The organism is Burkholderia sp. SJZ089 (genome assembly GCF_007828315.1).
In the GTDB taxonomy this organism is placed as follows: Bacteria; Pseudomonadota; Gammaproteobacteria; order Burkholderiales; family Burkholderiaceae; genus Burkholderia; species Burkholderia gladioli.
In genome coordinates, this window is sequence record NZ_VIUM01000023.1 from 56,834 (window position 1) to 111,794 (window position 54,961).

Below are 54,961 nucleotides of genomic sequence, written 5' to 3' on the forward strand. Positions count from 1 at the left end.
GTGGAAGCGAGGGAAGCGGCAACCGAACGCGGCGCGCGGCTGGCCGGCAAGCACCTCGGTGCGGAGGAATCGGATCGCTCGCCGCGCCTCATCGCTCAATCCTCCGCGAGTCGCTGCAGCAGCGTGACGGCCGCAGCCAGCTCCTGGCGCTCGGCCGCCGACAGGCGAGCCTCGAGCGCGCGTCCGAGCCAATCCTCGCGCGCCGCGCGGCTGGCCCGCAGGCGCTCGCGATAGACCTCGGCCAGCGCAATGAGCGTCTGCCGGCCATCCTCGGGATCGGGCGACCCCGTCACGGCGCCGGCCGCCTCCAGCGCGGCGACGGTGGCGCGCATCGATTGCGGACGCACGCTCTCGGCGCGCGCCAGCGCGGAAACCGTGGCGGGACCGTCGCGTTCGAGGCGCAGCAGCACCGAGCGCTGCGAGGAGGTGAAATCGCCCGCGCGGCCCTGTTCACGCAGCCGGCGCATCAGCTTGCCGAGCGCGATGCGCAGCTCGCCGGCCAGATGCGCGGGTTCGTGCGGGGCGGGAGATGGGCAGACGGGGGACATGCGCGCAACGATAGCATCTCTACAGGAAAACTGCACAGTTAAACTGTAAAACCTGTTTCGACGGCAGGGCCGAGCCGGTCCCTGCCCGCGATCACGCGCGCCGTGGCTCGTCCGGTCATACCGCCGGATTTTTGCTCGTGTCAGAATCGTCGGCGTTCCCATCGATCCTCTTCATCGATCATGCCGACCCTGCCCAGCTCGTCCCGCCGCCAGTTGTTCCTGCTCTATGCCGGGCTGATCGGCGCCAACCTCGCCGCCTGGATCTGGGCACTGGTGGTGCTGCACGACCATCCGCTGCTGCTCGGCACGGCCGCGCTCGCCTACGGCTTCGGCCTGCGCCACGCGGTGGACGCCGACCACATCGCCGCGATCGACACGGTCACGCGCAAGCTGATGCAGGACGGCAAGCGGCCCTTCTCGGTCGGCCTGTTCTTTTCGCTGGGCCACTCCACCATCGTGATCCTGGCCACGCTGGGCATCGCGATCTCGGCGCTGGCGCTGCGCTCGCGCTTCGACGGCTTCAAGGCCGTCGGCGGCACCATCGGCACGGCCGTCTCGGCGGGTTTCCTGCTGGTGCTGGCGCTGATCAACCTGGTGATCCTGCGCGACATCTGGCGCCGCTACCGTCGCGCCCGCGCGGCCGGCGCCGAAGCCGCCGCGCATCACGAGCACGAGGCGGGCAGCCATCACCACGCGCCGGGCGGCCTGCTCACGCGCCTGCTGCGCCCGCTGTTCCGCCTGGTCACCCGGAGCGCCCACATGTACCCGGTCGGGCTGCTGTTCGGCCTGGGCTTCGACACTGCCACCGAGATCGGCCTGCTCGCGATCGCCGCCGCGCAGGCCAACCAGGGCCTGCCGCTGCACGCGGTGCTGGTGTTTCCCGCGCTGTTCACCGCCGGCATGACCCTGATCGACTCGACCGACAACGTGCTGATGGTGCACGCCTATGGCTGGGCGATGGACGACCCGAAACGCAAGCTCGCCTACAACCTCAGCATCACCTTCGTGTCGGCCGCCGTGGCGCTGGTGATCGGCGGCGTGGAGGCGCTCGGTCTGGCCGCCGACAAGCTCGGCCTGGCGGGCGGCTTCTGGGAGGCGATCGGCGCGATCAACGAGCGCTTCGGCGCGATCGGCTACGGCATCGTCGCGCTGTTCCTGGCCTGCTGGGTGGGCTCGATCCTGTTCCATCGCTGGCGCCGCGCCAGCTCGCAACTGGCCTGACGAAGCCGGGCGGCGCGCCGCCGGGCCTCCGCGGCGCCGCCACCGCTAGAGCATCTCCAGCGCCCGCTTGGCGCGCGGCGGCTCGAAGGCCACGTCGAGCCGCGCCAGCGCCGCATCGTCGAGCAGCAGGTCCTGCGCGGCGCGATTGGCGCGAACGTGCTCGACCGTGCCCGCCTTCGGAATCGCCAGCACCTCCTCGCGCCGCAGCACCCAGGCCAGCGCCACCTGCTCGGGCGTGAGGCCGCGCTCGGCGGCGATCTCGTCGAGCACGGTGCCGCGCGGCAGCCGCTGATGGTCGATCGGGCTGTAGGCCATGGCCGGCATGCGATGCATGGCCAGCCACGGCAGCAGGTCGAACTCGGGCCCGCGCCGCGCCAGGTTGTAGAGCACCTGGTTGGTCGCGCAGCCCGCGCCGCCCGCCGCGACCAGTTCCTCCATGTCGTCGGTGTCGAAATTGCTCACGCCCCAGTGGCGGATCTTGCCGGCCGCGCGCAGCGCCTCGAAGCCGGCCAGCGTCTCCTCCAGCGGCACGCCGCCGCGCCAATGCAGCAGGTAGAGATCGAGCCGGTCGGTGCCCAGGCGCTTCAGGCTGGCCTCGCAGGAGGCGATCATGCGACGGCGGTCGGCATTGTGCGGATAGACCTTGCTGACCAGGAACAGCTCGTCGCGCTGGCCGGCGATGGCCTCGCCGACCAGTTCCTCGGTGGCGCCCTCGCCGTACATCTCGGCGGTGTCGATCAGGGTCATGCCCAGTTCGATGCCGGCGCGCAGCGCGGCGATCTCGGCGGCGCGGCGCGCCGGCCGCTCGCCCATTTCCCAGGTGCCCTGCCCGAGCTTCGCGATCCTCTCGCCGTCGGGCAGCGCGATCGTCGTGGTGGTACTGGCCATCTCGTCCTCGCTGGTGATCCGGCAACAGGCCGGCTCGCCAGTGTAGCGAGGCACGCCGCGCGGCGCTCGCGGGCATCCGGCATACGGACTATCACCGAGCCGGGCATCGCGAGCTATAACGGCGGCGCGCGATGTCATAAAATGACCCCACCCTGTTTCACACCTCCTTCATGAAGCCACCGACGGAAGACCGCTGGCACGATCTGCGCCCCGACCCGGACAAGGACACGCCGCTCTACCTGCAACTCGCCCGCAAGCTCGGCGACGCGATCCACGAGAACCGCTGGGCGGCCGGCGAGGCCCTGCCGTCCGAGCGCGTGCTCTCGGAGGCGCTGGGCGTGTCGCGCATCACGGCACGCAAGGCGATCGCGCTGCTGGTCGAGCAAGGCCTGATCCGCCGCACCCACGGCGCCGGCAACTTCATCCAGCCACGCTACGAAGACCCGCTCTCGCGCCTGTCGAGCTTCAGCGAGATGCTGCGCCGCCGCGGCTTCACCCCCAGCTCGCGCTGGATCGCGCGCAGCGTGCAGCCCGCCAATCGCGACGAGGTGATCCAGCTCGGGCTGTCGCCAGCCGCCTCCGTGACGCGCCTGAAGCGCCTGCGCCTGGCCGACGACATCGTGATGGCGGTCGAGGATTCGACCTTCCCCGCCACCCTGATCCCCGACCCGGCCGCGATCGGCGATTCGCTCTACTCCTACCTCGAACAGCGCGGCACGCCGATCGTGCGCGCGCTGCAGCATTTCCGCGCCGTCAACGCCAGCGAGGAGATCGCCCGGCAGATGGGCATCGCCCCGCACGACGCGCTCCTGCTGATCACGCGGATCGGCTACACGGCCGACCAGCGCGCCATCGAGCTGACCGATACCTACTGCCGCAACGACTACTACGACTTCGTGGTGGAGCTGCGCAAGTAACGCAATCGGCCGGCGCGCGGCGCAAGTTCCGTGCGCGCTCCCGGCCGCGTCGGCGCATCGCGCGAATGCGATCCCGCCATCTCAATCGAGCCAGCGCGGCGCGTCGGTGCCCGGCGGCACCGGCGGGCGCGACAGGCTCGGCGACGTCTCCGACAGGCGCTCGGCCGGCCTCACGCCCCGCACCAGGCCGAACGGCGAGGCCAACGGCGCGTCCAGGCAGTCGCTCACCGCGTCGATGCCGAGGTCCGGCAGGTCGCGCCCGCCCTCGATCCGGCCGAAGGACTGCAGCCAGCGCCCGGTCTGCGCCAGCGAGACGCGCACACGCCAGCTCCCGCCCTCGCGCGCCCTGCGCCTGAGCGCCATCATCGCGCCGAACGCGGCCAGGTAGCCGGTCGCATGATCGAGCGCCTGGCAAGGCAGGTGCACCGGCGAATCCCGCCCGGCCGCGCGCTGCTCGTGCCAGGCGATGCCGCTGGCCGACTGCACCAGGCTGTCGAAACCGCGCCGCGTCGCCCAGGGTCCCTCGTAGCCATAGGCGCAGACCGACACGCTGACGATGCCCGGATGGCGCGCCGCCAGCGCCTCGTCCGAAAACCCGCGCGCGGCCAGCGCGCCGGGCCGGTACGACTGCAGGAACACGGCGGCGCCGCCCGCCAGCGCGTCGAGCGCGGCGCGGCCCTCGGCTTCGCGCAGGTCGAGATGGGCCGAACGCTTGCCGCGCCCGTTGTCGATCACCAGGGCCGGGATGTTGGGCAGGTGCGGGCCGTTCACCAGCAGCACCTCCGCGCCGTGCTGGGCCAGCGTGCGCCCGCCCACCGGGCCGGCGATGATGCGCGTCAGGTCGAGCACGCGCGTGCCCGACAAGGGCTGGCCCGCCTCGCCGGCGCCGACCGGGCGCGGCGGCGCATCGCCGATCCGCTCGATCTCGAACAGGGGCCGCCGCGCCAGCGCGCGCGCCGCCTCCAGGGCATGCCATTCCTCCGGAGTTCGAATCAATGCCGCGCAGAGCCCGGCCTCGGCGAGCGTGGTGTCGAGTTCGGCGCCGTCGCGGCCGAGGATCGCCGCGGCGATCGCTTCCGGCACGTCCTCGCAGCCCAGCACCGCGACGATGCCCTGCCGGTGATGCGCGAAATTTGCGTGCAACTGGATCCAGCGGCCATCGCGCGTGCGATAGAAACCGGTGGCGGGGTCTCGCGGCTCGGGCGGCGGCTTGCCGTCCACGCGCAGGTAGCGCTCGCTGCGGAACACGGCCAGCGCCGCGCGCTGGGCCACCGACACCTGCTGCGCGCGCCCGGTGCGCGCCCGGAAACATTCGGCCGCGGCCAGCCCCGCCGCGGCGACGGTGGCGCTCGCGAGCGTGCCGACGCGATGCACCGAGGGCAGGCCCGGGTCCTCGCCATGATCGAATTCGACGCGCGCCAAGGCATCGGCCGAGCCGCCCGCCATCTGCCATAGGGTGGCCAGGGCCTGTCGTGCATCCATGCTGATCTCCTGATCGACAATCGGTGCAGCGAGTCTAGAATTGCCGGTCGAAACCGATCAATCTTGATGGTTCGAATCAATACATACAGATTTGTTTGCTTGATCGCGCGCGACTGCGCGAAAGGGAGCCCTTGCGATGCCCCGCATCAACGCGGCCGAAGCCGCCCGCCTGCTCGGCGTGAGCGTGCCGACCCTGTATGCCTATGTCAGCCGCGGGCTGCTCGCCTCGCATGCCGACGGCCGCACCCGCCAGCGCGGCTACGACGCCGACGAGGTGCGCCTGCTGGCGCGCCGCCGCGCCGATGCCAAGCGCGCGGGCGGCGTGGCCGAGCGTTCGCTCGACTGGGGCGTGCCGGTGCTGGAGTCGAGCATCACCCAGATCGCCGGCGGCCGGCCGCATTATCGCGGCCGCGACGCGATCGGCCTGGCCGCCTCGGCCTCGCTGGAAACCGTGGCCGCGCTGCTGTGGGATTGCCCGGCCGAGCGCCTCGCCACGCAACCGGCGCTCGCCGGAGCCGAGCTGGCGCGCTGGCAGGGCTGGCTGCGGGACTGGGCCGACTGCGCGCCGCTGGATCGCGCGCTGGCGATGCTGCCGGCCTGCGCCGCGCGGCTGCCGCGCCGGTGGGCGCCCGGCGAGCAGGCGCGGCTGGAGGTGGCGGTGGCGCTGCTGCGCGCCACGCTCGCGGCACTGGCCGGCGGCCTGCCCTCGGCGCGTCCGGCGCACCTGCAGCTCGCCGAGGCCTGGAGCCTGGACAAGCGGCATGCCGAGCTGCTGCGCGCCGCCCTGGTGCTCTGCGCCGACCACGAACTGAACCCCTCGACCTTCGCGGTGCGCTGCATCGCCTCGACCGGCACCCACCTGTTCGGCGCGATCGCGGGCGGCCTGGCCGCGCTGGCCGGGCCGCGCCACGGCGGCGAGACGGTACGCGCGCGGGCCCTGCTCGACGAAGCCGCGCGCGCGGCCGACCTGGACCGCTACCTGGCGATCCGGCTCGCGCACGACGAACGCGGCGAGGGCGGGCGCACGCGCCTGGCCGGCTTCGGTCATCCGCTCTATCCCGACGGCGACCCGCGCGCCGGCGCGCTGCTCGGGATGCTGCGCGAGCATGCCGGGCTCGATGCCGCGGCGCGCGAGGCGCTGCGCAGCGCGCTGGCGGTGCTGGACGGCGTGGCGGCCGCCACCGGCGAGCGGCCGACCGTCGATTTCGCGCTGGCGCTGCTCGAACGCGTGCTGGCGCTGCCGGAGGGCGCCGCCTTCACGCTGTTCGCCGCCGGGCGCGCGGCGGGCTGGATCGCGCACGCGCTGGAGCAGCAGCGCGAAGGCAAGCTGATCCGGCCGCGCGCGCGATATGTGGGCGTCGATCCGCTCGACGTCGACCCGGCCGGCGCGTGATGCCGCTCGCGCCGGCGCCGAACGATGCATTCCCGCGCGACGCGGCCTCGATAGACCTGAAGGCACCGGTCCCGCTGCGCCCCGAAGGCGGCGTTTCCGGCGCATGAGGAGCACGAAACATCGTGCCGAGGACCCGGCGCCTCGATCATCCGCCCCCGAATCGGCTGCGCATCCGTCACGCTTTTCCTACAATGACGGCTGTCCGTGACTCCGAGCCCCGCCATGTCCCGTCCTCCCGCCGCCACGCCGAGCGAATCGTCCCTGACCGTGATGCTGTGGGTCGTGGCCACCGGCTTCTTCATGCAGACGCTGGACGCGACCATCGTCAACACGGCCCTGCCCTCGATGGCGGCGAGCCTCGGCGAATCGCCGCTGCGCATGCAGTCGGTGGTGATCGCCTACTCGCTGACGATGGCGGTGATGATCCCCGTCTCGGGCTGGCTGGCCGACACCTTCGGCACGCGCCGCGTGTTCTTCAGCGCGATCCTGATCTTCTCGGCCAGCTCGCTGCTGTGCGCCAACGCGCACACGCTGCCGCAACTGGTGGCCTTCCGCGTCGCGCAGGGCGTGGGCGGCGCGATGCTGCTGCCGGTCGGCCGGCTCGCGGTGCTGCGCACCTTCCCGGCCGAGCGCTACCTGCCGGCGCTGTCCTTCGTCGCGATCCCGGGCCTGATCGGCCCGCTGATCGGCCCCACCCTGGGCGGCTGGCTGGTCAAGATCGCCTCCTGGCACTGGATCTTCCTGATCAACGTGCCGGTCGGCGTGGTCGGCTGCCTGGCCACCTACTACTCGATGCCCGATTCCCGCAATCCCTCGGTGGGCCGCTTCGACCTGCGCGGCTACCTGCTGCTGACCACCGGCATGATCGCCGTGTCGCTGTCGCTCGACGGGCTCGCCGACCTCGGCATGGACCACGCCGCCGTGCTGGTGCTGATGATCCTCGGCCTGGCCTCGTTCGTCGCCTACGGCCTGTACGCGGTGCGCGCGCCGAACCCGATCTTCTCGCTCGAGCTGTTCCGGATCCACACCTTCAGCGTGGGCCTGCTCGGCAACCTGTTCGCGCGCATCGGCAGCGGCGCGATGCCCTACCTGATCCCGCTGCTGCTGCAGGTCAGCCTCGGCTACTCGGCCTTCGAGGCCGGCCTGATGATGCTGCCGGTGGCCGCCGCCGGGATGTTCTCCAAGCGCGTGATCACCGGGCTCATCACGCGCCACGGCTACCGCAAGGTGCTGCTGGCCAATACCGTGATGGTCGGGCTGCTGATGGCCAGCATGGCGCTGATGAGCGATCGCCTGCCGCTGTGGCTGCAGGTGCTGCAGCTGGCGATCTTCGGCGGCTTCAATTCGATGCAGTTCACCGCGATGAACACGCTCACGCTCAAGGACCTCGGCACCGGCGGCGCGAGCAGCGGCAACAGCCTGTTCTCGCTGGTGCAGATGCTGTCGATGAGCCTGGGCGTGACGGTGGCCGGCGCGCTGCTGGCCACCTTCACCGGCGTGATGCGCAGCGTCACCCCCACCCACACGCTGCCGGCCTTCCACGCCACCTTCCTGTGCGTGGGCATCATCACGGCCGGCTCGGCCTGGATCTTCGCCCAGCTCTCGCCGGACGTGCGCGGCGCGGCCAAGAAGACCGATCCCTCGGAACGCGCCTGAGCGGCGCGAACGGGGCCGCGCGGGTGCGCGGCGCGCCCCGCGATGCACCGCCGCGGTGCAATCCAGGCCCGCGCCGGGCCGGGCGCCACCCTCGCCCTCGACCCGAACCCGCCGAGACGGGCGGCGCCTGCCGCGCATGCTTCTTGCTCCTTCATGTGCGCTAGGTAAACTGTCACCCTCTCCCTCGCCGCCACCATGATGACCATGATCGACATCGATCCTCCCGGCTTCCAGCCGCCGCGCCCCGTCGCGGGCGACGACGGCAACCGGCGCACCGTGCTGTACGGCGACTACACCGTGTTCAGCGTATTCCAGCCGGTGTTCTCGGTCTCGCACCGGCGCGCGATCGGCTATCACGCCTCGCTGCGCGCGCACGGCGGCGACGGCGCCCAGGTGCCCTCGCACGAGGTGTTCACGCAGGCGGCGCGGCGCGGCGACCTGCTGGAGCTGGGACGGCTGGCGGAATCGCTGCACCTGGGCAACTTCCACGCCTTCGACAGCCAGGAGGAATGGCTCTTCCTGAGCCTGCACCCGGCAGCGCTGATGGACACCATCTACGGCGACGCCCTGCTGGCCAACCTCAAGGCGCTCGGCCTGCCGCCGCAGCGCGTGGTGCTCGAGGTGCCCGAGCAGGCCGGGGGCGACACGCCGCGCTTCGGCGCGATCGTCGACGGGCTGCGCAAGGCCGGCTTCCTGATCGCGCTGGGCGGCTTCGGCGCCAAGCATTCGAACATCGACCGCGTCTGGCACCTGCATCCCGACATCGTCACGCTCGATCGCGGCATCCTGGCCCAGGCCAGCGAGCACTCGCATCTGGAGCGCGTGCTGCCGGGGCTGGTCTCGCTGCTGCACGAATCGGGGCAACTGGTGCTGATGGGCGGCCTGTCGACCGAGCGCGAGGCGCTGATCGCGCTCGAATGCAATGTCGATTTCGTGCAGGGCACCTACTTCTCGGGGCCCAGCGTCGAGCCGGTGCAGCCGCAGGCCGCCGCCGGCTGCATGGATACGCTGTCGGCCGCGCTGCGGCTGCGCGTGGCCGAGCGCGAGCGCAACCAGCAGGCGCGTCTCGCGCCCTACCTGAGCGCGCTCGAACAGGCCAGCACCCAGCTCGGCGCCGGCCAGGACGTGGAGACGGCCACCGCCGCGCTGCTGGCCCTGCCCGACGCGGCACGCTGCTTCCTGCTGGACGCCTCGGGCCACCAGATCGGCGACAACGTGCTGCCGCGCATCCGCAGTTCGCAGCGCGCCAAGCGCTTCCGCCCGCTGCTGCATTCCGAAGGCGCGAGCTGGGAGCGACGTCCCTACTTCATCGACGCGATGCGCGCGCCCGGCCGCGTGCGCGTGACGCCGCCCTACCTGTCGATCAACGAGGCGCACCTGTGCGTGACCGCCTCGGTGGCCGCGCCCGGCGCGGACGGCATGCAGGTGCTGTGCGTCGACATCAACTGGTGATCTGATCGGGAAGACGCCGGCGGGCATCCTGCTCAAGCAGGCTCAGGCCGGCTCGGGCGGCGTGGGCGCCTCGCCGGCGGCATCGAGCAGGGTGTGCAGCAGGACGTCGGCGCGCCAGCGCTTGCGGGCGCGATCGCGCCCGGCCAACAGCACCAGCTCGCGCAGCCGCGCATTGACCGGTGCGGCCATGCCGATCTCGGCGGCGAGCCGGACGATCTCGCCGTTGAGCCAGTCGATCTCGGTCGAGCGGCCCGCGGACAGGTCGTCGGCCATCGAGGAGCGCGCCAGCGGATCGATCTCGAGCATCGAGTTCGCCAGACGCGAGAACAGCGCATCGGGCAGCGACAGCAGCCCCGGCATCCAGCCCGGCGGCAGCAGGGTCAGCCAGGCCGGCCGCAGGCCCGCGCGGCGCAGCACGCGCAAGGCCTCGCGCTGGGCCAGCGCCAGGCAGCGCCGGTAGTCGCGCTGCGCGAGCTGCTCGCGCAGCGGCAGCGCCGAGAGCGCATTCACCGCATTGTTGAGATTGAGCAGCAGCTTGGCCCACTGCACGGCCAGGATGTCCTCGCGGTGCCGCAGCGGCAGCACCGCGCGATCGAACACCTCGTCGATCCTCGCCAGATGCGGCGAGGCCTCCACCACCAGTTGCCCGCCCGAGCCCTGGTGGAACAGGCCATCGCCGCGCGCGATCACGTTGAAGGGCACCATGCCGGCCAGCACCGTGCGCGCCGGCAGCGCGATGCGCAGCGCATCGGCCTGGCGCACGCCGTTCTGGAAACTGATCACCACCGTGCCGGGGCGCAGCACCGGCTCGAGCGCGGCGGCCGCCGCCGGCGTGGCGGTGCACTTGACGCTGACCAGCACCACCTCGGCATCGGCCAGCGAACGCGGATCGGTGTCGAAGGCGATGCGCTCGGGCGCGACCTGCGCCTCGCGGCCCAGGTAGTCGTTCAGCGTGAGGCCGTGTTCGCGCAGCATCTCGCCGGTCGCGGCGCGCCCCACGAAGCGCACGTCGCCGCCGGCGACGGCGAGCCGGCCGCCGATGTAGCAGCCGATCGCCCCCGCGCCGAACACGGCGATCCTGGTCACCCGGCTCAGGCGCTCGCGCCGCGCGGCCCGTGACGCTGCGGGCCCGAGCGTCGTTCGATCTCGTCGCGCAGCGCGCGGCGCAGGCCCATCGCGAACGCCACCTCCGCCACCACGAACAGCGGCCCGATCGCCAGGCCGATCACGTCGTCGACGAAGGCCGGCTTGCGGCCCTCGAAGGCGTGGCCGACGAACTGGATCACCCAGCCGAGCAGGAACAGGCCGATCCCGGAACCGAGCCAGAGCGCGGTACTCCCACCGGCCAGCGCGCGTGCCAGCCACAGCGTGAGCGCCAGCAGCACGCTCATGGCCAGGCCGAAGCGCAGGTCGAGCCGCAGGTAGTAGATCGCGATGGCCACCGTCACCAGCAGCGCCGGGGTCAGCGCGATGCCCGCCGGCATGCCCGCCACCGGCCGCGACAGCAGCACGGCCACGGCGAGCACGATCATCGGGATGCCGAACAGGTGTGTGAGGATGTTGCGCGTATCGCGGTGATACGCGGCGTAGTTGGCGAGTTGATCGGTCAGTGTCTTCATCGTGTCTGCCTCCTTGACGAGCGCTATCATGCGTCTTGCCCAGCGCCTACGCTGTCAGCTACCCGACATCCCCCATGCCCGCGCCGCCCGCCGACCTGCTCCCCCGACTCGACGCGAACCCCTGGTTCCGCGCACTGCCCGACGCGCTGCGCGCGAGCCTGCTCGATCTCGCCACGCCGCGCGAACTCGCCGCCGGCGAGACCCTGTTCCGGCGCGGCGACCCGCCCTGCGGCCTGTACGCCGTGCTGTCCGGCGCGCTGAGCATCGGCGCGGTCGATCCGGACGGACGCGAGGCCCTGCTGACCGTTCTCGAGCCGACCACCTGGTTCGGCGAGATATCTTTGTTCGACGGCCAGCCATGCACGCACGATGCGATTGCCGTGGAGAACACACGACTTTTGCATCTCGCGCAAGCTGCACTGCAGCAAGTGCTCGAGGCCGAACCGCGCTACTGGCGACACTTCGGGCTCCTGATGGCGCAGAAGCTGCGGCTGTCGTTCCTGACCGTGGAGGCGATCAGCGTGATGCCGGCCGCGCAACGGCTGGCCGCGCGCCTGCTGATGATCGCCGAGGGTTATGGCGGGATCAGCACCGGCCACACGCGGATCCGGCTCTCGCAGGAGAAGCTCGCCGCGCTCGCCTCGCTCACGCGCCAGACCACCAACCAGCTGCTCAGGGAGCTGGCCGCGCGCGGCATCGTGCGGGTGCAGGTCGGCGAGATCGAGATCCTCGATCGCGACGCGCTGCGCGCCGCCAGCGGCGAGATCGGCCGCGCGCTCTGAGCGCGAGCCGGCGGGCCGAGCGCGCCTCGCGATCCCGAGGCGCGGAACTTGTTGGCATGGCCGCTTCGCAACACCACGCGCCGCGCGCGCCGTGTATCTTCTCATCCACTCTTCCAGCGAGGCCTCGAACGATGTCGCCAGCCAGCCCGATCTTCCAACGCATCCTGCTCACCAACGACGACGGCTACGACGCGCCGGGCCTCAAGGTGCTGGAGGAAGTCGCCGCCACGCTGGCGCGCGAGGTCTGGGTGGTCGCGCCGATGGCCGACCAAAGCGGCACCTCGCATTCGATCAGCCTGCACGAGCCGCTGCGCGTGCATCGCGAGGGCGAGCGCCGCTTCGCCGTGCGCGGCACGCCGGGCGACTGCGTGGCCGTCGCGGCCGGCCATCTGATGCGCGAGGCGCCGCCCGAGCTGGTGCTCTCGGGCATCAATCGCGGCGCCAACCTCGGCACCGAGACGGTGTTCTCGGGCACGGTGGGCGCCGCGATGACGAGCATGCTGCTCGGCATCCCCGCCATCGCGCTGAGCCAGGCCTTCGCCGATCGCAACGCGGTGCCCTGGAGCACGGCCGCCGCGCACGCGGCCGGCGTGATCCGCCAACTGGCGCAAGCCGGCTGGGAGCGCGATGCCTGCCTGAACGTGAACTTCCCGGCGGTGGCCGCCGACGCGGTGGGTTCGCTGAAGGTGACGCAGCAGGGCATCGGCCTGCTCGGCGGCATCGAGGTGGTGTCGCGCACCGATCCGCGCGAGCTCGACTATCACTGGCTGCGGCTCAGCCGCGGCCCGCGCGACGATGCGCCCGACTCGGAAACCGCCTCGCTGCGCGCCGGCCATGTGACGGTCACGCCGCTCAAGTTCGAGCGCACCCACGATACGGCCCGCGCGCGGCTCGCGCAGAAGCTGGCGGGCTGAGCGGCGCGGCCACGCTCATCGGCGCTCGCGACATGCTCGCCCGCCGGCGAGCGTCACGGGCCGGCCGCGGCCTCGTCGAACACGGCGGCGGCCGAGCGCAGCCGAGCCACGTCCTGAGCCGGCGACGCGCCGAATTGTCGGGCGTATTCCCGCGAGAACTGCGAGGCGCTTTCATAACCGACCGCGAAGGCCGCCTCGGTGACGGCGCGGTTCTCGATCATCAGCAGCCGGCGCGCCTGCTGCAGCCGGACGATCTTCTGGTATTGCAGCGGCGCCAAGGTCGTCACCGCCTTGAAGTGCCGATGAAAGGTCGCCAGGCTCATGCCGGCCAGCTCCGCCAGTTCCTCGATACGCAAGGGCTGGTCGTAGCGCGTGCGAATGCGGGCGACGGCGCGCCGGATCCGGTACAACCGGCCATCCGCGCGCGCGATCTGGCGCAGCACGCGCGCATGCGGCCCCTGCAGCAGACGGAACAGGATTTCCCGCTCGATCAGCGGCGCCAGGGCCGGAATCTCGGCGGGATGGTCGAGCAGGCGGATCATGCGGACCCAGGCATCGAGCAAGGCCGCCGAGACCGGCTCGACGGCAAAACTAGCGCCCGCGTCCCCGTCGCGCGCGTCTGGCAGGTGCGCAAGCAGCTCGGTGACGATCGCCGGCTCGAAAACAAGGCCGATCGCCAGGTAAGGCCGCTGCCGGCTGGCCTCGACGATGCGGCCCGTGGCGGGCACCTCCACCGCCGTCACGAAACAATTGCCCGGATCGTAGTCCAGCACCCGGTCGCCGACGATCACGCGCTTCGCGCCCTGCACGACCAGGCAAAGCATCGGTTCGTACAGCCCCGCCAGCGGGCCCGTGGCGGCCTGTCCGCGCGACAGCGACACGCGCGCGATGGCCGTGTCGGTCCGGCGTCCCTGCGCGTGGCGCAGCAGCCCCTCGCGCAATTCGGATAGATATCGTTCCATGCAGCGAGTATGGTTCGCCACCCTCACCCCCACAAGCTCGGCACCGGGCGATTGAGAGAATCGGGCAAGTCATTGACAGGATCGGAGGCGTGCCGCGCGGGTCGTCCTCCTAGCATGGGAGCACTTTCCCAAGGAGGTCCCCTCATGCACGATCGACACACCGCCCTCGTGACCGGCGCGAACAAGGGCATCGGACGAGAAATCGTCCGGCAACTGGCAGGACGCGGCTACACCGTCTGGATGGGATGCCGCGACGCGCAGCGAGGAGAACAAGCCGTGCAGGAATTGAAGCAAGCCGGCATGGATGTGCACCTGCTCGAGATCGACGTGGCGGACGACGAGAGCGTAGCCCGGGCGGCGCGCGCCCTGGCCGGGCAGACCGACCATCTCGACGCGCTGGTCAACAACGCCGGCATCCTGGGGCCGCGGGCCCATGCGCTGAAGGAATCGGCGACGCAAATGCTGTCGACCTACCAGGTCAACGTGTTCGGCGCGGTGCGGGTGACCCAGGCGTTCCTGGGCCTGCTGAAGGCCGCGCGTTGCGCGCGCGTCGTGAACGTCAGCAGCGGGCTCGGCTCGCTCACCCTCACGTCCGATTTCACCGGTCGCTACAGCGGCTTCAACCACCTCGGATACAACAGCTCGAAAGCCGCGCTCAACGGCGTGACGGTCTCGCTCGCCAATGCCTTGCGCGAGTTCGGCATCAAGGTGAACTCGGCGGACCCGGGCTACGTGGCCACCGACCTCAACGATCACGCGGGCCCTCGCACGGTCGAGCAGGGGGCCACGCCCGCGGTGCGGCTCGCGACGCTCGACGAGGATGGCCCCACCGGGCGGTTCTTCGACGAATACGGCCCGCAGGCCTGGTAGCGCAGCCGGCGGCTTGAAAATGAAAAAGCCCTCGCGAGGAGGGCTTTCGAATCGAACGGAACCTGCCGTGACTTACGCGAAGTTCTTCGCGGCGAAGTCCCAGTTCACGATGTTCCAGAACGCTTCGACGAACTTCGGACGTGCGTTGCGGTAGTCGATGTAGTAGGCGTGTTCCCACACGTCGATCGTCAGCAGCGGCTTGGCGTCGGTCGTCAGCGGCGTGGCGGCGTTGCTGGTCGAGACCAGGTCGAGCGAGCCGTCGGCCTTCTTCACCAGCCAGGCCCAGCCCGAACCGAAGGTGCCCACGGCCGTCTTCGTGAAGGCTTCCTTGAAGGCGTCGAACGAACCCCACTTGGCGTTGATCGCGTCGCCCAGCGCGCCGGTCGGCGCACCGCCGCCCTGCGGCGAGAGGCTGTTCCAGAAGAAGGTGTGATTCCAGATTTGCGCGGCGTTGTTGAAAATACCGCCCGACGACTTCTTCACGATCTCCTCGAGCGAGAGGTTCTCGAACTCGGTGCCCGGGATCAGGTTGTTCAGGTTCGTCACATAGGTCTGGTGGTGCTTGCCGTAGTGGAACTGGATCGTCTCTGCCGAGATGTGCGGAGCGAGCGCGTCTTCAGCGTACGGCAGCGGCGGGAGCGTATGAGCCATGGCGATTCCTTTGAAGTATGTGGGGGACTAGGGCCTGCAGAGCGTCCGATTGTAGGCGAGACCGAATAACCCCGCAAACTCGCGGGTATTCGAAATCGCCCGCCTCCGTCCGACCGGCAGGGATGGTGCGATAACGGCGAGACGCAAGATCGGCGCCCGGGTTCGACAGTTTCCCGATATCCGGTATCACGCTCGCTGCATGATGGAGACGAGCATGAATCGGTCCCGTGAATGCGGCATGTCGCGAGCCGTCGCGCCGAGACTCAGAAGTTCTCGTCCAGGCGCGGCTGCACGTCGGCCAGCGAGACGTCGGCGCTGCCCTCGGCCAGGTGCACGGTCAGGCGGCGCTGCGGTTTCAGCGCGCCGGGCGCGCGCACCGCGCGGCCGGTCTGGGTGTCGATCAGCGCGGCGTAACCGCGTTCCAGCGTGCGTTGCGGGCTCAGCACCTCGAGCCGCGCCGCGCAGCCCGCCACGCGCGCGGCGGCGCGCTCGTGGCGATGGCGCAGTGCCACGCCCAGCCGCTGCGACCAACCCGTCACCGACAGGCGCGCGGCCGCCACGTCGGGCCGCGTGCGCTGCCAGCGCAGCATCACCAGCGCGAAACGCGCGCGCGCATCGCGCACCGGCCGCGCGCCGGCCGAGGCCAGCCGCACCGCGAGCTGCTGCAGATGGGTGCGCTGGCGCGCCAGGCGCTCGGCCGGACTGACCAGCCGGCGCGCCAGCCAGTCGAGCTGCTGGGCGCGCGCCTCGAGCCCGCGCCGCAGGCCGCGGCGCAGCTCGGCCTGGCGCTCGCCCAGCTCGCGCAGCAGCAGCGCGCGCTGGGGGCTGACCAGTTCGGCCGCGCCGGTCGGCGTCGGCGCGCGCAGGTCGGCGGCGAAATCGGCAATGGTGAAATCGGTCTCGTGGCCCACGCCGCTGACCACCGGCAGCTCGCTGGCGGCGATCGCGCGCGCCAGCGCCTCGTCGTTGAAGGACCAGAGATCCTCGATCGAGCCGCCGCCGCGGCACACGATCAGCACGTCCACCTCGCGGCGCGCATTCGCCGTCTGCACCATCGCGGTCAGCTTCTCGGCCGCGCCGGCGCCCTGCACCGGCGCCGGGTAGACGATCACCGGCAGGTGCGGGGCGCGCCGCGCCAGCGTGCTCAGCACGTCGCGCAAGGCGGCCGCCTGCAGCGAGGTGACGATGCCGATGGCGCGCGGGAAAGCCGGCAGCGCGCGCTTGCGCTCGGCCGCGAACAGGCCCTCGGCCTCGAGCTCGGCCTTCAGGCGCAGGAAGGCCTCGAACAGCTTGCCCTGCCCGGTGCGCCGCACCGCCTCGACGCTCAGTTGCACCTCGCCGCGCGGCTCGTACATGGTGACCAGCGCGCGCACTTCGATGCGGTCGCCCTCGCGCGGCGTGAACGGCGCGTGCTGGGCCCGGCCGCGGAACATCACGCAGCGCATCTGCGCGTCCTTGTCCTTGATCGAGAAGTACCAGTGGCCGCTCGCGGCGCGCGTGAAATTCGACACTTCGCCCGATACCCAGCACAGCGGGAAGGCGCGCTCGAGCATCGAGCCGATCGCGCGGTTCAGCGCGGAGACGGGGATCACGCCGTCGCCGGCGTTCGCGCCGCCGGGGCCAGGCAGGTAGGGATCGGATTGCATTGCGTGAGGAGGATGAGGGAGCGGGCACACGATAGCGTCGCCGCGCCGCCCCGGCAAGCCTCGCGACCGGCATGGCGCGCGGCCAGACGAAGTGTCCACATCCGCGCCGGATCAGGGACAGAGACGCAACAAAGCTCTCAAAAACCCTTAAGAAATCCGTCAAGTCCTTGATTTTGCTTGCTTTATTTGTGACATATTGTGACAGGAGGCCGATCGGAAGGCCGCCGTGCGGGCCTTTGCGCCGATCGCGAGGCCAGTTTTTCACAGACTTATCCACAGCCGCGTCGATCCGTCCACAGGGCTGGGCGACTTGCCGCGCGCGGCGACACCGCGCTAGAGTGCCGCCTTTCGGAGCACGCCCGAGCCGCCTGGTCGGCCGTTCGGGCGCGCGCCTGCCTCGCCCCACCGGAGAACCTCGTTGACCGCTTCGTCCGCTCACGCTTCGCCACGGTCCGCCGCGTCGGCAGTTCGTCCGTCCGTCATGGCTCCGTGCTCGCGCCGCGCCGGCGCCACCGCCCGATGAGCCGCGGCGACCTGGGCGCGCGCCTGGAGGCCACGCTGGCGCGCGAATGGCAACGGCGCGGCCCGCTGGCCTGGGCGTTGACGCCGCTGGCCGCCGTGTTCGGCGGCATCGCCGCGCTGCGCCGCCTGGCCTTCGCGGCCGGCTGGAAGCCGATCGTCGACACCGGCCTGCCGGTGGTGGTGGTCGGCAACGTGACGGTGGGCGGCACCGGCAAGACGCCGACCGTGATCGCCCTGGTCGAGGCGCTGCGCGCCAACGGCTTCCATCCCGGCGTGGTGTCGCGCGGCTACGGCGCCGAGATCCGCGAGCCGACCGAGGTCGCGCCCGATTCGCCGGCCTCGCGCGCCGGCGATGAACCGCTGCTGATCGCGCGCCGCACCCAGGCGCCGGTGGTGGTCTGCCCGGACCGGGTGGCGGCGGTCCGCGCGCTGGCCGCCGCGCATCCCGAGGTAGACGTGGTGGTCAGCGACGACGGCCTGCAGCACTACCGGATGGCGCGCCGCGTCGAGCTGGTGGTGTTCGACCACCGGCTCGGCGGCAACGGCTTCCTGCTGCCGGCCGGCCCCTTGCGCGAGCCGCTGTCGCGTCGGCGCGACGCCACCCTGGTCAACGATCCCTACAGCCGCGCGCTGCCGCCCTGGCCGAACACCTACGCGCTGCGGCTCGCGCCCGGCGACGCCTGGCATCTCGACGAGCCCTCGCGACGCCGCCCGCTGGCCCAGTTCGCCGGCGAGCGGGTGCTGGCCGCGGCCGGCATCGGCGCGCCCGAGCGCTTCTTCGCGACCCTGCGCGCGGCGGGCCTGGCCCCCGCCACGCGGGCCCTGCCCGACCATTACGCCTACGCCGAGAACCCCTTCGCGCACGACGATGCCGAGGTGATCCTGATCACCGAGAAGGATGCAGTAAAATTGGGCGCTTCCTGGCGCGATGCCCGACTCTGGGTCGTCCCTGTCGAGGCCGCGCTCGATCCCCGCCTTATCGCTCTCGTTGTGGAGAAACTCCGTGGACGCTCGCCTGCTTGAAATCATCGTGTGCCCGATCTGCAAGGGCCCGCTCCAGCATGACCGCGCCGCGCAGGAATTGATCTGTCATGCCGACAAGCTGGCCTATCCGATTCGCGACGGCATCCCCGTGATGCTGGTCGACGAAGCGCGACAGACCGTCGAGGGCACGCCCGTCGACCCTGCCGGCCCCGCCGCCACGCACTGAGGCGCCGGCCGAACACCGGCCAGGTGCCCCGCTCGCGCCCGCCCCCGTGGCGGGCGCGGCGCTTTCGAACCCGTTCGCTCCCGATCCCATCGATGACCACTCCGTCGCCCTTCATCGCCGTCGTGCCGGCCCGCCTCGCCTCCACACGCCTGCCCAACAAGCCGCTCGCCGATATCGGCGGCAAGCCGATGGTGGTGCGCGTGGCCGAGCGCGCGCGCGAGGCCGGCGCGGCCCGCGTGCTGGTGGCTTCCGATGCGCCCAGCGTGCTCGAGGCCGCGCAGGCGGCCGGTTTCGAGGCCCTGCTCACGCGCGCCGACCATCCCTCGGGCACCGATCGCCTGGCGGAGGTGGCCACCGCGCTGGCGCTGCCCGACGACACGATCGTGGTCAACGTGCAGGGTGACGAGCCCCTGATTGACCCGACGCTCGTCCGCGACGTAGCGTCGCACCTTGCAACGCACCCGGATTGTGCAATCGCAACTGCCGCGCATCCGATCCATGATCCGAAGGAAGTGTTCAATCCGAACGTGGTGAAGGTCGCGCTCGACGCGAAAAGCGTCGCGCTGTATTTCTCGCGCGCGCCGATCCCCTGGTCGCGCGATGCCTGGCAGGCGCACTGGCCGGCCGTCGAAACCATGCCCGGGCCGGCCTTCCCGGCCTATCGGCACATCGGGCTGTATGCCTATCGCGCGCGTTTCCTGCGCAGCTACCCGGGCCTCGCGCAGGCGCCGATCGAGCAGGCCGAGCAGCTCGAACAGCTACGCGCGATGTGGCACGGCGAGCGAATCGCCGTGCTCGTCACAAAATCAGCCCCGGCACCGGGCGTCGATACCCCCGCCGATCTGGCTCGCGTGCAGGCCCTTTTTCGGTCGACCGAAAAATAAGCCATGGCATAATCGGACGACTGTGCGAGCCCTCAGGCGCCGCCCACGTTGAGTCGCGCTCGCCCGCTCCCCCGCCGGCAGCCGCGCCGGCCCCGCCGCCGGCGCCGCCGTCAGACCGGCCGGAGCCTGTCGTTCGCAGCCGACCCGCGGGCCGCGCGCCGATGTGATCCCCTCGCGCCACACATTCACGAAACTTGGAGATATCACCATGCGTTTGATCCTGTTGGGCGCTCCCGGCGCCGGCAAGGGCACCCAGGCCACCTTCATCAAGGAAAAGTTCGGGATCCCGCAGATCTCGACCGGCGACATGCTGCGCGCGGCCGTGAAGGCCGGCACGCCGCTCGGCGTCGAGGCGAAGGGCTACATGGACGAAGGCAAGCTCGTGCCGGATTCGCTGATCATCGGGCTGGTCAAGGAGCGCCTGAAGGAAGCCGACTGCCAGAACGGCTATCTGTTCGACGGCTTCCCGCGCACCATCGCCCAGGCCGACGCCATGAAGGACGCCGGCGTGGCGATCGACTACGTGCTCGAGATCGACGTGCCCTTCTCCGAGATCATCGAGCGCATCAGCGGTCGTCGCACCCACCCGGCCTCGGGCCGCATCTACCACGTGCGCTTCAATCCTCCGAAGGTCGAGGGCAAGGACGACGTGACGGGCGAGCCGCTGATCCAGCGCGACGACGACAAGGAAGAAACCGTCAAGAAGCGCCTGGACGTGTATGAAGCGCAGACCAAGCCGCTGATCAGCTATTACGGCGACTGGGCCGAGCGCGGCGAGGAAAACGGCCTGCAGGCGCCGGCCTATCGCAAGATCTCGGGCCTGGGCAGCGTTGACGAAATCCGCCAGCGTGCCTTCGACGCGCTGAAGTAAGCACGCCGCGCCACGCGCGAGCGTCAAGGGCCGCCCCTCGCCGGGCGGCTTTTTTTCGTCCCGTGACCGAGAAACGCACGATCGTTCGCTTCACGCCGCCGTCGCGCCGCCTTCCGTACAATCGACCGGGATCGCCAATAACAAACCAACGGGAGCAAGGATGGAACTACGCGACAACGTGTTTCTGATCACCGGCGGCGCCTCGGGGCTGGGCGCGGGCACCGCGCGCATGCTGGCCGGCGCGGGCGCCAAGGTGGTGCTGGCCGACCTGAACCGCGAGGCCGGCGAGGCGCTGGCCCGCGAGCTGGGCGGCCTGTTCACGGCCTGCGACGTGACGCGCGAGGACGACGCCAAGGCCGCCGTGGAAGCGGCCACCGGGCTCGGCACGCTGCGCGGCCTGATCAATTGCGCGGGCATCGCGCCGGCCGCGAAGACGGTCGGCAAGGACGGCCCGCACGCGCTGGACCTGTTCGCCAAGGTGGTCTCGATCAACCTGGTCGGCACCTTCAACATGGTGCGCCTGGCGGCCGCGGCGATGTCGGCCAATGCGCCGGCCGCCTCGGGCGAGCGCGGCGTGATCATCAATACCGCCTCGGTGGCCGCCTTCGACGGCCAGATCGGCCAGGCCGCCTACGCCGCCTCGAAGGCCGGCGTGGCCGGCATGACGCTGCCGCTGGCGCGCGACCTGTCGCGCAACGCGATCCGCGTGATGACGATCGCACCCGGCATCTTCGAGACGCCGATGCTGCTCGGCATGCCGCAGGAGGTGCAGGACGCGCTCGGCGCGATGGTGCCGTTCCCGCCGCGCCTGGGCAAGCCCGAGGAATACGCGATGCTGGCGCGCCAGATCCTCGAGAACACCATGCTCAACGGCGAGGTGATCCGCCTCGACGGCGCGATCCGGATGCAGCCGAAGTAAGCACGCGGCCTGCCCGCCCGATGCGACGACGCCCGCGATTCCCGATGAGGGAATCGCGGGCGTCGTTCATGATGCGGGCCCCGGCGACGGCTCGGTTCTGCCCGGCCCTGTCTCAGTCCTCGTCGCCGCGCCGCATGCGCTGGCGCAGCTCGCTCAGTTGCGCCTCGACGATGGTCGCGTCGACCGCCTCCGGACATTCGTCGAGATACATCTCGAGATCCTCCAGCGCGGGACGCAGGTAGTCGAGCCGTGCGTAGGCGAAACCGCGGTCGCGCACCTCGTCGAGCTGGCCCGGCAGCAGCACCACCAGCCGCTGCTGGACCGCCAGCAGGCGCTGCCAGCGCTCGGTCTGCAGGTAGATCGCCTTCAGGTTGTTGAGCATGCGGGCCAGCACCTCGCGGCTGGTGGCCGGCTGCAGCAGCGCGCGCAGCGTGCTGGCCATGGTCTGCTCGGGATGGGCGACGTAGGGCTCCAGCATCTCCACCAGGTCCGATTCGGACAGCGAACGGCCGGTGGTCGGATCGATCATCGCGTCGCCGTCGGGCAGGCTCGCGCGCAGCAGGAAATGGCCGGGGAACGACACGCCGCGCACTGACAGCCCGATCTGCCCGGCCAGCTCCAGGTAGATCACCGCCAGCGAGATCGGGATCCCGCGGCGGCGCTTGGCCACCATGTTCAGGTAGCTGTTGTCGGGATCGTAATAATCGTTGTGGTTGCAGGCGAAGCCGAGCTCGCGGAAGAAGAAGTCGTTGAGCGCGTCGACCTTGTCGCGATCGCTCGTGCCGGTGCGCGCGCGCCGGCGAAAGCGCAGCACCAGCGCGTCCAGCTCGGACAGCACGGCCTGCATGTCGAGGTCCGGGTAGGCATCCTGCGCGAGCGAGAGCGCGGCCTCGGTCAGCGGCAGGCTGTCGTCCTCGGCCACCAGGGTGCTGAAGAAATCGAGTACTCGGGTCATGGTGTTCGTCATTTGGCGCGGCGGCGGAAATACGCGTACTTGAAGCCCATCAGCCACAACATACCGAAATATAGTGCGGCGAACAGGATCAGGCTCGCGGCCGTCAGCGCGATGCGCGCCAGCGGCTCGGCGCGCAACCCGGTCCAGTCGAAGCTGATCGCGAACCAGTGCATCACGCCGGCCAGCACCAGCGAGGCGCCGAGCAGTTGCAGGAAGAAGCGCGGCCAGCCCGGCGAGGGCTGGTAGATGCCGCGCCGGCGCAGCCCGATGAACAGCAGCAGCGAATTGAGCGAGGCGCCCACGCCGATGCTCAGCGTCAGGCCCGCATGGCCGAGGATCGGCACGAACACGTAGTTCGACAACTGGGTGACGATCAGCACCACGATCGCGATCTTCACCGGCGTCTTGATGTCCTGCTTGGCGTAGAAGCCCGGCGCGAGGATCTTGATCAGGATGATGCCGACCAGGCCGATGCCGTAGGCGGCCAGCGCCCGCGCCACCATCTCCACCGTGTGCGCGTCGAACTTGCCGTAGTTGAACAGCGTGGCGGTGAGCGGCTCGGCGAATACCAGCAGGCCCAGCGCGCTGGGCGCGGCGAGCAGGAAGGTCACGCGCAGGCCCCAGTCGAGCAGCGCCGAGTACTCGGTCGCATCGGCATCGACGTGCGCCTTCGACAGGCTCGGCAGCAGGATGGTGCCGAGCGCCACGCCGAGCAGCGCGGTCGGGAACTCCATCAGGCGGTCGGCATAGTTGATCCAGGACACCGCGCCCTGCCCGAGCCGCGAGGCGATATTGGTGTTGATGATCAGCGAGAGCTGGGCCACCGAGACCGCGAAGGTGGCCGGCACCATCTTGGCCAGCACGCGCTTGACGCCCGGGTGGGCCAGCGCGCGCCAGGGGTTCAGGCCGATGCGCGGCACCATGTCGATGCGCTTCAGGCCCGGCCACTGCACCATGAACTGCAGCAGGCCGCCGACGATCACGGCCCAGGCCAGCGCGTAGACCGGCATCTTCAGGTGCGGCGCCACGAAGGCCGCCGCGCCGATGAAGGAAACGTTCAGCAGCACCGGCGCGAAGGCCGGCAGCGAGAAGTTCTTGTAGGTGTTGAGCACGCCCGAGGCCAGCGTGGTCAGCGAGATGAAGATGATGTACGGGAACATGATCCGCGTCATCGTCACCGCCAGCGGGAAGGCCTGGCCGTCGGCGCGCAGCCCCGAGGCCACCGCGTAGACCACCCAGGCCGCGCCGGCCACCCCGGCCAGCGACAGCAGCGCCAGCGCCCAGGCCAGCACGGTGGACATCGCGTCGACCAGCGCCTTGGTCGCGTCGTGCCCCTTCTGGTTCTTGAACTCGGCGAGGATCGGCACGAAGGCCTGCGAGAACGCGCCCTCGGCCGACAGCCGGCGCAGCAGGTTCGGGATGCGGAACGCGACGTAGAAGGCGTCGGTATATTGGCTGGCGCCGAACGCTCGCGCGATCAGCGTCTCACGGGCCAGACCGGTCACGCGCGACAAGAGCGTGAAGCCGCTGACCGTCAGCAGGGCTCGGAATAGATTCATGGGGCGCTTATTATACGGAAGGCCCGTTGGGTTCCGCCCCTCGCGGCGGAAAAAGCCGCCGCCGCGGCAGCGTGCCGGCGAGGCGACGCCATCGTTCGCCGAGCTTGTCTTCGCCTTGATTTTGTTGCTATAATCGCCCGTTTCTGAGTCTGCATTCGCGCTGCGGTGATCATCGAGCACGTTGCCGGCCTCGGTGAAACCTATGTTTTTTGGGCCCCGGGCAATCGCTCTCGAGGGTCGGATCGAAAAGCAGCGCTTGGCCGTCAGGCTCCAAGCTCTGGAAACAGGACAGGATAAGGAACCGTCATGGCTAACTCCGCACAAGCACGCAAGCGCGCCCGCCAGGCAGCGAAGGCTAACTCGCACAACTCGGCGCTGCGCTCGAAATTCCGTACCGCCATCAAGGCCGTTCGCAAGGCGATCGACGCCGGCGATCAAGCCAAGGCAGCCGAGCTGTACAAGGCCGCCACCAAGACGATCGACACGATCGCCGACAAGAAGATCGTTCACAAGAACAAGGCTGCTCGCCACAAGAGCCGCCTGTCGGCAGCGGTCAAGGGCCTGCAGGCCGCCGCGCAGTAAATCCGGTGCGCCCGCGAATTTCGCGGGCCCCTGTTTCCTGCCGATCACGAAAAACCCGCCTTGGCGGGTTTTTTGTCGTTTACGGTTTTCGCGCCACCGTGCCGGTCATGCGTCATGCCGGAACCCGCGGCCGATGAGGCAAGCAAGCCGCCGGAAGTCGAATCGGGGAATCAAGGAAAAAGAGGCGCCGCGCGGGGAACGGGCAGCACGAGCGCCCGCCGCCGGCATTCAGGCCTTGTCGTGCTTGCCGAGCTGCAGTTCGCAAGCCTCGGTGACGACCAGCTCGTTGTCGCGCGCGAAGTTCATCACGAAATCGAAGGCCATCGGCTCGAGCTCGCGCAGGCGCGCGTCGACGATCACACATTTGACGCCGCCGACGATGGTCGGGCGCACGTACAGCGAATATTTCATATAGGCATTGCGCCCGCTGGCGCCCGGTCCGAACTGGGCCATCACGCCGGCAAGCCGTTCCGACCAGTCGCTGGGGCGAAACGTCTTCCCTTCTTTCGTGATGCCTTGAATGAAGAATTCGGTCGGGGGTGTTTCTGCCATGAAGGGTCCCAGGGGATGGGCCGACGGCCGGACGCTGCCGCGGCGGAAACGGGGCTCGGCCGCGCATGCCGGCTGCGGGATGCCGTGCCGCCCACGCTGCCCGCCCGATGATCGCCGCGAACGCGCCGGCGCACGCCTCCACACGCTTGCGCGCGGGCGCCGCCCGTACCCGGCAGCGTGATCCGCCGGACTTCGGAAAACCGCGGAATTATACCGCAGCGCCGCATCCAGCGGCGCCACGAGCGCGCCTTCCCGTGCCGGATTCCGCCCGGCTTCTCCTCTCGCGTCTCGTTCCGCTTCTCGTCCCGCTTCTCGCCATGTTCCGCTCGGCCGGGCGCCCCTGCCGGGCGCGCTCCGGCGCCCGTGCAGCGCGTCGACCAAGCCCTGCACGGGCACATCCGGCCCCGCCGGCGCGGCTCGTCAAAGCCGGGAAAATCCTTTATGCTGGGCTGGATTACCACCTCCCGACGGCGGGCGCCGTCCGGCACGGCGTGCCGGCTGCCTCCCGCCGCGTTTCGTTTCATGACCGCCAAAACCATTCGTCACTACCTGCAGTTCAAGGATTTCTCGCTGGAAGACTACGAGTACGTGCTCGAACGCACGGGTATCCTGAAGCGCAAATTCAAGAACTACGAGACCTACCACCCGCTGCACGACCGCACGCTGGCGATGATCTTCGAGAAGAACTCGACGCGCACGCGGCTCTCGTTCGAGGCCGGCATCTTCCAGCTCGGCGGCCACGCGGTGTTCATGAGCACGCGCGACACGCAACTCGGGCGCGGCGAGCCGGTCGAGGATTCGGCGCAGGTGATCTCGCGGATGGTCGACATCATCATGATCCGCACCTTCGAGCAGGACATCATCCAGCGCTTCGCCGACAACTCGCGCGTGCCGGTGATCAACGGCCTGACCAACGAATACCATCCCTGCCAGGTGCTGGCCGACATCTTCACCTACTACGAGCACCGCGGCCCGATCCGCGGCAAGACCGTGGCCTGGGTGGGCGATGCGAACAACATGCTCTACACCTGGATCGAGGCGGCCAAGATCCTCGGCTTCAAGCTGCGCCTGTCCACGCCGCCCGGTTACGCGCTCGACATGAAGCTGGTCGACGCGGACAGCGCCTCGGCCTACGAGATCTGCGCCGATCCGAACGAGGCCTGCCGCGGCGCCGACCTGGTCACCACCGACGTGTGGACCAGCATGGGCTTCGAGGCCGAGAACGAAGTGCGCAAGCAGGCCTTCGCCGACTGGTGCGTGGACGAGGAAATGATGGGCTTCGCCAATCCCGACGCGCTGTTCATGCACTGCCTGCCCGCCCATCGCGGCGAGGAAGTGACGGCCGGCGTGATCGACGGCCCGCAGAGCGTGGTCTGGGACGAGGCGGAGAACCGCCTGCACGTGCAGAAGGCGCTGATGGAATTCCTGCTGCTCGGCAAGCTCAACCACTGAGCCCGGCCCGGCCGGCGCAGCAAGCGAAAAGCCCCGCGACGCGGGGCTTTTTCATGTGCCTTGCGGGGTGAATCGCCGGCGCGACCGGCGCCAGGCGCGCTCAGATCGCGACCGGCTCGGCTTCGAGCTCGACGCCGAAACGCGCGCGCACGTCGGCCTGGATCGCGCGCGCCAGCGCCAGGATCTCGGCGCCGGTAGCGCCGCCGCGATTGACCAGCACCAGCGCCTGGCGATCATGCACGGCCGCCGCGCCGAGCGCGCGGCCCTTCCAGCCGCAGCGGTCGATCAGCCAGCCCGCCGCCAGCTTGACGCGCCCGTCCGGCTGCGGATACGAGACCAGCTCCGGTTCGCGATGCTGGAGTGCCGCGAACTGCCCGGCCTCGATCACGGGATTCTTGAAGAAACTGCCGGCATTGCCGAGCACGGCCGGGTCCGGCAGCTTGGCGCGCCGGATCGCCACCACCGCGTCGAACACGTCGCGCGGTGTCGCCTCGGCCGGCGCGATGCCGCGCGCGGCGAATTCGCGCGAGACATCGGCGTAGTTGCAGCGCGGCGTCCATCGCTTGGGCAGCCGGAACGTGACCGAGACGATCGCGAAGCGGTCCCGCGCGGCCTGCTTGAACACGCTGTCGCGATAGCCGAACGCGCAGGCCGCGGCATCGAATTCGACGATCTCGCCGGTAGCCAGCTCGACCGCCTTCAGCGATGCGAAGCGTTCGCGCATCTCGATGCCGTAGGCGCCGATGTTCTGGATCGGCGCGGCGCCCACCGTGCCCGGGATCAGCGCGAGATTCTCGAGCCCCGGCATGCCGGCATCGAGGGTCCAGGCCACGAACTCATGCCAGTTCTCGCCGCCGCCGGCTTCCACGTACCATGCCTCGTCGTCCTCGCGCAGCAGCGCGCGGCCGCGCACGCCGTTGATCAGCACCAGCGCGTCGACGTCGCCCGTGAACACCACGTTGCTGCCGCCGCCGAGCACCAGCACCGGCAGGCCGGCTGCGCGCGGGTCGCGCGCAGCGGCGGCGAAGCCGGCCGGCGTGTCGACGCGCGCCGCCCAGCGCGCGCGCACGGCAAAACCGAAGCTGTTGTGCTCGCGCAGCGGGTAATCGGGCAGCAGCACCGGCGCGCCGGCCGCCTCCAAGGCGGGAGCGGACGGAAGCGGCGGAACGGCGGCGGAAGTGGAAGCGGAATCGGACATCGGCGGCAGGGGGCGCGGCGTTCGCGGGTCGCGCCGACGTGAGCGGCGGCCTTGGGCAAAACGCGGGGGCATCGGTAAAATGGCGGTCGGTCCGCAATTATAGCGAGTGGCCGCGCACGCATTGCGCGGCCCACATGTTTTACAGGGAGAACAGCATGCCATCGTTCGACGTCGTTTCCGAAGCGAACATGATCGAAGTGAAGAATGCCGTCGAGCAGTCGAACAAGGAAATTTCGACGCGCTTCGACTTCAAGGGCTCCGACGCGCGCGTCGAGCACAAGGAACAGGAGCTGACCCTGTTCGCCGACGACGATTTCAAGCTCGGCCAGGTCAAGGACGTGCTGATCGGCAAGATGGCCAAGCGCAATGTCGACGTGCGTTTCCTCGACTACGGCAAGGTCGACAAGATCGGCGGCGACAAGCTCAAGCAGGTCGTCACGATCAAGAAGGGCGTGACGGGCGACCTGGCCAAGCGCGTGGTGCGCACCGTCAAGGACAGCAAGATCAAGGTGCAGGCCAGCATCCAGGGCGATGCGGTGCGTGTGTCGGGCACCAAGCGCGACGACCTGCAGAGCGTGATCGCGCTGCTTCGCAAGGAAGTCGCCGACACGCCGCTGGACTTCAACAACTTCCGCGACTGATCGAACCCGATCCGCCGGCAAGACCGACGGCGCGCGGCACGGGCATCCCCCGCCGCCGCGCGCCGTTTTTCATGGGCATGGCCGTATCAGGCGCCGCTCGACGGCTCGGCCGGCTTCTTCTTGTCGCCGATCCGGCTTTCCTGGCCCTTCAGCAGCTTCGAGATATTGGCGCGATGGCGCCAGATCAGCAGCAGGCTCATGGCCAGCACGGCCCAGGCGACCGGATTGTCGCGCGTGCCGAACAGCCAGACGTCGAAGATCGGCGCGAACACGGCTGCCACCAGGGCCGCGAACGAGGAATAGCGGAAGCAGAACGCGATCACCAGCCAGCTCAGCAGGGTGGCGACGCCGAGCGCCGGCGAGATCGCCAGCAGCACGCCGGCGGCCGTGGCCACGCCCTTGCCGCCCTGGAAGCGAAAGAAGATCGGGTAGAGGTGGCCGAGGAACACCGCGATCGCGGCCAGCGCCACGCCGATCTCGCCGCCGATCGCGAAGTGCCGCACCAGCCAGACCGCCAGCCAGCCCTTGAAGGCGTCGCCGAGCAGGGTCAGGATCGCGGCCTTCTTGTTGCCGCTGCGCAGCACGTTGGTGGCGCCAGGGTTCTTCGAGCCGTAGGAACGCGGATCGGCGAGGCCCATCAAGGCGCTGACGACGACGGCGAACGACACCGAGCCGATCAGGTAGGCAGCGATGGTAGCGATCAGAATCTGCATGGGGAGGTTCGATTGTTTCGACGAAGAAGTGAACGGGGCGCCGCCGCCGGGCCAGCCCGGCGCCGCGCGGCGCCCATTCTACCGAAGCGGGCCGGCCCCGGTTCCGGGTGAAACCCTCAATCGACGCTGGCGCACTGCACCGGTTTCGCGCCGAGTACGTCGGTCAGCACCGCCGGCGCGAGGCTCAGCAGGTAGCCGCGCTTGCCGCCGTTGATGAGGATCGAGGGCAGCTCGAGCACGCTCGACTCGACGTAGACGGGCATCGCTTTTTTGGTGCCGAACGGCGAGGTGCCGCCCACCAGGTAGCCCGAATGACGGTTCGCGACCTCGGGCTTGCAGGGCTCGACGCGCTTGGCGCCGATCTGCCGCGCCAGGTTCTTGGTGGAGACGGTGCGATCGCCGTGCATCAGGATCACCAGCGGCCTGGCCTGCTCGTCCTCCATCACCAGGGTCTTGACCACCGCGTGCTCGTCCACGCCGAGCTGGCGCGCCGATTCGCCCGTGCCGCCGTGCTCGACGTAGTCGTAGGTGTGCTCGCCGAAGGCCACGCCCTGGCGGCGCAGCCATTGCGTGGCGGGGGTTTCGGAGACATGTCGGGATTTGCTCATGGGCGCATTTTAATTGCGAGCGCCGCGAAGCACTATTGTCCGTTCGGCAGATTGCCCCGCCCCGGTACGCGTGGCAGGATCGACACCTTATTGAACATCTTCAGCAAGGCCCTGCGACCCGGCCTGTTTCCGGAGCCACGATGCCCGCTTCTCTGCCCGTTTCTCTGCCCGCTTCCCAGTCGTCCCCGCCCCCGCCGCTCCCCGCCCAGCTCGACATCGAGGCGCTGCTCGCCGCCCTGCCCGCGCGCATCGCCGAGCTGCCGCGCCGCATCGCCGCGCACACGCCCGAGCACCCGGCGCTGGTCGAGGACGCGCGCCGGCTCAGCTACGCCGAGCTGGTGACGGCCATCGACGCGAGCGCCGCGCAACTGCGCGCGCTCGGCGTGCGCGGCGGCGATCGCGTGATGATCGTCGCCGAGAACAGCATCGCGCAGATCGTGCTGCTGTTCGCCGCCGCCACGCTCGACGCCTGGGCGCTGCTCGCCAATGCGCGGCTGTCGGCGGCCGAGCTCGATGCGATCGCCGCGCACGCGCGGCCGCGCGCGATCGCCTTCGTCACCGCCACCTCGCCCGACGCGGCCGCCCACGCTGCGCGCCACCGCGCCCTGCCGGCCGCCGCCGGCGAGCCCGACATCGGCACCTGGGCGGTGGCGCTCGATCCCGGCACCCACGCCGAGGCGGTGGACACCGAAGGCGCGCGGCAATGCGCGGCGCTGATCTACACCACCGGCACCACCGGCACGCCCAAGGGCGTGATGCTGTCGCATCGCAACCTGCTGTTCGTCGCGGCCGTCTCCAGCACGCTGCGGCGGGTGAGCGCGAGCGACGTGGTCTATACGGTGCTGCCGGTCTCGCACGTCTACGGGCTGGCCTCGGTCTGCCTGGGCAGCCTGTGCGCCGGCGCGACCCTGCGCCTGGCGCCGCGCTTCGTGCCCGAGGCGGTGCGCCGCGCGCTGGCCGACGAGCGCGTGACCATCTTCCAGGGCGTGCCGGCGATGCACGCGAAGCTGCTCGATCACCTGCAGGCTCACGGCCACGCCTGGCAGGCCCCGCAACTGCGCTTCGTCTATTCGGGCGGCTCGCCGCTCGACGCGGACCTGAAGGCGCGGGTCGAGCGCGTCTACGGGCTGCCGCTGCACAACGGCTATGGCATGACCGAAAGCAGCCCGACCGTCGCGCAGACGCTGCTGGAGGCACCGCGCGGGGATTGCTCGGTGGGCATGCCGATTCCCGGCATCGAGGTGCGGCTGGTCGATCCCGAGCTGAAGCCGGTGCCGCCCGGCGAGGTCGGCGAGATCATGGTGCGCGGGCCGAACGTGATGCTCGGCTATTACCGCAACCCCGAGGCCACGCGCGCGGCCATCACGACCGAGGGCTGGCTGCGCACCGGCGACCTGGCACGGGCCGCCGCTGACGGCGCGCTGAGCATCGCCGGCCGCAGCAAGGAGCTGATCATCCGCTCCGGCTTCAACGTCTATCCGGCCGAGGTCGAGCATGTGCTGAACGCGCATCCGGCCGTGGTGCAGTCGGCCGTGATCGGTCGGGCGGTGCCCGGCAACGAGGAGGTGCTCGCCTTCGTCGAGCTGACACCGGGCGCCGCGCTCGCCGCCGACGAGCTCGACGCCTGGTGCGCGGCCAGGCTCGCGCCCTACAAGCGGCCCGCGCGCATCGTCGCCGTCGAGGCGCTGCCGGCCGCCTCGACCGGCAAGGTGCTCAAGCACCGGCTGCGCGAGCACGCGGCCTATAAAGACTGAAGGACTGAACGGGGCGGATCGAAGCCCGGGGAGACTGGCGACCGGCAGGGCGGGATGCGGAAGCACGCGCCGCCGAAACGGCGCACCGCCCTTCGGCACATCTCAGCCGCGCGGATGGTGCTGGGCATGCAGCGAGCGCAGGCGTTCGCGCGCGACGTGCGTGTAGATCTGAGTGGTCGAGATATCGCTGTGACCGAGCAGCATCTGCACCACGCGCAGGTCCGCGCCGTGATTGAGCAGGTGCGTGGCGAAGGCGTGCCGCAGCGTGTGCGGCGAGAGATGCGCGCGGATCTCGGCGCGCAGCGCGTGGCGCTTGATGATGTTCCAGAACTGCTGGCGCGTCATGCCCTCGCCGCGCGCGGTCACGAACAGCGCGTCCGAGGCGCGCGCGCCGAGCAGCGCGGGTCGCGCCTCGCGCAGGTAGCGCTCGATCCAGCCGTGCGCGACCTCGCCGAACGGCACCAGCCGCTCCTTCGAGCCCTTGCCCATCACGCGCACCACGCCGTCGTTGAGACCGACCTCGACCGTCTTCAGCGTGACCAGTTCGCTCACCCGCAGCCCGCTCGCGTACATCAGCTCGAGCATGGTGCGATCGCGCAGCCCCAGTGCCGTCTCGACGTCGGGCGCACCGAGCAGCGCCTCGACCTGGCCTTCCGAGAGCGTCGAGGGAAAACGCGGCGCCTGCTTGGCCGACAGCACGCGCAGCGTCGGATCGGCGGCCGCGCGATGCTCGCGCAGCGCCCAGCCGTAATAGCGCCGGAAGACCGACAAACGCCGGTTCGAGGAGGTGGCCTTGCCATCGCTGCGCGCCGCGATGTAGGCCGTCAGGATCGGCTCGGAGACGACATCGAGGCTCGCCTCGTGCGTCTGCGCGAGCCACTGCGCGAACAGCGTCAGGTCGCGCCGGTAGGCATCGAGCGTGTTCTTCGACAGGCCATGCTCGAGCCACAGCGCGTCGCAGAACAGGTCGATCGCCTGGCGGCTGGCCTCGCGCTCGGGCGTGCCGGCCAGTGGCTCGCCGAGCGCGCCGTCGCCCTTGCCGCCGCTGCCGGGCGGGCGGCCCGGCTTGCGGCCGGTGCTTCGGCCGGCGCCCCGCGCGGCCGCGTCGGCAGCCCGGCGCGGCTTGCGCGCGGCGCCAGCGGGAGCCCCCGCCTCACCACGGCGCGCTTTCACTTCAGTCGGATTCGCCGCCGCGGCCGCATCCGACGCAGGCGCCGTCTCGCTCGCGATTGCCTCGCCATCGGCATCGACGCCGGCCACCTTCCCCATCTTGCGCACCATCAGTAACGAATCCCTTCATGCGCCAGCAGCCAGCGCTTGATCTTCAGGTAACAACCATCCTCGTCCTGGTTCGCGAAACCGCCGATGCCGCCCGAGGCGACCACGCGATGGCAGGGAATCACCAGCGGGAACCAATTCGCGCCGCAAGCCTGCCCGACCGCGCGCGGCGCGCTGCCGATGCGCCTGGCGATCTGGCCATAGGTCGCCACGGTGCCCGGCGGCACTTCGCTGATCGCCTGCCAGACGCGCTGCTGGAACGCCGAGCCGACTTCGGCCAGCGGCAGCTTGAAGCGCGCCGAGGCGCGGTCGAGATAACGATCGATCTGCCGCGCGACGCGCAGCGCCAGCGCATTGTCGGGATCGATGCTGCGCACCGACTCGGGCACGTAGACGATCTCGCGCACCCTGCCCGCCTCGGTGCGGATGCCGATCTTGCCGAACGGCGCGTCGATCACGGCGTTGAACATGCTTCGCTCCTTCGATACGGCGGTGGCCCGGGCCGCGCGACCGTCACGCTCGATTTCTCTTTCCAGGCCCCAGGTACCCCAGGCGCCACTTTACGCCGCCATGACGAATCCCGGCAGCGCGCCCTTCAGGCAGCCTGCAGCGCCCATTCGACATGCTCGCGCACCAGCTCGGACGCATCGTCGGCGCGCGCGGCGAGCGCCGCGACGATGGCCTCGCGCGTCTCGTCGCCGAGCCGCTCGCGCGGCGCGCGCAGCGCATTGCCCAGGCCCACCGCGAGATTGCGCAGCCAGCGCTCGTGGCCGATGCGGCGGATCGCGCTGCCCTGCATGCGCTGGTCGAACTGCTCGGCGCTCCAGCCGAACAGGTCCACCAGCGAGGCGCTGCCGAGCCCGTGGCGCACGTCGAAATCGGCCACCGGCGCCGGCTGCGCGAACTTGTTCCAGGGGCAGACGAGCTGGCAGTCGTCGCAGCCATACACGCGATTGCCGATCAGCGGGCGCAGCGATTCCGGAATACTGCCTTTCAGTTCGATCGTCAGGTAGGAAATGCAGCGCCGCGCATCGACGCGATACGGCTCGACGATCGCGCCGGTCGGGCAGGCATCGATGCAGCGCGTGCAACTGCCGCAATGCGAGCCGGGCGTTTCGGGCGCCGTCGCGGGGCTGGTTTCGGCATCGGTCGGCAAGGGCAGGTCGACGAAGATCTCGCCGAGGAAAAACAGCGAGCCGGCATCGCGCTGCAGCAGCAGCGTGTGCTTGCCGCGCCAGCCGGTGCCGGCCTTCTGCGCCAGCTCGACCTCGAGCACCGGCGCCGAATCGGTGAACACGCGATAGCCGAACGGGCCGATCTCGGCCTCGATGCGCTCGGCCAGGGTCTGCAGCCGATTGCGCAGCACCTTGTGATAATCGCGGCCGCGCGCGTAGACCGACACCACGGCGGCGGCCGGATCCTCCAGCCGCGCCAGCTCCCGTGCGCGCCAGCCGCCCCCCGCCGAGGCCGCGTCGGCGGCGGCCGTTTCGGCCGGCAGATAGGCCAGGCGCGCCGAGATCACGCGTAGCGTACCGGCCACAAGTTCGGCCGGGCGCGCGCGTTTCATGCCGTGTTTGGCCATATAATCCATTTCGCCGTGGCAACCGGCTTCCAGCCAGGCGGCGAGCCCCGCTTCGGCATCCGAGAGATCGGTATCGCTGATGCCGATCGCCCCGAAACCCAGTTCGCGCCCCCAGGCCTTGATGCGCACGACCAGCGCATCCAGCGCCGCATCGTCGAGGCGGCGCGGCGCAGCGCCCTCGCGTTGCGTCGAGGGCGCGTCCATCATGGCGAGTTCCGGTTTACGGTTCATCGCGCTATTTTACGAGAATGCCCGCGCAGCCCAGCCATCCGATCCACGCGATCGTCCCGTCCACCCCGCTCGCCGAGCGCCAGTTCGCGCTCCCCGACGAGGCCGCGACGGCCGCCTTCGGGTTGCGCTTCGCCCAGGCGCTCGACGCGGTGCGCGCCGAACGCCTCGCCGCGAACGCCTTCGACGGGTTGCAGATCCAGCTGCTCGGCGATCTCGGCGCCGGCAAGACCACCCTGGTGCGCGCCATCCTGCGCGGCCTCGGCCATGCCGGGCGCGTCAGGAGCCCCACCTACACGCTGGTCGAGCCGTATGCGCTCGAACGCGCCGATGGGGAACTCGCGGTGCATCACTTCGATCTCTACCGATTCAGTGATCCGGCCGAATGGGCGGACGCGGGCTTTCGCGAATATTTCAATGCCGGCGCGATCTGCCTCGTCGAATGGCCGCAGCAGGCAGGCACCCTGCTCGGCGTGCCGGATCTCGTGTTCGCGCTCGATGTCGACGGCGAAGGCCGCCGCCTCGTGGCGCGAGCCTACAGCGCATCAGGAAACGCATGTCTCGAAAGATGTTGATCAAACCGTTCCGGTCGATCGAGTCGGCCGCCACCACGACTCACAACTGGCGCCGCCGCAAGGTGCTCTGCGCGGGCGCCTCGACGCTGGTGCTGGGGCTGGTCGCGCCGCGCCTGGCGCAGGCCTCCTCGGTGCTCGGCGTGCGGGTCTGGCCCGCGCGCGACTACACGCGCGTGACGATCGAATCGGACCAGCCGCTGCAGGCCGCGCAGCAACTGCTGCAGAGCCCCGACCGGCTGGTGGTCGACCTCGACGGGCTCGACCTCGACCAGGCGCTGCGCGACCTGGTCTCGAAGATCGCGCCGAACGATCCACAGATCCAGTCGGTGCGCGTCGGCCAGTACCAGCCGCACGTGGTGCGCATGGTGTTCGACCTGAAAGGCTCGGTGAAGCCGCAGATGTTCACCCTGCCGCCGGTGGGCACCTATCGCTACCGGCTGGTGTTCGACCTCTACCCGGCTGTCGCGCCGGACCCGCTGTCCGAGCTGATCTCGCAGACCGAGCGCAAGGAGCAGCAGCTCAACGATGCGGTGCGCGCCCAACAGGCCCAGCCGCCGCAGGCCGCGCTGAACGGCCCCGGCGCGCCGCCGCCCGCGGCCGGCGACAACAGCGACGCGTTCTTCCAGCGCTTCGCGCAGAATTCGCCGAGCTCGCCTGCCTCGCCTGGTTCGCCCGCGACACCGGCCGCGCCGAAGCCGACGGTCAAGCCGCCGCCGGTGATCGCCAAGCAGCAGGAAGATGACGACGACAGCACGCCCGACACCTACGCCTTCACCACCCCGAAGGGCGGCAAGAACGGCACGGTGCGCCTGCTGACGGTGGCGATCGACCCAGGCCACGGCGGCGAGGATCCGGGCGCGATCGGCGGCGGCGGCACCTACGAGAAGCACGTCGCGCTCGACATCGCCAAGAAGCTGCGCGCCAAGATCGACGGCGCGCCGAACATGCGCGCGATGATGACGCGCGACAACGATTTCTTCGTACCGCTGAACGTGCGCGTGCAGAAGGCGCGACGCGTGGGCGCCGACCTGTTCGTGTCGATCCACGCCGATGCCTTCACCACGCCGCAGGCGCACGGCTCCTCGGTGTTCGCGCTGTCCGACCACGGCGCCACCAGCGCGGCCGCGCGCTGGATGGCGAACAAGGAGAACTCGTCGGACACGATCGGCGGGATCAACGTGAAGACGCAGGACGTGTCGGTCAACCGCGCGCTGTTCGACATGTCGACCACCGCCCAGATCCGCGACTCGCTGCGCTACGGCAACTACGTGCTGCGCGAGGTCGGCAGCATCAACAAGCTGCACAAGGGCTCGGTCGAGCAGGCCGGCTTCGCGGTGCTGAAGGCACCCGACATCCCCTCGATCCTGGTGGAGACCGCCTTCATCAGCAATCCCGAGGAAGAGAAGCGCCTCAACGACGACAGCTACCGCGAGCAGATGGCCGACGCGATCTTCCGCGGCATCAAGCGTTATTTCGCGGCCAATCCGCCGCTGGCGAAGAGCCGGATGGCCTGAGCGGCGGCCCACCCTCGCCGCCGGCATTCGGCTCGTCGCACGCCTCGCCTTCGCGCGAGGCGTTTTTCATGGCGCCCCGGGTTCCTCAGGTGCCGCGCCGCGCGAGTCGCCCGCCGAACACGTTGACCACCAGCCCGCCCATCACCAGCGCGGCGCCCAGGTACTCGGCCGCGCTCATCTGCTCGCCGAGGAAGAAGGCCGAGGAGGCGATGCCGACCACCGGCACCAGCAGCGAGAACGGCGCGACCTGGGCGGCCGGGTAGCGCGACAGCAGTCGTCCCCAGATGCCGTAGCCGATCAGGGTGGCGACGAAGGCCAGGTAGACCACCGCGAACACCGAGACGCCCGACAGCGAGGCCAGCGCGGCCTCGATGCGCGCCGGCCCCTCGAAGACAAGCGACAGCGCGAAAAAGGGCAGCGGCGGCACCACGCTGCCCCACACCACCAGCGGCACCAGTTCGACCGGCCCGATCCGCTTGGTGACGATATTGCCGAGCGCCCAGGCGGCGGCCGCGCACAAGGTCAGCGCGAAGCCGGCCGTGGTCATGGCGCCGCCGCCCTGCGCGGCGATCGCGGCCAGCCCGCCCGCGGCGATCGCCAGCCCGAGCACGTTCCAGGCGCGCACGCGCTCGCCGAGGAACACCCGGGCGAAGCCGAGCGTGAAGAAGGCCTGCGCCTGCAGCACCAGCGAGGCCAGCCCGGCCGGCATGCCCACCTGCATCGCGGTAAACAGGAACACGAACTGCGCGAGCAGGATGGTGGCGCCGTAGAGCAGCAGCATGCGCCAGGGGATGCGCGGGCGCGGCACGAGGAACACCGCCGGCACGGCGGCCAGCGTGAAGCGCAGCGCGCCGAGCAGCATCGGCGGCACGCCGTGCAGGCCGAGCTTGATCACCACGAAATTGACGCCCCAGGCGACGATCACCACCAGCGCCAGCAGCAGGTCCTTCCAGGCCATCATTGCGTCGTTTCCTCCGTGATCGCGCAAGCAACGGGCGCCAGTCTACCGGCATCCGCCGACAGGCGCGCCCCCCGCGAGCCCGATACAATGGGCGCACCCCAAGTCCGCCCCCCATCAAGAACATGAGCGAATCGATCAAAGCGGTCCTGAAACCGCATATCCGCGACATCGGCAATCTCCAGGTGCGGCGCGTGCTGCCCGCGATGGCCGCGCGCCTCGTCGGCCCCTTCATCTTCTTCGACCACATGGGCCCGGCCGAGCTGCCGCCCGGCACCGGCCTGGACGTGCGCCCGCATCCGCATATCGGCCTGGCCACCGTCACCTATCTGTTCGAAGGCGCGATCCTGCATCGCGACAGCCTCGGCTCGCTGCAGGCCATCGTGCCCGGCGACGTGAACTGGATGACGGCCGGGCGCGGCATCGTCCACTCGGAGCGCACACCCGAGGACGTGCGCGAACGCGGCCAGACCATCCACGGCATCCAGACCTGGGTGGCGCTGCCGCTCGAGCACGAAACCACCGAGCCCTCGTTCGAGCATCACCCGGCGGCCAGCCTGCCGAAGCTCACGCGCGACGGCGTGGCGCTGACGGTGATCGCCGGCGACGCGTTCGGTGCGCGCTCGCCGGTCACCACCTTCTCGCGCACGCTCTACGTGGCGGCCGAATTCGCGGCCGGCACCATGCTCGGCTTCGACGCCGAGCACGAGGAGCGCGCCGTCTACCTGGCCCAGGGCGACCTGACGATCGACGGCCAGCCGCTCGAAGCCGAGCAGATGGCGGTGCTGGCGCCGGGCCAGGCGGTCACGCTGGCCAGCCGCGACGGGGCGCGCGTGATGCTGCTCGGCGGCGCGAAGCTGGCCGGCGAGCGCTTCATCGAATGGAACTTCGTGGCCAGCACGCGCGAGGCGATCGAGGCGGCCAAGCTGGCCTGGACCGAGCAGCGCATGGGCAGCGTGCCCGGCGAGACCGAGTGGATCCCGCTGCCCGAGCGCAAGCCGCGCTGAGCGGCCGGCGCGGCGCATTGAAACAACGGGCTTCGGCCCCAACTACGCGATATTTCCGACTCACGAGGACCACATGGACACCACGCTCGCCACTTTCGAACGCGACGTCATCGAAGCATCGCTCGACGCGCCGGTTCTGGTCGATTTCTGGGCGCCCTGGTGCGGCCCCTGCAAGACCCTGGGCCCGATGCTCGAACGGCTCGAGGCCGATTACGCGGGACGCTGGAAGCTCGTCAAGGTCAACGTCGACGATAACCAGGAGCTGGCCGCGCATTTCCAGACGCGCAGCATCCCGCACGTGATCGCCTTCGCCGACGGCCGCGCCGTCGACCAGTTCGTCGGCGTGCTGCCCGAAGGCCAGTTGCGCGCCTTCATCGACCGGCTGCTGCCCTCGGGCGAGGAAGCCGAGCGCCGCGCCGCGCAGATCGCCCTGGAGGAAGAGCGCTACGAGGACGCGGTGCGCCACCTGCAGGCCGCACTCGCGCTCAATCCGGGCCAGGACGATATCCGCCTCGACCTGATCGAGCTGCTGCTGGCCGTGAACCGCATCGAGGCCGCGCGCGACGAGGCCACGCGCCTGTCGCCGCAGACCGTCAACGGCGTCGACCCGCGCTATCACGCGATCAAGACGCGCTTCGACGCGCTCGATGCGGCCGTCGAGCTGCCGCCGACCGACGCGCTGGAGCAGCGCATCGCCGCCGACGCCAACGATCTCGAGGCGCGCTTCGACCTCGCGCAGATGCTGATCGCGCATCGCCAGTACGAGGGCGCGCTGGTGCAGTTGCTGGAGATCGTGCAGCGCGACCGCGGCTTCAAGGACGACGTGGGCCGCAAGACCATGGTGTCGGTGTTCGAGCTCGCCTCGGACCAGCCGAACCTGGTGGCCGCCTGGCGCCGCAAGCTCAGTGCGGCGCTGTATTGAGCCGGTTGTCGCAATAGCGTCGCGCCGCCGCAAGAAAACACGGGCGCGGGCCGATCAGGCCCGCGCCCGTTTCATTTGGCGCATCCAGCGCCTCCGGAACGCGATCCGCCGCGCTCACGGACACAATCTTTCGGATTGCCTACAAAACGCGAAATGGGCGAGAGGCGGGCGTTCAGCCTCGCGCGGCGATCGCCTTCAGCGCATGCGCGGCAGCCGCGAACCCGAAGCTCGCCGTCACGCACACGCTCGAGCCGAACCCCGCGCAGTTGAGCCCGGCCGGGCCGCCCGAGGCGGGGCCGGCCGCCGCCTCGTCGTCGATCTCGCAGGCGGCGGCCTCGGGGTAGATCAGCGGTTCGTCCGAATAGACGGCGCTGACCTTGAACTTAGCCTTCGGCCCGCGCGGGAAGCCGTGCTGCTTGCGCAATTGCGCGCGCACCTTGGAGAGCAGCGGATCCTGGATCGTCAGCGCCAGGTCGTCGATGCGGATGCGGGTCGGGTCAAGCTGGCCGCCCGCGCCGCCCACCGTCACCAGCGGGATGCCGCGCGCCACGCACCAGGCGATCAGGGCGACCTTGGTGCGCACGCTGTCGATCGCATCGATCACGAAGTCGAAACCGCCGCCGAGCAGGGCCTCGAAATTGTCGGGCTCGGCGAACTCCTCCACGCAATGCACGCGGCAGGCCGGATCGATCAGCGCGATGCGCTCGGCCATCGCCTCGACCTTGGCCTTGCCGTAGTTGCCGTCCAGCGCGTGCAACTGCCGGTTGGTGTTGCTCTCGGCGACATTGTCGAGATCGATCAGCGTGAGCTGCCCGATCGCGCTGCGCGCCAGCGCCTCGACGCTCCACGAGCCCACCCCGCCGATGCCGATCACCGCCACGTGGGCACGCTCGAAGGCCGCCAGCGCGGCCGGGCCATAGAGGCGCGCCACCCCGCCGAAGCGCCGCGAGCGGTCGGCTGCGTCAAGCTGATTCGACGGGCTCGGGGTAAGATCGTGAGGCGTTGCGACGGCGTCGATGCGGGACATGCGTAGGTAAGCGAAATGAAAGCGGAACAGCCGCGAAGCGCCTATTTTGCCTGATCGTCGCAATGCCGGTCGGCCGCGACACCACAACGCAGGATTTTGTTTCCTTGGCTATACTGGCCCCAGATTGAAGCGTTCGCATAAGAAATGACCTCTCTCGCCGATCTCCGCATCAACTACTCGCGTGCCTCGCTCGACGAGGCCGACGTCGCACCCGATCCCATCCGTCAATTCGACAAATGGTTCAAGGAGGCGCTCGACGCGCAACTGCCCGAACCGAACACCATGACGCTGGCCACGGTCGACGCCGAGGGCCGCCCCTCGGCGCGCATCGTGCTGATCAAGGGCGTGGACGAGCGCGGCTTCGTGTTCTTCACCAACTACGAGAGCCGCAAGGGCCGCGAGATCGCGCACAACCCCCATGCCGCGCTGCTGTTCTACTGGATCGAGCTCGAGCGCCAGGTGCGCATCGAGGGCCGCATCGAGAAAACCAGCACAGCCGAATCCGACAGCTATTTCGCCTCGCGCCCGGTGGGCTCGCGCATCGGCGCCTGGGCCTCGGAGCAGAGTACGGTGATCGCCGACCGCGAGGTGCTGGAGGCGCGTGAACGCGACTTCGCCGCGCGCTACGGCGAGAACCCGCCGCGCCCGCCGCACTGGGGCGGCTACCGGCTGGTGCCGGAGGCGATCGAGTTCTGGCAAGGCCGGCCCTCGCGGCTGCACGATCGCCTGCGCTACCTGCGCGATCCGGCGGGCGGCGACGCCTGGACCATCGAGCGGCTCTCGCCCTGACCTGATTCGCGCCGCGTGACCAACCCACGGCGCAGCTCGTGTTTCGATTTGCATGTCGGCCCGCCGCCTCGACGCGGCGGGTCAGTACGAAGACTTGGCTGTATTCGTTTCAACGGACAACGGAGAATCCTCATGTTCTGGGAAAAGAAGCTGGCACAGTGGGCGGACGAAGTACGGGAAAAGGCGAACCTTCCGGCGCGCCTGGTGCTGTGGAATGGCGACCAGCACGATTTCGGCAACTTCAGCGCGCCGGCGGTGACGCTGAAGGTCAACCACGCCTCGGCCCTGCCGCTGTTGCTCGACCCGAGCCTCGACAATCTCGGCGAGGCTTATGTGAAAGGCAAGATCGATATCGAGGGGCGCCTGCCCGACATCATCGACATCGGCTACTCGCTGGCGCGCAGCACCGTCACCAATGCGAGCAAGCTGGTGCGCGTCACGCGCTACTTCACCCACACCAAGAATTCGGACAAGAAGGCGATCCAGTATCACTACGACGTCTCGAACGATTTCTACCGGCTGTGGCTGGACGAGAACATGGTCTATTCCTGCGCCTACTTCGAGAACGGCGACGAGGACCTGGCCACCGCCCAGATCAAGAAGATCGACCACATCCTGACCAAGATCCAGTTGCAGCCGGGCCAGCGCCTGCTCGATATCGGCTGCGGCTGGGGCGCGCTGGTGCTGCGCGCGGCGCAGAAGTTCGGCGCGCACTGCGTGGGCGTGACGCTCTCGCAGAACCAGTTCGACCTCGCCACCGAGCGCGTGCGCCGCGCCGGCCTGGAGAACCAGATCGAGATTCGCCTGCAGGATTACCGCGACGTGGAAGGCCAGTTCGACCGCATCACCAGCGTCGGCATGTTCGAGCACGTCGGCCGCAAGAACCTGCCGGGCTACTTCACCAAGGTGCGCGAGCTGCTGGCCGACGACGGCGTGGCGATGAACCACGGCATCACCTCCTCCGACGCGGACAGCGGCGAGACCTCGCTGGGCGGCGGCGAATTCATCGATCGCTACGTGTTCCCGGACGGCGAGCTGCCGCACGTGAGCCTGGCGATCGAGGCGGCGCAGCGCGGCGGCCTGGAGGTGGTTGACGCCGAGAGCCTGCGTCGGCACTATGCGCGCACGCTCGACATCTGGACCGAGAACTTCGAGGCCAAGGCCGACCAGGCCCGCCAGCTCGTCGACGACGAGAAGTTCCGGATCTGGCGCGTCTATCTCGCGGGCTGCGCCTATGCCTTCGAGAACGACGACGTGTCGATCTACCAGCTCGTCTGCCGCAAGGCCGGCCGCAGCGCGAAAACGCTGCCCTGGTCGCGGCGCTACATGTACGAGAACCCGCTGCCGCGCTGACGGCAGCCTCAAGCGAACGGCCATGCATGGGTGAAGGCAGCACGCGGCGCGATCCCGCGCGAACCACGACTCAGGACGACGCGCCGCCGCGCGAGGCCGGACAGTTCGACCTGTTCGGCGAGCCCTTGCCCGATGCCGGCCAGCCGAGCGCCGGCGCGCCCCCGCGCGCGCCGCGCGGCAGCCGGCGCGGTGCCGCCGACACGGCACCACGCCCGGCCGACGATCCCGCCTGCGCGCCTGCCCCGGCTTCCCCCGATGCAGACGACGCAGGCGCGGAAACCGAAACCCGGCAGGACGATTTCCCTTCACACCCCGGCACCGCCGATTCGAGCCAGGCACCGGCCATGAACTCGCTGTTCGGCGACGAGGAACTGCCGCCGCCGGCCATCGACGCCAATGCCAATGCCAATGCCGACGCCGACGCCGACGCCGCCATCGCGGCCGGCGGCTCGCCCGACGGCAAGCCCGCCGCGCCGCGCCGCTCGCGCAAGCGCGGCGTCACCGCCGCCGCGATCGACGAGGCGGTGGCCGCCACCGCCGCGGCCCTGCCGCCCGGCGTTCATCTCGGCACCTCGACCTGGTCGTTCCCGGGCTGGAACGGCATCGTCTACGGCGAGGACTACTCGGCGCAGAAGCTCTCGCGCGACGGCCTCGAAGCCTATGGCGCGCATCCGCTGCTCAAGAGCGTGAGCATCGACCGCTCCTTCTACGCGCCGCTCTCGATGGCCGAGTACCTGCGTTACGCGCAGCAGGTGCCCGAGGATTTCCGCTTCGTGATCAAGGCGCCCGCCTCGGTCACCGACGCGGTGGTGCGCGGCTCGCGCGGCGAGCCGGCCGGCCCGAACCCGGCCTTCCTCGACGCGCGCATCGCCACCGACGACTTCGTGCGCCCCTGCCTGGACGGCCTGGGCCGCAAGGCCGGCGCGCTGGTGTTCCAGTTCTCGCCGCTGCCGGACCATCTGCTGGCCGACCCGGCCGGCCTGATCGAGCGCCTGGCGGCCTTCTTCGCCGCCCTGCCGCCGCTGCCGGCCGAGCCCGACGGACCGCGCTACGCGATCGAGATCCGCGACGGCGCACTGCTCACGCCGCGCTTCATCCGCATGCTGGCGAGCGCCGGCGTGCGCTACTGCGTCGGCCTGCATGCGCGGATGCCCGATCCCTTGCGCCAGGCCGCCGCGCTCGCGCTGCTCGACGGCGACACGCCCGGGCCGCTGGTGGTGCGCTGGAGCCTGCACGGCGGCTTCAAGTACGAGCAGGCCAAGGCCAAGTACGATCCGTTCGACAAGCTGGTCGACGAGGATCCGAACACGCGCCACGCGCTGGCCGATCTGGCCGCGCGCTACGTGCTGGCCGGCCAGCCGGTGCTGATCACCATCAACAACAAGGCCGAGGGCTCGGCGCCGCTGTCCTGCATCGAGCTGGCGCGGGCGATCAGCGCGGCCGTCGAGCGGCTGCGCTCCGACGCGGCCTGAACCGCCCGCCCCTCGCCTCCCGTCGCGCCATGAAAAAACGGCGGCACCCCGATCGAGGTGCCGCCGTTCCGTTTCGTGCCGCACTCAGCCGCGATTCGACTTCAGCCGATGCGCGAACTTCTGGCGGAATTTCGCGATCTTCGGGCCGATCACGGCCGCGCAATAACCCTGCTGCGGATTGCGCGCGAAATAGTTCTGGTGATACTCCTCGGCCGGCCAGTAGTTGCCGTCCAGCAGCTCGACCTTGGTGACGATCGGCGCGCCGAAGATATGCTCGCGCTCGAGCGTGGCGATCACCTCCAGCGCGGCCTCGCGCTGCGCCTGCGACTCGGCGAACACCACCGAGCGGTACTGGGTACCGACGTCGGCGCCCTGGCGGTTCAGCTGGGTCGGATCGTGCGTGGCGAAGAAGATCTCGAGCACCTCGCGATAGCTGATGCGCGCCGGGTCGTAGCTGACCTTCACCACCTCGGCGTGGCCGGTATCGCCGTCGCAGACCTCGCGATAGCCCGGGTTGCGCGTGTGGCCGCCCGCATAACCGGATTCGACCGCGAGCACGCCCTCGACATCGAGAAACACCGCCTCGGTGCACCAGAAACACCCGCCGCCGAACACGGCGACTTCCTGCACTGCCTGATTCATGTTCGCTCCTGACAGAGGATCCGGCCGGGGTTCGGCAGGATCGTTTCGGGCCGCCGGGTCGCGGCAGCCATCGATTCCGTTAAAATCGGGACAAATTTCCCGATTTCCAGATGACCTCTTCCAACCTGTTTCGCCGCCGCGCGGGCGCCGCGCCGAGGGCCGTGCCGCGATGACGATCCGCGCCACCCCGCCCGACTTCGACGCCGCCGCGTTCCGGCAGGCGCTCGGCCAGTTCGCCACCGGCGTGACCGTGATCACCACGCGCGCGCCGCACGGCCAGCTGATCGGCATCACCGCGAGTTCCTTCAATTCGGTCTCGCTGGCGCCGCCGCTGGTGCTCTGGAGCCTGGCGACGCGCTCGGCCTCGCTACCGGTATTCCGCGGCAACAGCCATTATGTGATCAATGTGCTGGCCGCGTCGCAGCTCGATCTCTGCAAGCGCTTCGCGACCGCCAAGGGCGACCGCTTCGAGGGGGTTTCGCACGCCGCCGGCCAGTCCGGCATGCCGGTGCTCGACGGCGCGCTGGCCTGGTTCGAGTGCCATAACCGCAGCCGCTACGACGAGGGCGACCACGTGATCTTCGTCGGCGAGGTGGAGCGCTGCGGGCTGCACCCCGAAGCGGGCTCGCTCGCGCCGCTGGTGTTCCACGGCGGCGCGTTCCACGGGCTCAATCCGCTCTGACCGCCCCGGTGCGGGCCAGCGAGACGGGCGGCCCCGCCTCGTCCTTGAGCGTCTGCAGGACGATGTTGGAACGGATGTCCATCACGCCCGGCGCCTTGTAGAGGTGATTGAGCACGAATTCCGAATAGTGCTTGAGATTGTGGGCCAGCACGCGCAGCAGATAATGCGTCTCGCCCGTCACCACGAAGGCCGATACCACCTCCGGCCATTCCTTCAGCGCTTCGGCGAAGCGCTCGTGCCATTGCTCCTGATCGTTGCGCATCGACACCTGCACGAAGGCCTCCAGCTCGAAGCCGAGCTTTTCGCGACTCAGGCAGGCGCGATAGCACTCGATCACGCCCTGCTCCTCCAGCAGCCGCATCCGCCTCAGGCAGGCGGACGGCGACAGGGAGATGCGCTCGGCCAGGTCGAGGTTGCTGATCCGGCCCTCCTGCTGCAATACGGCGAGAATACGGCAATCAGTAGCGTCCAGCGAGATTGCATGCATTTCTGGTCCCCGTTTTAGCTATCGTTCAAATTATCTGCGATATTTGCCGAATGTCCATGTTTATTTCGCAAGCACTTTGCGGCCTCGATTGCCTATCATTCGAGCTGTGGAGACTTGATGAAAAACCATGGAAACGCTCTGGGATATTTCGCCGGCCATCTCCCCCGCCACGCCCGTCTGGCCCGGTGATACCGAGGTCGCGGTCGAGCGCGTGTGGCGCATGGAAGCCGGCTCGCCGGTCAACGTCGCGCGGCTGACGCTCTCGCCGCATACCGGCGCGCACGCCGACGCGCCCCTGCATTACGACGCCGAGGGCGCGCCGATCGGCGCGGTGCCGCTCGATGCCTATCTCGGCGCCTGCCGCGTGATCGACTGCCTGGGCGCGGCGCCCGCGGTGGCGCCCGGACGGATCGCCGCCGCCTTGGCGGGCTGCCCGCCGCGCGTGCTGCTGCGCACTTACGCGAACGCGCCGCAACAAGCCTGGGACAGCGCCTTCTGCGCGGTCGAGGCGGCCACCATCGACCTGCTGGCCGCGCACGGCGTGCGCCTGATCGGCATCGACACACCCTCGCTGGACCCGCAGGAATCGAAGACCATGGACGCGCACCGCCGCGTGCGCGCGCACGGCATGGCGATCCTGGAAGGCCTGGTGCTGGATGCCGTGCCGGCCGGCGACTACGAGTTGATCGCGCTGCCGCTCAAGTTCGCGACGCTCGATGCGAGCCCGGTGCGCGCGGTACTGCGCGCGCTGCCCGCCGATCGCGCGACGCCCTGAATTCCCCGATCCGACTTTCCGGCGCGCGGCTGCCGCTCGCGCCTCCCCCACTCACGAACCCAATCGATCCGCACCATGCAAACCCGCGAAGATGCGCTCGCCCTCGATCGCGACGACCCGCTCGCCCCGCTGCGCGAGCGCTTCGCCCTGCCCGACGACACCCTCTACCTCGACGGCAATTCGCTCGGCGCGCGCCCGAAGGCTTCGGCCGCGCGCGCCCAGGCGGTGATCGAGGCCGAATGGGGACGCGACCTGATCCGCAGCTGGAACACCGCCGGCTGGTTCGCGTTGCCGCGTCGCCTGGGCGACCGGCTCGCGCCGCTGATCGGCGCCGCCGAGGGCGAGGTGGTGATCACCGACACGATCTCGGTGAACCTGTTCAAGCTGCTCTCGGCGATGCTGCGCGAGCAGGCGCGGCGCGCGCCCGAGCGCCGCGTGATCGTCTCGGAGCGCTCCAACTTCCCGTCCGACCTCTATATCGCGCAAGGGCTGATCGCCCAGCTCGATCGCGGCTACGAGTTGCGCCTGGTCGACGATGCGGCCGAGCTGGAAACCGCGATCGACGCCGATTGCGCGGTCGCGATGATCACCCACGTCAACTACCGCAGCGGCTACATGCACGACATGGCCGCCCTCACGCGCCACGCGCAGCAGGCCGGCGCACTGATGCTGTGGGACCTGGCCCACTCGGCCGGCGCGGTGCCGGTCGACCTGAACGGCGCGACGGCCGACGGCGCGGTCGGCTGCACCTACAAATACCTGAACGGCGGCCCGGGCTCGCCGGCCTTCACCTGGGTGCCGAAGCGCCACCAGGCCAGCTTCGAGCAGCCGCTGTCGGGCTGGTGGAGCCATCGCGCGCCGTTCGCGATGGAGCCGGGCTTCGCGCCCGACGCGAGCATCTCGCGCTTCCTGTGCGGCACCCAGCCGATCGTCTCGATGGCGATGGTCGAATGCGGGCTCGACATCTTCCACGAGACCGACATGGGCGCGATCCGCCGCAAGTCGCTGGCGCTGGCCGATGCCTTCATCGCGCTGGTCGAGTCGCGCTGTGCCGGGCTCGAGCTGCGGCTGGTCACGCCGCGCGAGCCGGCACGGCGCGGCTCGCAGGTCAGCTTCGAGCATCCGCACGGCTACGAGGTGATGCGCGCGCTGATCGCGCGCGGCGTGGTGGGCGACTATCGCGAGCCGCGCATCCTGCGCTTCGGCTTCACGCCGCTCTACACGCGCTTCGTCGATATCTGGGATGCCGTCGAGGCGCTGCGCGAGGTGCTCGCCACCGAGGCCTGGCGGGCGCCCGAGTTCGCGGCCCGCACGGCGGTGACCTGAGCCGCCGCCCCCGCCGACATGAGCGCCCCTGACCTGCCGGAGATTGTTGATCGTGAATCCTGACCATTCCAAGACCGACGGCGCCGATGCGCCGCCGCGCTGCCCGTTCTCGGGCACGCCGGCCCCGGCCGACGCCGGCACCGAGGGCTGGCACGACGCCCAGCTCGATTTCTCGAAGTCGATGAGCTATGGCGACTACCTGTCGCTCGGCTCGATCCTGAAGGCCCAGCATCCGCTCTCGCCCGACCACAACGAGATGCTGTTCATCATCCAGCACCAGACCAGCGAACTGTGGATGAAGCTGGCGCTCTACGAGCTGCGCGCGGCGCTCGATTCGATCCGCCGCGATGCGCTGCCGCCTGCCTTCAAGATGCTGGCGCGCGTCTCGCGCATCCTCGAGCAACTGGTGCAGGCCTGGAACGTGCTGGCCACCATGACGCCATCGGAGTATTCGGCGATGCGCCCCTACCTGGGCGCTTCCTCGGGCTTCCAGTCCTATCAGTACCGACAGCTCGAATTCCTGCTCGGCAACAAGAACGAGCAGATGCTCAAGCCGCACGCGCATCGCCCGGACATCCTCGCCGAGGTGGAAGCCACGCTCGACGCGCCCTCGCTCTACGACGAGGTGGCGCACCTGCTGGCGCGGCGCGGTTTCCCGATCGCGGCCGAGCGGCTCGCGCGCGACTGGCGCGCGCCGACCGCGCACGACGCCTCGGTCGAGGCGGCCTGGCTCGCCGTCTATCGCGATCCCGCCGCGCACTGGGAGCTCTACGAGATGGCCGAGGAACTGGTCGACCTCGAGGATGCGTTCCGGCAATGGCGCTTCCGGCATGTCACCACCGTCGAGCGCATCATCGGCTTCAAGCAGGGCACGGGCGGCACCAACGGCGCGCCCTATCTGCGCAAGATGCTAGACGTGGTGCTGTTCCCCGAGCTGTGGCACGTGCGCACCACGCTGTAGGCGACAGGTGCGATGCAAGGCCAGCCCTCATCGCGACGGGCCGGCGATCCCTTCCCCGCCAAGCCGTTGCGCCCGCAACGGTTTCACATGATCGCGCAGCACGGCCAGCGCAAGCGCCGCGATCGTCATCGACACCACCAGCATCGCCAGATAACCGGCCTTCCCGCCCGCGCCGATCACCCAGGCGCCGGCGAAGGCGCTGAAGATCGCGCCGAGCCGGCCGACCATCAGCGCGCCGGCGGTGCCGGTGGCGCGCACCGGGGTCGCGTACAGGTGCGCGCAGAGCGCGTACATGGTGGCCTGCACCGCGTTGACGAACAATCCGTGCAGGCCGAGCCCGAGCAGCAGCCAGCCGCGCTGGCTCGCGACATCGACACCGAACAAGGCGGCCGCGCTGGCCGCGCCGCCCAGCGCGCTCGATACCAGCGGCCAGCGCGAACCCCAGCGCGCGATCGCCAGCGCGCAGCCGAGTGCGCCGATCACGCCGCCCAGGTTGTAGGCGGTCAGGCCGCTGCCGGCCACGTCCACGCTCAGGCCCTGCGCGGCCAGCATCGCCGGCAACCAGCTGAAGGCGCTGTAGACGGCCAGCAGGGACATGAAGAACGCGCACCAGAGCGCGAGCGTGTCGCCGGCCAGGCCGTCGGCGAACAGCGCGCGAAAACCACGCTGCTCGGCGCCGATCCGAGCTGACGGCGCGCCGTCCACGATCCGCTGCTCGCGACCATCCGCGCCCGCATTGGCCGCCGCGCGCCGCTCGACCGAATCGCTGAAGGCGGCATCGGCGGCCACGGGCCGGCGCATGCGCGCCAGCAGACGTCCCAGTTCGGGCCAGCGCGCACGATGGCGGGCGAGGTAGCGCGGCGATTCGGGCAGCGTCGCGAGCAGCACGACACCGAGCAGCAGCGGCAGCGCGCCACCGACGACGAACAAACCCCGCCAGCCCTGCAGCGGCAGCACCGCATGCGCGAACAGCCCCGCCAGCATGCCGCCGAGCGGCACGCAGACGATGGTGGCGGTCACCATCAGGGTGCGATGGCGCGCCGGCGTGAATTCGGCCGTCAAGGTGGTGGCGGTCGGCAGCGCGCCGCCGATGCCGAGGCCGGCCACGAAGCGCAGCGCGGCGAGGCCGGCGATGTCCTGCGCCGCGCCGATCGCGCAGGTGGCCGCGCCAAACACGAACACGCTGAGGATCACGGCGCGCCGGCGGCCGAAACGATCGGCGAACGGGCCCGCGGCGGCGCTGCCCAGCCCCATGCCGACCAGGCCGGCGGCCACCGCCGGCACGAAGGCCTCGCGCGCCAGGTGCCAGTCGCGGATCAGGGCCGGAATCGCGAAGCCGATCAACTGGCCGTCGAAACCGTCGAGCACGATCGACAACGCAGCCAGCAGCACGGCCAGGCCCTGCATCGCGCTGAACGGGCCGGCGTCGAGCGTCGTGCCGATATCGACGCCGCCCGCGGCCTCGGCCTGCCGCGCGCCGTTCATGCGCGGCCTCGATGCGGGTGACGCGCAACGATGTCGTGCGATGCGAAGCGGCGCGCCGGCGCCCTGGCGAATCGGCTCATGTCCTCACTCTCCTCGGAATCCGGCGCGCTCTGGCAAGCCGCTTGCCGGGGCGGCCGCTTCGACGATCTTGCGGCCGGTTCATGGTGGTTTCGCCGCGCGTTGGCCGCCGATCGGCAGGATCGATCGAGTGAGGCGATGCGTGCCGAACCAGCGGCGCGCCGCGCGAGCCCGCGCATCATAAGGCGATTCACGCCGGCCTGGCGGCACGACCCGAAGCGCCGCGTTCAGGCCACCACGATCTCCAGCAGGCTCGGCCCGGGACCCGCCAGCGCGGCCTGCAAGGTCTCGCGCAGCAGCCCGGGATCCGCGACACACCGGCCCTCGCAACCGAAGCCGCGCGCGAGCGCGACGAAATCGAGCCCGGGCAGCGCGGTACCCTGCACCGTCTCGCCGGCCGCGAAACCGAACGCAGGCGCGAATTCCTGCAGGGCCGCGTAACGGCCGTTGGCGAGGATCAGGAAGGCGATCGGCGCGGCATCGCGCGCACCGTCATGGCGGCAGCGGCGGGATCGGATCGGGTATCGCGCATCGGCACGCTCTCTCGCAATCGGGACCAGACGACAGTATCGAGACATCGACCGCGCATCGGTACTGTCTTTTTCGGCAAGCCCGCGCGCGAAGGCGCGAGCGGCACCGCCGCGGCCCGCGCCACGACGCAGTGCAGCATCGAAATCCGCGCCATCCGCCTTGACTTTCCCCAGCCCGAATAAGATCATTCGCTCACAAAGCGAGCAAATGATCTTAACGAGGCCGTCTTCGGCCACAAGGAGACAAGGGATGAATCCTCCGCCGACCGTCGCGCCCGTGATCCTGCATATCGGCGCCGGTTCGTTCCACCGCGCCCATCAGGCCTGGTACCTGCATCGCGTCAATCAAGCCGCCGCGGCCGCTGGCGACACCGCCGGCCAATGGTCGCTGGTGGTCGCCAACATCCGCGACGACATGCGCGCCACCATGGACGCGCTGGCCGCCCAGCACGGCGCGTACACGCTCGAGACCGTCACGCCCGGCGGCGAACGCGCCTACGAGACGATCCGCTCGATCACGCGCGTGCTGCCCTGGTCGATCGACCTGAAGGCGCTGGTCGAGGCCGGCGCCGATCCGGCCTGCCGGATCGTGTCGTTCACGGTGACCGAGGGCGGCTACTACCTCGACGAACACAACCGGCTCGACGCCGGCAACCCCGACCTGGCCGCCGACCTGCAGGGCGCGCGCACCACCATCTACGGCGCGCTGGCCGCGCTGCTGGCCGAACGGCAGGCGCGCGGCGCCGGGCCGCTGACGCTGCAAAGCTGCGACAACCTGCGCAGCAACGGCGCGCGCTTCGAGGCCGGCATGCGCGAGTTCCTGGAGCGGCGCGGCCTGGCCGGGCTGCTGGCCTGGTTCGACGCCAACGTGTCCTGCCCGAGCGCGATGGTCGACCGCATCACGCCGCGCCCCACGCCGGACGTGGCCGAGCGCGTGAAGGCCGCCACCGGCGTGGACGACGCCTGCCCGGTGATGGGCGAATCCTTCATCCAGTGGGTGATCGAGGACCGCTTCGTGGCGGGCCGCCCGGCCTGGGAACAGGCCGGCGCGGAGCTGGTGCAGGACGTGCATCCGTACGAGGAGGCGAAGATCCGCATCCTCAACGCCACCCACAGCTGCATCGCCTGGGCCGGCACGCTGGCGGGCCTGAGCTATATCCACGAAGGCACCCACGACGCGGCGATCCGCCAGCTCGCGCACGACTATGTCAGCGACGACGTGATCCCCTCGCTGACCCCGAGCCCGCTCGACCTGGCACGGTATCGCGACGTGGTGCTGGAGCGCTTCGGCAATCCCTACATCCTCGACACCAACCAGCGCGTGGCCGCCGACGGCTTCTCGAAGATCCCCGGCTTCATCGCGCCGACCCTGGCCGACTGCTTCGCGCGCGGCGCCGAGCCGGTCTCGACCGCCGTGCTGCCCGCCCTGTTCCTGCGCTTCCTGGAACGCTGGTCGCAGGGCCTGCTGCCCTACGAGTACCAGGACGGCGTGATGGACCCGGGCGTGGCGCGCGCGATCGTCGCGGCCGACGATCCGGTCGCCGCGCTGGCCGCCGAGCGCTCGCTGTGGGGCTCGCTGGCCGACGACGAACGGCTCGCGCGGGTGCTGCGCGCGGGGCTGGCGCGCGTCGACGCCTGGTTCGCCTCGCACTGACGCAGCGGCTGAGGTAGCGACCGAAATACCGGCCCGGCACCGGCCCGGGCGCCATCGCGCCCCGCCCGTGCGGGTCATCCGGCATTGGCACGGCCCGCGCCGCGCGGCTACAGTAGCGACTCTCTGACGACGGACTGCTTCCGCCCATCATGTATCTCGGCATCGATCTCGGCACCTCGGAAGTCAAGGTGCTGCTGCTTTCCCCCGACGGCACGGTCGTCGGCACGGCGGGTACGCCATTCACCGTGTCGCGCCCGCATCCGCGCTGGGCCGAACAACATCCCGAGGACTGGTGGCAGGGCACCCGCGCGGCGCTCGCGGCGCTGCGCGCCAGATATCCGGCCGAATACGCCCAGGTGCGCGGCATCGGCCTGTCGGGCCAGATGCACGGCGCCGTGCTGCTCGATCGCGAGGATCGCGTGCTGCGGCCCGCGATCCTCTGGAACGACATGCGCAGCGACGAGGAATGCTCGACGCTCACGCGCCGCGCCCCCGAGCTGCACCGGCTGGCCGGCAACCTGGCGATGCCGGGCTTCACCGCGCCCAAGCTGATCTGGGTCGCCACGCACGAGCCGGAGGTGTTCGGCAGGATCGACTGCGTGCTGCTGCCCAAGGACTACCTGCGGCTGCGGTTGACCGGCAACCGCGTCTCCGATCCCTCGGACGCGGCCGGCACGCTGTGGCTGGACGTGGCGCGCCGCGATTGGTCGGGCAGCCTGCTCGAGGCGGGCGGCATGCGACGCGAGCAGATGCCGCGCATCGTCGAGGGCAATGCGCCCTCGGGCACCTTGCGCGCCGAGGCGGCACGTGAGCTGGGCCTGGCCGAAGGCATCGTGGTGGCGGGCGGCGGCGGCGACAACGCCACCAGCGCGCTCGGCATCGGCGCCACCCAGCCCGGCGACGGCTTCGTCTCGCTCGGCACCTCGGGCGTGTTGAGCATCGTCGGCGACCGTTTCATGCCCTATCCCGAATCGGCCCTGCATGCGTTCTGCCACGCGATCCCCGATCGCTGGCAGCAGATGAGCGTGGTGCTGTCCGCCGCGAGCTGCCTGCGCTGGGTCTGCAAGCTGACCTCGACCGACGAGCCGACCCTGATCGCCGAGGTCGAGGCGCTCGATCCGGCCGCGCTGGCCGAGGCGCCGATCTTCCTGCCCTATCTGTCGGGCGAGCGCACCCCGCACAACGACCCTTACGCGCAAGGCGTGTTCTACGGCATGACGCATGGCACCGACCGCGCGCGGCTCGGCTATGCGGTGCTGGAAGGCGTCACGCTGGCGCTGGCCGACGGCCACGACGCGCTGGTGGCGGCCGGCTCCAGCGCGGCCTCGCTGGCACTGATCGGCGGCGGCGCGCGCAGCGCCTACTGGGCGCAACTGGTGGCCGACGCGCTCGACGTGCTCACCCACCAGCTCGGCGGCGGCGCGACCGGCGCGGCGCTCGGCGCGGCGCGGCTCGGCTGGCTGGCCGATGGCGGCGATGCGTCGCAGGTGTTGACCAAGCCGCCGCTGTCGGCCGAATACGCGCCCGACGCGGCCCGTCACGCCTGGCTGCGCGAGCGCCTCGACACCTATCGCGCGCTGTATCGCCACGTGCGGCCGCTGTTCGAGCCCTCGCGACAGCGGCTTGCCTGACGCGCTTTGCGATACGATCCCTAACTTTCCAGCCAGACGCCCGCTCGACGAGCCCAGCCCACGTGCCCAAGTCCTCCGAAAAACTCGACCTCGCGACGCGCGCCGCCTGGCTCTACTACGTCGCCGGCGACACGCAGAACGAGATCGCCGAGAAGCTGCAGGTCTCGCGCCCGGTCGCGCAGCGGCTGGTGGCCTTCGCGGTCGAGAAGAACCTGATCCGGGTGCGCGTCGATCATCGCGTGGCCGACTGTCTCGACCTGGCCGCGCAGTTGTCGGAGCGCTACGGCCTGTCGCTCTGCGAGGTGGTGCCGATCGACGCCGACACGCCCGACGCGATCGACCGCAAGCTGGCGGTGGCCGGCGCCCAGGTGATGGAGCGCTACCTCAACGAGGAGCGCCCGATGGTGATCGCGGTCAGCAGCGGCCGGACCCTGAAGGCCGCGGTCGCGCAGATCGCGCAGATCGAGCGGCCGCAGCACAGGCTGGTGTCGATGGTCGGCGCGATCGCCCAGGACGGCTCGTCCAATCCCTACGACGTGGCCCAGCACATCTCGGAGAAGACCGGCGGCAAGCACTTCCTGCTG

General features: G+C 70.1%; 54 protein-coding genes (1 of these 54 only partly in view). 31 read left to right on the forward strand and 23 right to left on the reverse strand.

Translation table 11 applies throughout. The features are described 5' to 3' along the window. Window positions 1-95 precede the first annotated feature (95 nt). Window positions 96-548: a MarR family winged helix-turn-helix transcriptional regulator gene (locus tag FB600_RS31800; RefSeq protein ID WP_096750319.1), complete on the reverse strand. Its 453-nt coding sequence runs from the start codon at window positions 546-548 to the stop codon at window positions 96-98. 180 nt (window positions 549-728) lie between these two features. On the opposite strand from FB600_RS31800, the gene FB600_RS31805 reads away from it, so the two are divergent. Continuing rightward, complete coding sequence (locus FB600_RS31805) at window positions 729-1,769, forward strand: HoxN/HupN/NixA family nickel/cobalt transporter (protein WP_096750318.1); 1,041 nt, start codon at window positions 729-731, stop codon at window positions 1,767-1,769. 45 nt (window positions 1,770-1,814) lie between these two features. Here the strand turns inward: FB600_RS31805 and FB600_RS31810 are convergent, their stop codons facing one another. Beyond that, on the reverse strand, window positions 1,815-2,657 hold the full coding sequence (locus FB600_RS31810) for an aldo/keto reductase (protein WP_145757975.1): 843 nt from the start codon (window positions 2,655-2,657) through the stop codon (window positions 1,815-1,817). A gap of 170 nt (window positions 2,658-2,827) precedes the next feature. Between FB600_RS31810 and FB600_RS31815 the strand changes: the two genes are divergently transcribed. Beyond that, window positions 2,828-3,574 (forward strand): GntR family transcriptional regulator, encoded by a 747-nt coding sequence (locus tag FB600_RS31815; protein WP_013699163.1) that lies wholly within the window; start codon window positions 2,828-2,830, stop codon window positions 3,572-3,574. An 81-nt stretch (window positions 3,575-3,655) separates the two neighbouring features. Here FB600_RS31815 and FB600_RS31820 read toward each other — a convergent pair whose 3' ends face one another. Beyond that, entirely contained in the window at window positions 3,656-5,056 is a 1,401-nt protein-coding gene (locus FB600_RS31820) for a CoA transferase (RefSeq protein ID WP_145757964.1), read from the reverse strand. A gap of 136 nt (window positions 5,057-5,192) precedes the next feature. Between FB600_RS31820 and FB600_RS31825 the strand changes: the two genes are divergently transcribed. The 3 genes from FB600_RS31825 (at window position 5,193) to FB600_RS31835 (ending at window position 9,557) form a co-directional block, all read left to right on the forward strand. Beyond that, window positions 5,193-6,449, forward strand: a complete 1,257-nt coding sequence (locus FB600_RS31825) for a citrate/2-methylcitrate synthase (RefSeq protein WP_096750315.1) — start codon at window positions 5,193-5,195, stop codon at window positions 6,447-6,449. Window positions 6,450-6,671: 222 nt separating this feature from the next. Further along, window positions 6,672-8,105 (forward strand): multidrug transporter subunit MdtD, encoded by a 1,434-nt coding sequence (gene mdtD, locus FB600_RS31830; protein WP_013699166.1) that lies wholly within the window; start codon window positions 6,672-6,674, stop codon window positions 8,103-8,105. Window positions 8,106-8,303: 198 nt separating this feature from the next. Then, on the forward strand, window positions 8,304-9,557 hold the full coding sequence (locus FB600_RS31835) for an EAL domain-containing protein (protein ID WP_036038570.1): 1,254 nt from the start codon (window positions 8,304-8,306) through the stop codon (window positions 9,555-9,557). 42 nt (window positions 9,558-9,599) lie between these two features. Here the strand turns inward: FB600_RS31835 and FB600_RS31840 are convergent, their stop codons facing one another. After that, window positions 9,600-10,643 carry a 2-dehydropantoate 2-reductase gene (locus tag FB600_RS31840; RefSeq protein WP_096750313.1) on the reverse strand — a complete coding sequence of 348 codons (1,044 nt, stop codon included), beginning with the start codon at window positions 10,641-10,643 and terminating at the stop codon, window positions 9,600-9,602. A gap of 5 nt (window positions 10,644-10,648) precedes the next feature. Beyond that, window positions 10,649-11,176 (reverse strand): DUF962 domain-containing protein, encoded by a 528-nt coding sequence (locus FB600_RS31845; RefSeq protein WP_096750312.1) that lies wholly within the window; start codon window positions 11,174-11,176, stop codon window positions 10,649-10,651. A 74-nt stretch (window positions 11,177-11,250) separates the two neighbouring features. Here FB600_RS31845 and FB600_RS31850 point away from each other — a divergent pair, with 74 nt between their 5' ends. Continuing rightward, a complete protein-coding gene (locus FB600_RS31850; protein WP_046577383.1) occupies window positions 11,251-11,958 on the forward strand; it encodes a Crp/Fnr family transcriptional regulator in 708 nt (235 codons plus the stop codon). 131 nt (window positions 11,959-12,089) lie between these two features. Further along, window positions 12,090-12,872: a 5'/3'-nucleotidase SurE gene (surE, locus tag FB600_RS31855; protein ID WP_145757963.1), complete on the forward strand. Its 783-nt coding sequence runs from the start codon at window positions 12,090-12,092 to the stop codon at window positions 12,870-12,872. 53 nt (window positions 12,873-12,925) lie between these two features. Here the strand turns inward: surE and FB600_RS31860 are convergent, their stop codons facing one another. After that, window positions 12,926-13,834 carry an AraC family transcriptional regulator gene (locus FB600_RS31860; RefSeq protein ID WP_046577388.1) on the reverse strand — a complete coding sequence of 303 codons (909 nt, stop codon included), beginning with the start codon at window positions 13,832-13,834 and terminating at the stop codon, window positions 12,926-12,928. 144 nt (window positions 13,835-13,978) lie between these two features. Between FB600_RS31860 and FB600_RS31865 the strand changes: the two genes are divergently transcribed. Further along, window positions 13,979-14,704 (forward strand): SDR family oxidoreductase, encoded by a 726-nt coding sequence (locus tag FB600_RS31865; RefSeq protein ID WP_096750309.1) that lies wholly within the window; start codon window positions 13,979-13,981, stop codon window positions 14,702-14,704. A gap of 72 nt (window positions 14,705-14,776) precedes the next feature. Here FB600_RS31865 and sodB read toward each other — a convergent pair whose 3' ends face one another. Both sodB and xseA read right to left on the reverse strand, forming a co-directional pair. Further along, entirely contained in the window at window positions 14,777-15,355 is a 579-nt protein-coding gene (sodB, locus tag FB600_RS31870) for a superoxide dismutase [Fe] (protein WP_013699174.1), read from the reverse strand. A 263-nt stretch (window positions 15,356-15,618) separates the two neighbouring features. Next, window positions 15,619-17,001, reverse strand: a complete 1,383-nt coding sequence (xseA, locus tag FB600_RS31875) for an exodeoxyribonuclease VII large subunit (protein ID WP_096750308.1) — start codon at window positions 16,999-17,001, stop codon at window positions 15,619-15,621. Between the two features lie 519 nt (window positions 17,002-17,520). Between xseA and lpxK the strand changes: the two genes are divergently transcribed. The 5 genes from lpxK (at window position 17,521) to FB600_RS31900 (ending at window position 21,407) form a co-directional block, all read left to right on the forward strand. Then, window positions 17,521-18,546: a tetraacyldisaccharide 4'-kinase gene (gene lpxK / locus FB600_RS31880; RefSeq protein ID WP_145757962.1), complete on the forward strand. Its 1,026-nt coding sequence runs from the start codon at window positions 17,521-17,523 to the stop codon at window positions 18,544-18,546. Continuing rightward, window positions 18,527-18,733: a Trm112 family protein gene (locus FB600_RS31885; protein WP_013699177.1), complete on the forward strand. Its 207-nt coding sequence runs from the start codon at window positions 18,527-18,529 to the stop codon at window positions 18,731-18,733. The genes lpxK and FB600_RS31885 overlap by 20 nt, the downstream gene beginning before the upstream one ends. Before the next feature lie 92 nt (window positions 18,734-18,825). Continuing rightward, window positions 18,826-19,617, forward strand: coding sequence for a 3-deoxy-manno-octulosonate cytidylyltransferase (gene kdsB, locus FB600_RS31890; RefSeq protein ID WP_098153656.1), 792 nt, complete (start codon window positions 18,826-18,828; stop codon window positions 19,615-19,617). Window positions 19,618-19,825: 208 nt separating this feature from the next. Next, window positions 19,826-20,488: an adenylate kinase gene (adk, locus tag FB600_RS31895; protein WP_096750307.1), complete on the forward strand. Its 663-nt coding sequence runs from the start codon at window positions 19,826-19,828 to the stop codon at window positions 20,486-20,488. A gap of 160 nt (window positions 20,489-20,648) precedes the next feature. Next, window positions 20,649-21,407, forward strand: a complete 759-nt coding sequence (locus tag FB600_RS31900; RefSeq protein ID WP_096750306.1) for an SDR family NAD(P)-dependent oxidoreductase — start codon at window positions 20,649-20,651, stop codon at window positions 21,405-21,407. A gap of 112 nt (window positions 21,408-21,519) precedes the next feature. Here FB600_RS31900 and FB600_RS31905 read toward each other — a convergent pair whose 3' ends face one another. Together FB600_RS31905 and murJ are read right to left on the reverse strand one after the other, a co-directional pair. Then, window positions 21,520-22,362 carry a SirB1 family protein gene (locus FB600_RS31905; RefSeq protein WP_145757961.1) on the reverse strand — a complete coding sequence of 281 codons (843 nt, stop codon included), beginning with the start codon at window positions 22,360-22,362 and terminating at the stop codon, window positions 21,520-21,522. A gap of 8 nt (window positions 22,363-22,370) precedes the next feature. Further along, window positions 22,371-24,101 (reverse strand): murein biosynthesis integral membrane protein MurJ, encoded by a 1,731-nt coding sequence (gene murJ, locus FB600_RS31910; RefSeq protein WP_373421835.1) that lies wholly within the window; start codon window positions 24,099-24,101, stop codon window positions 22,371-22,373. Between the two features lie 126 nt (window positions 24,102-24,227). Between murJ and rpsT the strand changes: the two genes are divergently transcribed. Beyond that, window positions 24,228-24,503 (forward strand): 30S ribosomal protein S20, encoded by a 276-nt coding sequence (rpsT, locus tag FB600_RS31915; protein WP_013699183.1) that lies wholly within the window; start codon window positions 24,228-24,230, stop codon window positions 24,501-24,503. 228 nt (window positions 24,504-24,731) lie between these two features. Here rpsT and FB600_RS31920 read toward each other — a convergent pair whose 3' ends face one another. Beyond that, window positions 24,732-25,055 carry a DUF3579 domain-containing protein gene (locus tag FB600_RS31920; RefSeq protein WP_096750305.1) on the reverse strand — a complete coding sequence of 108 codons (324 nt, stop codon included), beginning with the start codon at window positions 25,053-25,055 and terminating at the stop codon, window positions 24,732-24,734. 522 nt (window positions 25,056-25,577) lie between these two features. Between FB600_RS31920 and argF the strand changes: the two genes are divergently transcribed. Then, on the forward strand, window positions 25,578-26,507 hold the full coding sequence (gene argF / locus FB600_RS31925; protein WP_025098210.1) for an ornithine carbamoyltransferase: 930 nt from the start codon (window positions 25,578-25,580) through the stop codon (window positions 26,505-26,507). Window positions 26,508-26,607: 100 nt separating this feature from the next. On the opposite strand, the gene murB is transcribed toward argF, so the two are convergent. After that, window positions 26,608-27,705: a UDP-N-acetylmuramate dehydrogenase gene (gene murB, locus FB600_RS31930; RefSeq protein ID WP_233630547.1), complete on the reverse strand. Its 1,098-nt coding sequence runs from the start codon at window positions 27,703-27,705 to the stop codon at window positions 26,608-26,610. Window positions 27,706-27,860: 155 nt separating this feature from the next. Here murB and FB600_RS31935 point away from each other — a divergent pair, with 155 nt between their 5' ends. Continuing rightward, the gene (locus tag FB600_RS31935; RefSeq protein ID WP_025098212.1) at window positions 27,861-28,346 is read left to right on the forward strand and encodes a YajQ family cyclic di-GMP-binding protein; all 486 of its coding nucleotides are present in this window, start codon (window positions 27,861-27,863) and stop codon (window positions 28,344-28,346) included. Between the two features lie 86 nt (window positions 28,347-28,432). Here FB600_RS31935 and plsY read toward each other — a convergent pair whose 3' ends face one another. Continuing rightward, window positions 28,433-29,059: a glycerol-3-phosphate 1-O-acyltransferase PlsY gene (gene plsY / locus FB600_RS31940; protein WP_098153653.1), complete on the reverse strand. Its 627-nt coding sequence runs from the start codon at window positions 29,057-29,059 to the stop codon at window positions 28,433-28,435. Between the two features lie 116 nt (window positions 29,060-29,175). Beyond that, complete coding sequence (ybaK, locus tag FB600_RS31945) at window positions 29,176-29,667, reverse strand: Cys-tRNA(Pro) deacylase (protein ID WP_017920651.1); 492 nt, start codon at window positions 29,665-29,667, stop codon at window positions 29,176-29,178. A 140-nt stretch (window positions 29,668-29,807) separates the two neighbouring features. On the opposite strand from ybaK, the gene FB600_RS31950 reads away from it, so the two are divergent. Further along, complete coding sequence (locus FB600_RS31950) at window positions 29,808-31,421, forward strand: class I adenylate-forming enzyme family protein (protein WP_227742914.1); 1,614 nt, start codon at window positions 29,808-29,810, stop codon at window positions 31,419-31,421. A 102-nt stretch (window positions 31,422-31,523) separates the two neighbouring features. Here the strand turns inward: FB600_RS31950 and xerD are convergent, their stop codons facing one another. From xerD to queG, 3 genes are all read right to left on the reverse strand, one after another. Next, window positions 31,524-32,702, reverse strand: a complete 1,179-nt coding sequence (xerD, locus tag FB600_RS31955; RefSeq protein WP_373421834.1) for a site-specific tyrosine recombinase XerD — start codon at window positions 32,700-32,702, stop codon at window positions 31,524-31,526. After that, window positions 32,702-33,169 carry a methylated-DNA--[protein]-cysteine S-methyltransferase gene (locus tag FB600_RS31960; RefSeq protein ID WP_096750302.1) on the reverse strand — a complete coding sequence of 156 codons (468 nt, stop codon included), beginning with the start codon at window positions 33,167-33,169 and terminating at the stop codon, window positions 32,702-32,704. The genes xerD and FB600_RS31960 overlap by 1 nt, the downstream gene beginning before the upstream one ends. A gap of 125 nt (window positions 33,170-33,294) precedes the next feature. Next, window positions 33,295-34,512, reverse strand: coding sequence for a tRNA epoxyqueuosine(34) reductase QueG (gene queG, locus FB600_RS31965; protein ID WP_047836093.1), 1,218 nt, complete (start codon window positions 34,510-34,512; stop codon window positions 33,295-33,297). Between the two features lie 17 nt (window positions 34,513-34,529). On the opposite strand from queG, the gene tsaE reads away from it, so the two are divergent. Together tsaE and FB600_RS31975 are read left to right on the forward strand one after the other, a co-directional pair. After that, window positions 34,530-35,084, forward strand: coding sequence for a tRNA (adenosine(37)-N6)-threonylcarbamoyltransferase complex ATPase subunit type 1 TsaE (gene tsaE / locus FB600_RS31970; RefSeq protein ID WP_145757960.1), 555 nt, complete (start codon window positions 34,530-34,532; stop codon window positions 35,082-35,084). Continuing rightward, the gene (locus FB600_RS31975; protein ID WP_145757959.1) at window positions 35,066-36,598 is read left to right on the forward strand and encodes an N-acetylmuramoyl-L-alanine amidase; all 1,533 of its coding nucleotides are present in this window, start codon (window positions 35,066-35,068) and stop codon (window positions 36,596-36,598) included. Before tsaE ends, FB600_RS31975 begins: the two co-directional genes overlap by 19 nt. Before the next feature lie 85 nt (window positions 36,599-36,683). Here the strand turns inward: FB600_RS31975 and FB600_RS31980 are convergent, their stop codons facing one another. After that, window positions 36,684-37,556, reverse strand: coding sequence for an EamA family transporter (locus tag FB600_RS31980; RefSeq protein ID WP_172878662.1), 873 nt, complete (start codon window positions 37,554-37,556; stop codon window positions 36,684-36,686). A gap of 125 nt (window positions 37,557-37,681) precedes the next feature. Between FB600_RS31980 and FB600_RS31985 the strand changes: the two genes are divergently transcribed. Together FB600_RS31985 and trxA are read left to right on the forward strand one after the other, a co-directional pair. Further along, complete coding sequence (locus FB600_RS31985; RefSeq protein ID WP_025101704.1) at window positions 37,682-38,563, forward strand: pirin family protein; 882 nt, start codon at window positions 37,682-37,684, stop codon at window positions 38,561-38,563. A 73-nt stretch (window positions 38,564-38,636) separates the two neighbouring features. Beyond that, complete coding sequence (gene trxA, locus FB600_RS31990) at window positions 38,637-39,485, forward strand: thioredoxin (protein ID WP_096750299.1); 849 nt, start codon at window positions 38,637-38,639, stop codon at window positions 39,483-39,485. A gap of 172 nt (window positions 39,486-39,657) precedes the next feature. Here the strand turns inward: trxA and tcdA are convergent, their stop codons facing one another. Next, window positions 39,658-40,512: a tRNA cyclic N6-threonylcarbamoyladenosine(37) synthase TcdA gene (gene tcdA / locus FB600_RS31995; RefSeq protein WP_036038418.1), complete on the reverse strand. Its 855-nt coding sequence runs from the start codon at window positions 40,510-40,512 to the stop codon at window positions 39,658-39,660. 144 nt (window positions 40,513-40,656) lie between these two features. On the opposite strand from tcdA, the gene pdxH reads away from it, so the two are divergent. The 3 genes from pdxH (at window position 40,657) to FB600_RS32010 (ending at window position 44,126) form a co-directional block, all read left to right on the forward strand. Beyond that, window positions 40,657-41,301, forward strand: coding sequence for a pyridoxamine 5'-phosphate oxidase (gene pdxH / locus FB600_RS32000; RefSeq protein WP_098153649.1), 645 nt, complete (start codon window positions 40,657-40,659; stop codon window positions 41,299-41,301). 132 nt (window positions 41,302-41,433) lie between these two features. Then, entirely contained in the window at window positions 41,434-42,654 is a 1,221-nt protein-coding gene (locus FB600_RS32005) for an SAM-dependent methyltransferase (protein WP_096750296.1), read from the forward strand. 26 nt (window positions 42,655-42,680) lie between these two features. Next, window positions 42,681-44,126, forward strand: coding sequence for a DUF72 domain-containing protein (locus FB600_RS32010; RefSeq protein ID WP_145757958.1), 1,446 nt, complete (start codon window positions 42,681-42,683; stop codon window positions 44,124-44,126). A gap of 84 nt (window positions 44,127-44,210) precedes the next feature. On the opposite strand, the gene msrA is transcribed toward FB600_RS32010, so the two are convergent. Next, window positions 44,211-44,768 (reverse strand): peptide-methionine (S)-S-oxide reductase MsrA, encoded by a 558-nt coding sequence (gene msrA, locus FB600_RS32015; protein ID WP_025101698.1) that lies wholly within the window; start codon window positions 44,766-44,768, stop codon window positions 44,211-44,213. 169 nt (window positions 44,769-44,937) lie between these two features. Between msrA and FB600_RS32020 the strand changes: the two genes are divergently transcribed. Then, window positions 44,938-45,450 carry a flavin reductase family protein gene (locus FB600_RS32020; protein WP_013699204.1) on the forward strand — a complete coding sequence of 171 codons (513 nt, stop codon included), beginning with the start codon at window positions 44,938-44,940 and terminating at the stop codon, window positions 45,448-45,450. Here FB600_RS32020 and FB600_RS32025 read toward each other — a convergent pair. Continuing rightward, window positions 45,437-45,937, reverse strand: coding sequence for an Lrp/AsnC family transcriptional regulator (locus FB600_RS32025; protein ID WP_013699205.1), 501 nt, complete (start codon window positions 45,935-45,937; stop codon window positions 45,437-45,439). The two genes, FB600_RS32020 and FB600_RS32025, sit on opposite strands and share 14 nt — an antisense overlap. A 127-nt stretch (window positions 45,938-46,064) precedes the next feature. Between FB600_RS32025 and kynB the strand changes: the two genes are divergently transcribed. From kynB to kynA, 3 genes are all read left to right on the forward strand, one after another. Beyond that, on the forward strand, window positions 46,065-46,712 hold the full coding sequence (kynB, locus tag FB600_RS32030) for an arylformamidase (RefSeq protein ID WP_145757957.1): 648 nt from the start codon (window positions 46,065-46,067) through the stop codon (window positions 46,710-46,712). 75 nt (window positions 46,713-46,787) lie between these two features. Beyond that, window positions 46,788-48,038, forward strand: a complete 1,251-nt coding sequence (kynU, locus tag FB600_RS32035) for a kynureninase (RefSeq protein WP_098153647.1) — start codon at window positions 46,788-46,790, stop codon at window positions 48,036-48,038. Window positions 48,039-48,084: 46 nt separating this feature from the next. Beyond that, window positions 48,085-48,999, forward strand: a complete 915-nt coding sequence (kynA, locus tag FB600_RS32040) for a tryptophan 2,3-dioxygenase (protein ID WP_096750293.1) — start codon at window positions 48,085-48,087, stop codon at window positions 48,997-48,999. A 27-nt stretch (window positions 49,000-49,026) separates the two neighbouring features. On the opposite strand, the gene FB600_RS32045 is transcribed toward kynA, so the two are convergent. Continuing rightward, the gene (locus FB600_RS32045; RefSeq protein ID WP_098181611.1) at window positions 49,027-50,484 is read right to left on the reverse strand and encodes an MFS transporter; all 1,458 of its coding nucleotides are present in this window, start codon (window positions 50,482-50,484) and stop codon (window positions 49,027-49,029) included. A gap of 305 nt (window positions 50,485-50,789) precedes the next feature. After that, on the reverse strand, window positions 50,790-51,140 hold the full coding sequence (locus tag FB600_RS37940; protein WP_409995284.1) for a thiamine pyrophosphate-dependent enzyme: 351 nt from the start codon (window positions 51,138-51,140) through the stop codon (window positions 50,790-50,792). Window positions 51,141-51,342: 202 nt separating this feature from the next. Between FB600_RS37940 and dalD the strand changes: the two genes are divergently transcribed. The 3 genes from dalD to FB600_RS32065 form a co-directional block, all read left to right on the forward strand. Then, entirely contained in the window at window positions 51,343-52,746 is a 1,404-nt protein-coding gene (gene dalD / locus FB600_RS32055) for a D-arabinitol 4-dehydrogenase (RefSeq protein WP_186115844.1), read from the forward strand. A 149-nt stretch (window positions 52,747-52,895) separates the two neighbouring features. Next, window positions 52,896-54,377 carry a xylulokinase gene (gene xylB / locus FB600_RS32060; RefSeq protein WP_145757955.1) on the forward strand — a complete coding sequence of 494 codons (1,482 nt, stop codon included), beginning with the start codon at window positions 52,896-52,898 and terminating at the stop codon, window positions 54,375-54,377. A gap of 62 nt (window positions 54,378-54,439) precedes the next feature. After that, window positions 54,440-54,961 carry the 5' portion of a sugar-binding transcriptional regulator gene (locus FB600_RS32065; RefSeq protein ID WP_096750289.1) on the forward strand. 426 nt of this gene lie beyond the right edge of the window, so only the first 522 of its 948 coding nucleotides appear in the window; it begins with the start codon at window positions 54,440-54,442; its stop codon lies off the right edge, out of view.

Coding starts and splice junctions, on each gene's coding strand:
- kynB (WP_145757957.1), top strand. CDS start 46,065: ATGGAAACGCTCTGGGATATTTCGCCGGCCATCTCCCCCGCCACGCCC.
- xerD (WP_373421834.1), bottom strand. CDS start 32,702: ATGGTGCGCAAGATGGGGAAGGTGGCCGGCGTCGATGCCGATGGCGAG.
- FB600_RS31835 (WP_036038570.1), top strand. CDS start 8,304: ATGACCATGATCGACATCGATCCTCCCGGCTTCCAGCCGCCGCGCCCC.
- kynU (WP_098153647.1), top strand. CDS start 46,788: ATGCAAACCCGCGAAGATGCGCTCGCCCTCGATCGCGACGACCCGCTC.
- rpsT (WP_013699183.1), top strand. CDS start 24,228: ATGGCTAACTCCGCACAAGCACGCAAGCGCGCCCGCCAGGCAGCGAAG.
- pdxH (WP_098153649.1), top strand. CDS start 40,657: ATGACCTCTCTCGCCGATCTCCGCATCAACTACTCGCGTGCCTCGCTC.
- FB600_RS32045 (WP_098181611.1), bottom strand. CDS start 50,484: ATGAACGGCGCGCGGCAGGCCGAGGCCGCGGGCGGCGTCGATATCGGC.
- FB600_RS31935 (WP_025098212.1), top strand. CDS start 27,861: ATGCCATCGTTCGACGTCGTTTCCGAAGCGAACATGATCGAAGTGAAG.
- sodB (WP_013699174.1), bottom strand. CDS start 15,355: ATGGCTCATACGCTCCCGCCGCTGCCGTACGCTGAAGACGCGCTCGCT.
- FB600_RS31985 (WP_025101704.1), top strand. CDS start 37,682: ATGAGCGAATCGATCAAAGCGGTCCTGAAACCGCATATCCGCGACATC.
- murB (WP_233630547.1), bottom strand. CDS start 27,705: ATGTCCGATTCCGCTTCCACTTCCGCCGCCGTTCCGCCGCTTCCGTCC.
- FB600_RS31920 (WP_096750305.1), bottom strand. CDS start 25,055: ATGGCAGAAACACCCCCGACCGAATTCTTCATTCAAGGCATCACGAAA.
- FB600_RS31820 (WP_145757964.1), bottom strand. CDS start 5,056: ATGGATGCACGACAGGCCCTGGCCACCCTATGGCAGATGGCGGGCGGC.
- FB600_RS31975 (WP_145757959.1), top strand. CDS start 35,066: ATGTCTCGAAAGATGTTGATCAAACCGTTCCGGTCGATCGAGTCGGCC.
- FB600_RS31810 (WP_145757975.1), bottom strand. CDS start 2,657: ATGGCCAGTACCACCACGACGATCGCGCTGCCCGACGGCGAGAGGATC.
- msrA (WP_025101698.1), bottom strand. CDS start 44,768: ATGAATCAGGCAGTGCAGGAAGTCGCCGTGTTCGGCGGCGGGTGTTTC.
- FB600_RS31850 (WP_046577383.1), top strand. CDS start 11,251: ATGCCCGCGCCGCCCGCCGACCTGCTCCCCCGACTCGACGCGAACCCC.
- FB600_RS31980 (WP_172878662.1), bottom strand. CDS start 37,556: ATGGCCTGGAAGGACCTGCTGCTGGCGCTGGTGGTGATCGTCGCCTGG.
- FB600_RS32020 (WP_013699204.1), top strand. CDS start 44,938: ATGACGATCCGCGCCACCCCGCCCGACTTCGACGCCGCCGCGTTCCGG.
- FB600_RS31860 (WP_046577388.1), bottom strand. CDS start 13,834: ATGGAACGATATCTATCCGAATTGCGCGAGGGGCTGCTGCGCCACGCG.
- ybaK (WP_017920651.1), bottom strand. CDS start 29,667: ATGAGCAAATCCCGACATGTCTCCGAAACCCCCGCCACGCAATGGCTG.
- lpxK (WP_145757962.1), top strand. CDS start 17,521: ATGAGCCGCGGCGACCTGGGCGCGCGCCTGGAGGCCACGCTGGCGCGC.
- FB600_RS37940 (WP_409995284.1), bottom strand. CDS start 51,140: ATGTCTCGATACTGTCGTCTGGTCCCGATTGCGAGAGAGCGTGCCGAT.
- trxA (WP_096750299.1), top strand. CDS start 38,637: ATGGACACCACGCTCGCCACTTTCGAACGCGACGTCATCGAAGCATCG.
- FB600_RS32010 (WP_145757958.1), top strand. CDS start 42,681: ATGGGTGAAGGCAGCACGCGGCGCGATCCCGCGCGAACCACGACTCAG.
- plsY (WP_098153653.1), bottom strand. CDS start 29,059: ATGCAGATTCTGATCGCTACCATCGCTGCCTACCTGATCGGCTCGGTG.
- kdsB (WP_098153656.1), top strand. CDS start 18,826: ATGACCACTCCGTCGCCCTTCATCGCCGTCGTGCCGGCCCGCCTCGCC.
- surE (WP_145757963.1), top strand. CDS start 12,090: ATGTCGCCAGCCAGCCCGATCTTCCAACGCATCCTGCTCACCAACGAC.
- adk (WP_096750307.1), top strand. CDS start 19,826: ATGCGTTTGATCCTGTTGGGCGCTCCCGGCGCCGGCAAGGGCACCCAG.
- argF (WP_025098210.1), top strand. CDS start 25,578: ATGACCGCCAAAACCATTCGTCACTACCTGCAGTTCAAGGATTTCTCG.
- FB600_RS32005 (WP_096750296.1), top strand. CDS start 41,434: ATGTTCTGGGAAAAGAAGCTGGCACAGTGGGCGGACGAAGTACGGGAA.
- FB600_RS31825 (WP_096750315.1), top strand. CDS start 5,193: ATGCCCCGCATCAACGCGGCCGAAGCCGCCCGCCTGCTCGGCGTGAGC.
- FB600_RS31900 (WP_096750306.1), top strand. CDS start 20,649: ATGGAACTACGCGACAACGTGTTTCTGATCACCGGCGGCGCCTCGGGG.
- tsaE (WP_145757960.1), top strand. CDS start 34,530: ATGCCCGCGCAGCCCAGCCATCCGATCCACGCGATCGTCCCGTCCACC.
- FB600_RS31845 (WP_096750312.1), bottom strand. CDS start 11,176: ATGAAGACACTGACCGATCAACTCGCCAACTACGCCGCGTATCACCGC.
- queG (WP_047836093.1), bottom strand. CDS start 34,512: ATGAACCGTAAACCGGAACTCGCCATGATGGACGCGCCCTCGACGCAA.
- FB600_RS31800 (WP_096750319.1), bottom strand. CDS start 548: ATGTCCCCCGTCTGCCCATCTCCCGCCCCGCACGAACCCGCGCATCTG.
- FB600_RS32025 (WP_013699205.1), bottom strand. CDS start 45,937: ATGCATGCAATCTCGCTGGACGCTACTGATTGCCGTATTCTCGCCGTA.
- FB600_RS31905 (WP_145757961.1), bottom strand. CDS start 22,362: ATGACCCGAGTACTCGATTTCTTCAGCACCCTGGTGGCCGAGGACGAC.
- xylB (WP_145757955.1), top strand. CDS start 52,896: ATGTATCTCGGCATCGATCTCGGCACCTCGGAAGTCAAGGTGCTGCTG.
- FB600_RS31950 (WP_227742914.1), top strand. CDS start 29,808: ATGCCCGCTTCTCTGCCCGTTTCTCTGCCCGCTTCCCAGTCGTCCCCG.
- FB600_RS31815 (WP_013699163.1), top strand. CDS start 2,828: ATGAAGCCACCGACGGAAGACCGCTGGCACGATCTGCGCCCCGACCCG.
- FB600_RS31865 (WP_096750309.1), top strand. CDS start 13,979: ATGCACGATCGACACACCGCCCTCGTGACCGGCGCGAACAAGGGCATC.
- tcdA (WP_036038418.1), bottom strand. CDS start 40,512: ATGTCCCGCATCGACGCCGTCGCAACGCCTCACGATCTTACCCCGAGC.
- FB600_RS31960 (WP_096750302.1), bottom strand. CDS start 33,169: ATGTTCAACGCCGTGATCGACGCGCCGTTCGGCAAGATCGGCATCCGC.
- xseA (WP_096750308.1), bottom strand. CDS start 17,001: ATGCAATCCGATCCCTACCTGCCTGGCCCCGGCGGCGCGAACGCCGGC.
- mdtD (WP_013699166.1), top strand. CDS start 6,672: ATGTCCCGTCCTCCCGCCGCCACGCCGAGCGAATCGTCCCTGACCGTG.
- FB600_RS31805 (WP_096750318.1), top strand. CDS start 729: ATGCCGACCCTGCCCAGCTCGTCCCGCCGCCAGTTGTTCCTGCTCTAT.
- dalD (WP_186115844.1), top strand. CDS start 51,343: ATGAATCCTCCGCCGACCGTCGCGCCCGTGATCCTGCATATCGGCGCC.